The 51,055-nt window shown below is 71.0% G+C and carries 52 protein-coding genes, 1 tRNA gene, 1 other RNA gene and 1 pseudogene; 46 read left to right on the plus strand and 9 right to left on the minus strand.

Annotation, left to right across the window (positions count from 1 at the left end; translation table 11 throughout):
- The first annotated feature begins 64 nt into the window (after nucleotides 1-64).
- The 6 genes from IVW53_11260 (at nucleotide 65) to IVW53_11285 (ending at nucleotide 2,708) form a co-directional block, all read left to right on the plus strand.
- Nucleotides 65-238 carry a hypothetical protein gene (locus IVW53_11260; protein ID MBF6606149.1) on the plus strand — a complete coding sequence of 58 codons (174 nt, stop codon included), beginning with the start codon at nucleotides 65-67 and terminating at the stop codon, nucleotides 236-238.
- 110 nt (nucleotides 239-348) lie between these two features.
- Nucleotides 349-591 carry a hypothetical protein gene (locus IVW53_11265; protein ID MBF6606150.1) on the plus strand — a complete coding sequence of 81 codons (243 nt, stop codon included), beginning with the start codon at nucleotides 349-351 and terminating at the stop codon, nucleotides 589-591.
- Complete coding sequence (locus IVW53_11270) at nucleotides 588-779, plus strand: hypothetical protein (protein MBF6606151.1); 192 nt, start codon at nucleotides 588-590, stop codon at nucleotides 777-779. Before IVW53_11265 ends, IVW53_11270 begins: the two co-directional genes overlap by 4 nt.
- A gap of 58 nt (nucleotides 780-837) precedes the next feature.
- Nucleotides 838-1,596, plus strand: coding sequence for a phosphatase PAP2 family protein (locus IVW53_11275; GenBank protein MBF6606152.1), 759 nt, complete (start codon nucleotides 838-840; stop codon nucleotides 1,594-1,596).
- 145 nt (nucleotides 1,597-1,741) lie between these two features.
- On the plus strand, nucleotides 1,742-2,035 hold the full coding sequence (locus IVW53_11280) for a hypothetical protein (protein ID MBF6606153.1): 294 nt from the start codon (nucleotides 1,742-1,744) through the stop codon (nucleotides 2,033-2,035).
- 91 nt (nucleotides 2,036-2,126) lie between these two features.
- Entirely contained in the window at nucleotides 2,127-2,708 is a 582-nt protein-coding gene (locus tag IVW53_11285; protein ID MBF6606154.1) for a hypothetical protein, read from the plus strand.
- 3 nt (nucleotides 2,709-2,711) lie between these two features.
- Here the strand turns inward: IVW53_11285 and zwf are convergent, their stop codons facing one another.
- The 3 genes from zwf to IVW53_11300 all read right to left on the minus strand — a co-directional run bounded on the left by zwf (nucleotide 2,712) and on the right by IVW53_11300 (nucleotide 8,270).
- Nucleotides 2,712-4,115 (minus strand): glucose-6-phosphate dehydrogenase, encoded by a 1,404-nt coding sequence (gene zwf / locus IVW53_11290; GenBank protein ID MBF6606155.1) that lies wholly within the window; start codon nucleotides 4,113-4,115, stop codon nucleotides 2,712-2,714.
- Nucleotides 4,116-4,392: 277 nt separating this feature from the next.
- Entirely contained in the window at nucleotides 4,393-5,004 is a 612-nt protein-coding gene (locus IVW53_11295; protein MBF6606156.1) for a response regulator transcription factor, read from the minus strand.
- Complete coding sequence (locus IVW53_11300; protein ID MBF6606157.1) at nucleotides 5,001-8,270, minus strand: PAS domain-containing protein; 3,270 nt, start codon at nucleotides 8,268-8,270, stop codon at nucleotides 5,001-5,003. Before IVW53_11300 ends, IVW53_11295 begins: the two co-directional genes overlap by 4 nt.
- A gap of 308 nt (nucleotides 8,271-8,578) precedes the next feature.
- Between IVW53_11300 and IVW53_11305 the strand changes: the two genes are divergently transcribed.
- From IVW53_11305 to IVW53_11335, 7 genes are all read left to right on the plus strand, one after another.
- A complete protein-coding gene (locus IVW53_11305) occupies nucleotides 8,579-9,748 on the plus strand; it encodes an ABC transporter substrate-binding protein (GenBank protein MBF6606158.1) in 1,170 nt (389 codons plus the stop codon).
- Between the two features lie 82 nt (nucleotides 9,749-9,830).
- Nucleotides 9,831-10,679, plus strand: coding sequence for an ABC transporter permease subunit (locus tag IVW53_11310; protein ID MBF6606159.1), 849 nt, complete (start codon nucleotides 9,831-9,833; stop codon nucleotides 10,677-10,679).
- Nucleotides 10,667-11,464 (plus strand): ABC transporter permease subunit, encoded by a 798-nt coding sequence (locus tag IVW53_11315; protein MBF6606160.1) that lies wholly within the window; start codon nucleotides 10,667-10,669, stop codon nucleotides 11,462-11,464. The genes IVW53_11310 and IVW53_11315 overlap by 13 nt, the downstream gene beginning before the upstream one ends.
- A gap of 23 nt (nucleotides 11,465-11,487) precedes the next feature.
- Entirely contained in the window at nucleotides 11,488-12,594 is a 1,107-nt protein-coding gene (locus tag IVW53_11320; protein ID MBF6606161.1) for an ABC transporter ATP-binding protein, read from the plus strand.
- Nucleotides 12,591-13,361, plus strand: coding sequence for an HAD family hydrolase (locus IVW53_11325; GenBank protein MBF6606162.1), 771 nt, complete (start codon nucleotides 12,591-12,593; stop codon nucleotides 13,359-13,361). Before IVW53_11320 ends, IVW53_11325 begins: the two co-directional genes overlap by 4 nt.
- Before the next feature lie 72 nt (nucleotides 13,362-13,433).
- Nucleotides 13,434-13,799, plus strand: a complete 366-nt coding sequence (locus tag IVW53_11330; protein MBF6606163.1) for a hypothetical protein — start codon at nucleotides 13,434-13,436, stop codon at nucleotides 13,797-13,799.
- 187 nt (nucleotides 13,800-13,986) lie between these two features.
- Complete coding sequence (locus tag IVW53_11335) at nucleotides 13,987-14,739, plus strand: UbiA family prenyltransferase (GenBank protein MBF6606164.1); 753 nt, start codon at nucleotides 13,987-13,989, stop codon at nucleotides 14,737-14,739.
- A 16-nt stretch (nucleotides 14,740-14,755) separates the two neighbouring features.
- On the opposite strand, the gene IVW53_11340 is transcribed toward IVW53_11335, so the two are convergent.
- Together IVW53_11340 and IVW53_11345 are read right to left on the minus strand one after the other, a co-directional pair.
- A complete protein-coding gene (locus tag IVW53_11340) occupies nucleotides 14,756-15,787 on the minus strand; it encodes a ParB/RepB/Spo0J family partition protein (protein ID MBF6606165.1) in 1,032 nt (343 codons plus the stop codon).
- Nucleotides 15,780-16,547: a ParA family protein gene (locus IVW53_11345; protein MBF6606166.1), complete on the minus strand. Its 768-nt coding sequence runs from the start codon at nucleotides 16,545-16,547 to the stop codon at nucleotides 15,780-15,782. The genes IVW53_11340 and IVW53_11345 overlap by 8 nt, the downstream gene beginning before the upstream one ends.
- A gap of 191 nt (nucleotides 16,548-16,738) precedes the next feature.
- On the opposite strand from IVW53_11345, the gene IVW53_11350 reads away from it, so the two are divergent.
- The 5 genes and pseudogenes from IVW53_11350 (at nucleotide 16,739) to mce (ending at nucleotide 22,746) form a co-directional block, all read left to right on the plus strand.
- A complete protein-coding gene (locus tag IVW53_11350) occupies nucleotides 16,739-18,367 on the plus strand; it encodes an acyl-CoA carboxylase subunit beta (GenBank protein MBF6606167.1) in 1,629 nt (542 codons plus the stop codon).
- 75 nt (nucleotides 18,368-18,442) lie between these two features.
- Nucleotides 18,443-19,996, plus strand: a pseudogene (locus IVW53_11355) (hypothetical protein).
- A complete protein-coding gene (locus IVW53_11360) occupies nucleotides 19,993-20,565 on the plus strand; it encodes an acetyl-CoA carboxylase biotin carboxyl carrier protein subunit (GenBank protein ID MBF6606168.1) in 573 nt (190 codons plus the stop codon). Before IVW53_11355 ends, IVW53_11360 begins: the two are co-directional and overlap by 4 nt.
- Nucleotides 20,562-22,244 (plus strand): methylmalonyl-CoA mutase family protein, encoded by a 1,683-nt coding sequence (locus IVW53_11365; GenBank protein ID MBF6606169.1) that lies wholly within the window; start codon nucleotides 20,562-20,564, stop codon nucleotides 22,242-22,244. The genes IVW53_11360 and IVW53_11365 overlap by 4 nt, the downstream gene beginning before the upstream one ends.
- Nucleotides 22,245-22,254: 10 nt before the next feature.
- A complete protein-coding gene (gene mce / locus IVW53_11370) occupies nucleotides 22,255-22,746 on the plus strand; it encodes a methylmalonyl-CoA epimerase (protein ID MBF6606170.1) in 492 nt (163 codons plus the stop codon).
- Here the strand turns inward: mce and IVW53_11375 are convergent.
- From IVW53_11375 to sucC, 3 genes are read right to left on the minus strand one after another with little or no spacing between them, the layout of a single operon-like run.
- Nucleotides 22,723-23,580, minus strand: coding sequence for an ATP-binding cassette domain-containing protein (locus tag IVW53_11375; protein MBF6606171.1), 858 nt, complete (start codon nucleotides 23,578-23,580; stop codon nucleotides 22,723-22,725). The two genes, mce and IVW53_11375, sit on opposite strands and share 24 nt — an antisense overlap.
- A 9-nt stretch (nucleotides 23,581-23,589) precedes the next feature.
- Nucleotides 23,590-24,471: a succinate--CoA ligase subunit alpha gene (sucD, locus tag IVW53_11380; protein ID MBF6606172.1), complete on the minus strand. Its 882-nt coding sequence runs from the start codon at nucleotides 24,469-24,471 to the stop codon at nucleotides 23,590-23,592.
- Complete coding sequence (sucC, locus tag IVW53_11385; GenBank protein ID MBF6606173.1) at nucleotides 24,468-25,706, minus strand: ADP-forming succinate--CoA ligase subunit beta; 1,239 nt, start codon at nucleotides 25,704-25,706, stop codon at nucleotides 24,468-24,470. Before sucC ends, sucD begins: the two co-directional genes overlap by 4 nt.
- Nucleotides 25,707-25,860: 154 nt before the next feature.
- On the opposite strand from sucC, the gene IVW53_11390 reads away from it, so the two are divergent.
- The 7 genes from IVW53_11390 to rnpB all read left to right on the plus strand — a co-directional run bounded on the left by IVW53_11390 (nucleotide 25,861) and on the right by rnpB (nucleotide 31,349).
- Nucleotides 25,861-26,877, plus strand: coding sequence for an isocitrate/isopropylmalate dehydrogenase family protein (locus IVW53_11390; protein ID MBF6606174.1), 1,017 nt, complete (start codon nucleotides 25,861-25,863; stop codon nucleotides 26,875-26,877).
- Nucleotides 26,878-26,909: 32 nt separating this feature from the next.
- Nucleotides 26,910-27,281 (plus strand): succinate dehydrogenase, cytochrome b556 subunit, encoded by a 372-nt coding sequence (gene sdhC, locus IVW53_11395; protein MBF6606175.1) that lies wholly within the window; start codon nucleotides 26,910-26,912, stop codon nucleotides 27,279-27,281.
- A 5-nt stretch (nucleotides 27,282-27,286) separates the two neighbouring features.
- Nucleotides 27,287-27,682, plus strand: coding sequence for a succinate dehydrogenase (locus tag IVW53_11400; protein ID MBF6606176.1), 396 nt, complete (start codon nucleotides 27,287-27,289; stop codon nucleotides 27,680-27,682).
- Nucleotides 27,683-27,688: 6 nt separating this feature from the next.
- A complete protein-coding gene (locus IVW53_11405; GenBank protein MBF6606177.1) occupies nucleotides 27,689-29,434 on the plus strand; it encodes a succinate dehydrogenase flavoprotein subunit in 1,746 nt (581 codons plus the stop codon).
- On the plus strand, nucleotides 29,434-30,135 hold the full coding sequence (locus tag IVW53_11410) for a succinate dehydrogenase iron-sulfur subunit (protein MBF6606178.1): 702 nt from the start codon (nucleotides 29,434-29,436) through the stop codon (nucleotides 30,133-30,135). Before IVW53_11405 ends, IVW53_11410 begins: the two co-directional genes overlap by 1 nt.
- The gene (locus IVW53_11415; GenBank protein MBF6606179.1) at nucleotides 30,063-30,653 is read left to right on the plus strand and encodes a ribonuclease HI family protein; all 591 of its coding nucleotides are present in this window, start codon (nucleotides 30,063-30,065) and stop codon (nucleotides 30,651-30,653) included. The genes IVW53_11410 and IVW53_11415 overlap by 73 nt, the downstream gene beginning before the upstream one ends.
- Nucleotides 30,654-30,990: 337 nt before the next feature.
- Nucleotides 30,991-31,349: RNase P RNA component class A (gene rnpB, locus IVW53_11420), an RNA gene on the plus strand.
- 120 nt (nucleotides 31,350-31,469) lie between these two features.
- Here the strand turns inward: rnpB and IVW53_11425 are convergent.
- Complete coding sequence (locus tag IVW53_11425; protein MBF6606180.1) at nucleotides 31,470-31,712, minus strand: hypothetical protein; 243 nt, start codon at nucleotides 31,710-31,712, stop codon at nucleotides 31,470-31,472.
- A gap of 171 nt (nucleotides 31,713-31,883) precedes the next feature.
- On the opposite strand from IVW53_11425, the gene IVW53_11430 reads away from it, so the two are divergent.
- The 21 genes from IVW53_11430 (at nucleotide 31,884) to IVW53_11530 (ending at nucleotide 51,004) form a co-directional block, all read left to right on the plus strand.
- On the plus strand, nucleotides 31,884-32,933 hold the full coding sequence (locus tag IVW53_11430; protein MBF6606181.1) for a LysM peptidoglycan-binding domain-containing protein: 1,050 nt from the start codon (nucleotides 31,884-31,886) through the stop codon (nucleotides 32,931-32,933).
- Between the two features lie 263 nt (nucleotides 32,934-33,196).
- Nucleotides 33,197-33,598, plus strand: coding sequence for a division/cell wall cluster transcriptional repressor MraZ (gene mraZ, locus IVW53_11435; GenBank protein MBF6606182.1), 402 nt, complete (start codon nucleotides 33,197-33,199; stop codon nucleotides 33,596-33,598).
- A gap of 11 nt (nucleotides 33,599-33,609) precedes the next feature.
- Entirely contained in the window at nucleotides 33,610-34,602 is a 993-nt protein-coding gene (gene rsmH, locus IVW53_11440; GenBank protein ID MBF6606183.1) for a 16S rRNA (cytosine(1402)-N(4))-methyltransferase RsmH, read from the plus strand.
- Between the two features lie 64 nt (nucleotides 34,603-34,666).
- Nucleotides 34,667-34,864: a hypothetical protein gene (locus IVW53_11445; protein MBF6606184.1), complete on the plus strand. Its 198-nt coding sequence runs from the start codon at nucleotides 34,667-34,669 to the stop codon at nucleotides 34,862-34,864.
- Between the two features lie 3 nt (nucleotides 34,865-34,867).
- Nucleotides 34,868-35,281: a hypothetical protein gene (locus IVW53_11450; protein ID MBF6606185.1), complete on the plus strand. Its 414-nt coding sequence runs from the start codon at nucleotides 34,868-34,870 to the stop codon at nucleotides 35,279-35,281.
- Nucleotides 35,282-35,297: 16 nt separating this feature from the next.
- The gene (locus tag IVW53_11455) at nucleotides 35,298-37,112 is read left to right on the plus strand and encodes a penicillin-binding protein 2 (GenBank protein ID MBF6606186.1); all 1,815 of its coding nucleotides are present in this window, start codon (nucleotides 35,298-35,300) and stop codon (nucleotides 37,110-37,112) included.
- A gap of 26 nt (nucleotides 37,113-37,138) precedes the next feature.
- The gene (locus IVW53_11460) at nucleotides 37,139-38,569 is read left to right on the plus strand and encodes a UDP-N-acetylmuramoyl-tripeptide--D-alanyl-D-alanine ligase (protein ID MBF6606187.1); all 1,431 of its coding nucleotides are present in this window, start codon (nucleotides 37,139-37,141) and stop codon (nucleotides 38,567-38,569) included.
- Nucleotides 38,566-39,552, plus strand: coding sequence for a phospho-N-acetylmuramoyl-pentapeptide-transferase (locus IVW53_11465; GenBank protein ID MBF6606188.1), 987 nt, complete (start codon nucleotides 38,566-38,568; stop codon nucleotides 39,550-39,552). Before IVW53_11460 ends, IVW53_11465 begins: the two co-directional genes overlap by 4 nt.
- A gap of 16 nt (nucleotides 39,553-39,568) precedes the next feature.
- Nucleotides 39,569-41,161 carry a UDP-N-acetylmuramoyl-L-alanine--D-glutamate ligase gene (gene murD / locus IVW53_11470; protein MBF6606189.1) on the plus strand — a complete coding sequence of 531 codons (1,593 nt, stop codon included), beginning with the start codon at nucleotides 39,569-39,571 and terminating at the stop codon, nucleotides 41,159-41,161.
- Entirely contained in the window at nucleotides 41,158-42,423 is a 1,266-nt protein-coding gene (gene ftsW / locus IVW53_11475) for a putative lipid II flippase FtsW (GenBank protein MBF6606190.1), read from the plus strand. The genes murD and ftsW overlap by 4 nt, the downstream gene beginning before the upstream one ends.
- Nucleotides 42,329-43,480 (plus strand): UDP-N-acetylglucosamine--N-acetylmuramyl-(pentapeptide) pyrophosphoryl-undecaprenol N-acetylglucosamine transferase, encoded by a 1,152-nt coding sequence (locus tag IVW53_11480; GenBank protein MBF6606191.1) that lies wholly within the window; start codon nucleotides 42,329-42,331, stop codon nucleotides 43,478-43,480. The genes ftsW and IVW53_11480 overlap by 95 nt, the downstream gene beginning before the upstream one ends.
- A complete protein-coding gene (gene murB, locus IVW53_11485; protein MBF6606192.1) occupies nucleotides 43,477-44,484 on the plus strand; it encodes a UDP-N-acetylmuramate dehydrogenase in 1,008 nt (335 codons plus the stop codon). The genes IVW53_11480 and murB overlap by 4 nt, the downstream gene beginning before the upstream one ends.
- Nucleotides 44,481-45,599, plus strand: a complete 1,119-nt coding sequence (locus tag IVW53_11490) for a D-alanine--D-alanine ligase (GenBank protein MBF6606193.1) — start codon at nucleotides 44,481-44,483, stop codon at nucleotides 45,597-45,599. Before murB ends, IVW53_11490 begins: the two co-directional genes overlap by 4 nt.
- A complete protein-coding gene (locus tag IVW53_11495; GenBank protein ID MBF6606194.1) occupies nucleotides 45,596-46,423 on the plus strand; it encodes an FtsQ-type POTRA domain-containing protein in 828 nt (275 codons plus the stop codon). Before IVW53_11490 ends, IVW53_11495 begins: the two co-directional genes overlap by 4 nt.
- A gap of 111 nt (nucleotides 46,424-46,534) precedes the next feature.
- Complete coding sequence (locus IVW53_11500; protein MBF6606195.1) at nucleotides 46,535-46,858, plus strand: small basic family protein; 324 nt, start codon at nucleotides 46,535-46,537, stop codon at nucleotides 46,856-46,858.
- A 22-nt stretch (nucleotides 46,859-46,880) separates the two neighbouring features.
- The gene (ftsA, locus tag IVW53_11505; GenBank protein ID MBF6606196.1) at nucleotides 46,881-48,113 is read left to right on the plus strand and encodes a cell division protein FtsA; all 1,233 of its coding nucleotides are present in this window, start codon (nucleotides 46,881-46,883) and stop codon (nucleotides 48,111-48,113) included.
- A 158-nt stretch (nucleotides 48,114-48,271) separates the two neighbouring features.
- Nucleotides 48,272-49,507: a cell division protein FtsZ gene (gene ftsZ / locus IVW53_11510; GenBank protein MBF6606197.1), complete on the plus strand. Its 1,236-nt coding sequence runs from the start codon at nucleotides 48,272-48,274 to the stop codon at nucleotides 49,505-49,507.
- A gap of 77 nt (nucleotides 49,508-49,584) precedes the next feature.
- Nucleotides 49,585-50,280, plus strand: coding sequence for a YggS family pyridoxal phosphate-dependent enzyme (locus IVW53_11515; protein MBF6606198.1), 696 nt, complete (start codon nucleotides 49,585-49,587; stop codon nucleotides 50,278-50,280).
- A complete protein-coding gene (locus IVW53_11520; protein MBF6606199.1) occupies nucleotides 50,277-50,558 on the plus strand; it encodes a DUF167 domain-containing protein in 282 nt (93 codons plus the stop codon). The genes IVW53_11515 and IVW53_11520 overlap by 4 nt, the downstream gene beginning before the upstream one ends.
- A gap of 36 nt (nucleotides 50,559-50,594) precedes the next feature.
- Nucleotides 50,595-50,671 (plus strand) — tRNA-Val (locus tag IVW53_11525).
- Between the two features lie 162 nt (nucleotides 50,672-50,833).
- Nucleotides 50,834-51,004 (plus strand): Flp family type IVb pilin, encoded by a 171-nt coding sequence (locus tag IVW53_11530; protein ID MBF6606200.1) that lies wholly within the window; start codon nucleotides 50,834-50,836, stop codon nucleotides 51,002-51,004.
- Nucleotides 51,005-51,055: the final 51 nt, after the last annotated feature.

Genomic DNA, 51,055 nt, shown 5'->3' on the forward strand with positions numbered 1-51,055 from the left:
CGCTCCCGGCGCATGTGAGGACCGGCTGCGCCGGCTCGAGTCACTGGACCATGGGGGACCGACGTTGACGACCATCGGAGTGCGACCGCACCGGGAGAGTTGGCCGGCGATCGAGAGCATTCCGGCAGAGCGACGGGTGCGCCGGCGGGATGACCTCGAGGCCGTGGGCCTCCTCCTTGGGATCCTCGGCATCCTCCTTGTCCTCGCGGTCACGGTCGGGACGGCGCCGCCGATCTGACGCGGCGATCGCCCGGGCCTCGAGGGTCGTGCGATCGCCTTCGAACTCCCGTGGCGCCGCGCCCCGTCATCTCCGCCCCCCAGGGTCTGCTGCAGGAACAGGAGGATCTCGTGACACAGGATCGTTCGTCCGCTACGGACGGTCCGTCGGACGCGACGGACGTCGTCGAAGGCAAGGTCGGCAGCGCGTGGCTCAGGGATCCGGCGACGTCCGGATCGATCGGCGCCGACCTCGGGGGACTGATGCCGATCGATGTGCCGTCCGCCGACCGGGCGGACGAGGGCGGATCGATCGAAGGCCGTCCCGAGTCGCCTGATCCCCAGGTCGGAGACACCCGTCGGCGGGATCGGTGAGCAGAGAGCGCCCGCAGATCGTCGTCATCCGCCAGGGAGGCGACCACGGTTGCCTCATCACGATCCTGCTCCTCATCGTGGCGTGGCCGCTGGCGATCGTCTACTGGATCCTGCGACTGGTGGTCTGGCTCCTGGGCGTGACCGTGGACTGGCTGACGGGCGGCCCCTGGCGACGACGGCGCGGGTAAGGCGCATCATGGGCGCGCCCGCACGGCCGCCCGCCATCCCGATCGACAGGAACGAACCATGACTGACCGCTGTGGCGCCGCCACCGATGCGGACACGGCGATCGGCGACGCGGTGCCACCGATCGAACCGCCCGTGACCCCCGATGAGCGCGGGGTCAGGGAGCTCGCGATTGGGTTCGCCGCGGCGCTGGTGGCGATGTTCGGCTTCGCTTTCCTGGCGGATCAGATCCGCGGCCAGGAGGCCCTCGTCCTCGACACCGTCGCGAACCCGTTCCTGCACGGGATCTCGTCGCCCACCCTGGACGCGATCATGAACGCCATCACCGCCCTCGGCTCGGATCCGGTCCTCGGCATCCTCGTCGTCCTCGCCCTGGGCTTCCTCGTCGTGTGGCATCGTCGCGCTGAAGCGCTCTTCCTCGTGGTCGCGATCGCTGGCAGCGTGGCGTTGAACGGCGCCCTCAAGCTGCTCGTGGGCCGGCCGCGCCCGGTGCTGCCGTGGGCGCACGTCCTGCCCGACCCGAGCTTCCCGAGCGGCCACTCCATGAATTCGGTCGTCTTCTACCTCGCCCTCGCTGTCATCGCCTGGACCTGGTCGGGGCGACGAGCGGGGACCATCGCTGTCGTGGGCGCGGTGGCCATCGCCTTCGCCATCGGCTTCAGCCGGATCTATCTCGGGTACCACTACCTGAGCGATGTCATCGGCGGGTTCACCGCCGGTGTCGCCTGGTTGATCGTCGTCGCCCTCGCCTTCGAGACGATCCCCCGAACCTGGGCAAGGCGGCCCTGGGCGACGCGGCGGGGAAGGCGCTCGAGCTGACCGACGATCGTCCGGGACAGGTGGCCGGGCCGCAGCCGGCCGCGTTCATCCAACAGGGTTTCCATCCTTGTCCTGCCGGATACCGCTGGCCATCATGCGAGGAAGGGAGCGCTGACAGGCGCGAACCATCACAGGAGATCCAGTCATGACTGACCAGCGAATCTTCGAGCGCGAAAACGTCACCGACGGCGGCGTCGCGCGGACCGAGACCATCGAGACAGAGCACCTTTCGAGCGGCCCGCGTGGCGGGGATGCCGAGGCCGGGGGAGCGGTCGCCGGAGGCGCCGTCGGCGCCGTCGCCGGCGCGGTCGTCGGCGGGCCCATCGGCGCGGTCGTCGGAGGCGCGATCGGCGCGGCCTCGGGCGCCACGGTCGGCCTGATCAACAACGAGAGCAAGGGCGACGAGGTCGTCGTCAAGCGAGAAGAACGGCGCTGGTAGGCCCGGGCCGATCGAGCCCGGCGCTCGCCATCTGCGGCGCCGGGCTCCACGATCGGCGGCTCGGTTCGTGGGTCGGCGGAGGAATGGGTGAGTGTCGCGCGCATCGGATGACGGGCGGGTCCCCGCGCGCGACCGTCGGCGCCCGAGCCTGGATGGCCCGTCCGTGGTCGCGTTCACCACCGAGGACGATCATCACGCCGAGGTTCGCCACGCGGCGGGGGTCCACGCGAAGGCGCACGGCTGCTCCCTGATCCTGTATGCCGCCGACGTGGCATCCCTGTGGTCCGAACCGATGCCGAACCAGTGGGCTTCAGAGGGTGAGGCGGAACGGTTCGGCGACCGCCTGAGCCCGAAGGATCTCGAACTCCTTGGCCGGTCGGCCATCGCCCGCCAGGTGCGCGAAAGTCGTCGCGTGGGAGCGAAGGCGTCGGCCTCGCTGCCGAAGGACAAGGGGATCGAGGCGCTGGCGGCGTACGCCGCCGCCCAGGGGGCTCACATCGTCTTCGTGCCCGAGTCCATGGCCGCCATCGACGAACTCCGCCCGCTCCTTGCGGGTGCGGGGGGCGGCAAGGAAGCACCTCGGGTCGCGGTCGAGCTCCAGGTGGTGGTGCGTCTGCCCGACTCGACCAGGCACGTTTCGGAATCGGGCGATCCGGCCGCCGACCCCACGTAGGGCTCAACCCATGGGCACCCGCTGCGCCGCCGGATCGGCCATGGCCGGGTCGTGCCAGTGGTCGCCGTGGGCCAGGATCCGGGACGCCTCGGGCGGACCCCAGGTGCCCGGCTCGTAGTCGTGCAGCGGCGTCGCGGCACCGAGGGTGCCGTCGACCACGCGCCAGGCCGCCTCCACGGCGTCCTCGCGGGCGAAGAGCGTCTGGTCGCCCCTCGTGGCATCGCCGATCAGGCGCTGGTACGGCGGGCGCTCGGTACCGCTCTGGTGGGAGGCGTAGAGCTCCACCGCCTCGCCGACGAGGGCCTCCCCGGGCTTCTTGGCGCGCGCTCCGAGCGAGATCGACATGTCCGGCGCGAGGCGGAAGCGGAAGTAGTCGGCGTCCGGCGGCTCGCGCTCCGGGAACACGGACTGGGGTGGACGCTTCAATGCCACGAGGACCTCCGTGGCCGTCACCGGCAGGCACTTGCCGGCCCGGAGGTAGAACGGGACCCCGCCCCAACGCCAGGTGTCGACGTGCAGGCGCAGCGCGGCGAACGTCTCCACGGTCGAGCCCGGGGCGACTCCCTCGACGTCGCGATATCCGCGGTACTGGCCGCGCACGACGTCGTTCGGCGCGATCGCCCGGATCGAGTCGAGCACCTTGAACTGCCCATCACGCACCGACTCCCCGGTCTGCCCGGACGGTGGCTCCATGCCGAGCAGGCTGACCACCTGGAGGAGGTGGTTCTGCATCACGTCGCGGATCGCCCCCGCCTGGTCGTAGAAGGCGCCGCGGTCCGCGACGTCGAAGGACTCGGCCATCGTGACCTGGACACTCGCGACGTGCTCGCGGTTCCACAGCGGCTCCAGGAACGAGTTGGCGAAGCGGAAGTAGAGCAGGTTCTGGACCGCCTCCTTGCCGAGGTAGTGGTCGATCCGGAAGATCGCGGGCTCGGCGAAGACGCCATGGACCGTCGCGTTGAGGGCGACGGCGCTCGCCAGGTCGCGCCCGAACGGCTTCTCGAGGATGACCCTCGCGCCCTCGGCACACCGCGACCCTTCGAGGTTGGTGATGACCTCGCTGAACAGGGCCGGCGGGATCGCGAGGTAGTGGAGTGGATGCCGGGCGTCGCCGAGCTCGGCGCGCAATGCCCGGAATGTCTCGATGTCGTCGTCCGAGCCCTTCACGTAGCGCAATCGCCCGCTGAGCGCCTCGATCGCCGCACCGTCCACGATCCCGGCCGCGGCGAGGCTCTGCCGGGCCCGCTCGCGGAGGGAGACCACGTCACCCGAACGGGCGACGCCGATGATCGGCAGGTCGAAGCCCTCGTCCCGGATGAGGGCAAGGAGGGCCGGGAAGATCTGCTTGAAGGCCAGGTCGCCCGTTGCCCCGAAGAACACGAACGCATCCGATCGCTCGGCGGCCATCGACCTCTCCCCTCCTCACGGGAATGGCTTGGCCCGGCCCGGTCGATCATGGTCCCCACCAGGTCGAGCGGCATGTGGACGCACCGACTGTAGCACCGAGTCGCTCGCCCGGACGAGGAGACACCCCGGCTCGGTTCCCCCAGGAACCGAACAGCGGGGTGTCAGGAATGAACGATCGACGGGTCGAAGACCGCGGGCAAACGCCGCGATCCGCGATGCAGGCCGCACCGTAGCCGGCCGGACGTGAACCCGCGAGGATGAAAACCCTGCAGGGCTCTCAGGCCTCGTCCAGCAGCCAGCCTTCCTGCCGCGCGAGGTGGACGAGGCCGGTGCGGTTCGGGACGCCGTACCGATCGAACAGGCGGCGCAGCTGGCTCTCCACCGTCTTGACGCGGATCGAGAGGGAGGCGGCGATCTCCAGGTTCGTGCGACCCTGGGCGACCAGTCCGATCGTTTCGAGTTCGCGCGGGGTGGGCACTCGGAGCCCGCCGCGGGCGGCTCGCAGGGCGTCCGGGGAGAAGGTGCGGCGTCCTCGCGCGGCCTCGCGGATGACGCGGAGGATCTCATCGACGGGCTCGAGCTTCGAGACGTAGGCAGCGGCGCCGCGGGAGATCGCCTTGGACATGAAGCTCGACTTGCTGTACGCGCTGTACATGACGAATGCGGGTCCGCGGCCCGCGAAGTCGCCGAGCAGGTCGAGTCCGCTGTCGAGCCCCCCCTGCATGACGTCGCAGAGCACCACGTCCGGGTGGGCCCGCTCGATCAGCTCCCGGGCGCTCCCTCGATCATGGGCAGTCCCGACGAGGTTCACGTCCGCCTCGCTTCTGAGCAGGGCGGCGAGCCCCTCGGCGATCGCCGGATGATCCTCGACGATGACGAGGTCGATCATCCGTGGCTCCGCGGCGCCGGCATCGGCAGGCGGACGGTGATCGTCGTGCCGTGCCCCACCTCCGAGGCGGCCTCGATGGATCCGCCATGGGCGACCACGATCTCGCGGGCGAGGAAGAGGCCGAGGCCGAGGCCGACCCGCACCCCGCGGCGGGGCTCGCCCGCGCGGGCGAAGCGATCGAACAGGCCGGGCATCTCGTCGGCGGGGATCCCGCCTCCATCGTCGGCGACGACGATCTCGGCCCACGGCCCGACGCGCTGCAGTTTCATGTCCACGTTCCGGGCTGCCCCGTGCACAAGGGCGTTGGTGATCAGGTTGGTGACGACCTGCTCGAGGCGCCCGGGGTCGCCGTCGACCGTCAGCCGCGCTGGCGCCTCGTGGACCGAGATCTGCGTGCCGCCCGCCAGGACGGCGGTCACCTCCGCGACGCGCCGTGCCAGGGCCACGAGATCGACCCGCCTGCGCTCGAGCGTCATCCGCTTCATCGCGAAGAGGCTCAGGTCGAAGAGCCGGTCGGTCAACTCGCCGAGTCGCCGCGTCTGAGCGAGAGCGCTGGCTGCATACCCGGCGGCTGCCTCGTCGGCAGCCGGGTCGAGGCGCCGGGCGAGCAGCTGGACGTACCCATGGAGAGCCGCGATGGGCGTGCGGAGCTCGTGGCTTGCCGCGATCAGGAACTGCTCCTGGAGCGCCCGCAGGCTCCGCTCGGTCACCTCGCGGATCACGACGATGCCGGCCCAGCCGGGGATCGGCAGCCGCAGACTCGAGCCTTTGGCCTCGAACCACCGCCGGGCGCCATCCGGGCCACGCATCGTGAAGCTCACGCTGAAGGACTCCCCGCGCCGCGCGCGCTGCTGCGGCCACGCCTCCGCGGCGAGCGGCTGGCTCGCCTCGTCCTCGGGGACGAATGGCACCGCGGGGTCGCCGAAGATCGCCTCGTAGGTCTCGTTCCACATGACGGCCCGGCCATCGGCATCCACGGCGAGGACAGCGTCGGTCATCCCGTGCAGGATCGACTTCATCCGGTCGCGCTCCTGGGCCAGCTCCTGCGTCTGTACCGTCAGGACGGCGGCCTGGGCGGCGAGCTCATCGGTCCGGGCGGCGAGGTCCTCGTTGGCGACATTCAGCTCTTCGACGCTCGCCTGGAGCTCCTCGTTGAGGGTCTCGAGTTCCTCGTTGGAAGCCTGCAGCTCCTCGGTCAGGGTCTCGGCCTCCTCGGTGGACGCCTGGGCGTCCTCGGCGCCGATGAGGAGTTCCTCGTTCGCCACCCGCAGCTGGTCGTTGGCGGAGGTCACCTCCTCGTTCACCGTGAGGAGCCGCTGCGTTTCGTCGATCGCCTGCTGCAGGCGCTGGCGCAGGATGGGCACGGCCGCCCGGTCCTCCGCCACCGGACTCGCGTCGCTGATGAGGATGACGGCGCCCACGATCGGGTCTCCGGGCCGCTCGCGGAACGGTGCGCAGCTGACGTCCAGATAGCGCGGCCTGCCGGTGAGGAGGTCGGGCGTGGGGGTCTCGCACCACGTCGTGCTCGACTCTCCCTGGAGCGCGCCGCGCAGCGCGGTTCGCAGCGTCGAAGCGGGAAGCGTCTCCGCGAGGTGGGTGAAGTCGTCGCCCAGGGCCGAGCCGTGGATGCCGAGCAGCCGCCGTGCGGCCGGGTTGATCCGCAGCGTCTCCCAGCGCCGGCCGACGGTGACCACGCCGACGGGCATCTCGAGCAGGATACGCTCGGCGTGGGCCTCGCCGGAGCGCCCCACCTTCCGGGAGCCAGCGTGACCGCTGACCGCACCCGGGACGGCGCGCGCCGGCCGCGGAACCTGGGCCGGAGCTCGCGTGAGCGTCATGAGTGGAGGAGCCGGCGCCGGGCCGTCCCGCCGGTAGATCTTCAGGGGCCCCGGCACAGGGGTGAAGCTGTGGCCCAGAGACGCGGCGCTCTCCGAGCTGCCGAGCACGAGCCAGCCCCCCTCGCGCAGGGCGAATGCGAAGACGCGCAGGACGCGTTGCTGGAGCTCGGGCAGGAAATAGATGAGGACGTTCCGACACAGGACGAGATCGATCCGGGGGAACGGTGGCCGGGCGCCCAGGTCGTGCTCGCCGAACACGACCAGCTCGCGCACCTCCCTGGTGACCGAATACTCGTCACCAGCCGCCACGAAGTGCCGGGTGAGGAGACCGGGCGGCACATTCCGCACGGTCCTGGCGTCGTACACCCCGCGACGCGCGAACGCGAGTGCCGCCGCGTCGACGTCCGTCGCGAAGATGCGCACGTCGATGCGCTCGCGCTGATCCCCGAGCGCGTCCGCGACGAGCATGGCGATCGTGTAGGCCTCCTCGCCGGTCGCGCAGCCGGCGCACCAGACCCGCAGCTCCCGGGTCGCCTGGGCCTGTGCGACGAGATCGGGCAGCACGCGGCGGCGGAGGTGGTCCATCACCTTCGGATCGCGGAAGAACTCGGTCACCTTGATGAGCAGGCTGCCCGTCAGGCGCTCGTATTCGTCGGGCTCCTTCTCGAGGAAGCCGACGTAGTCGGCGAGCGTTGCCTGGTGCGTGGCAGCCATCCGACCCTGGAGGCGTCGCAGGATGGTCGGCCGCTTGTAGGCCGCGAAATCGATCCCGCTGCGCTCGCCCAGCCGCGCGAGCAGGAGGCGGAGTTGGCGATCGTTGGCCGGGTCCGCTTCGGTGAGTGGGCCCGAGATGAGTCGCTCGAGCAGCGGACCCATCGCCGCCGGCTGGGCCACGATGTCCACGCTGCCCGCGGCCACGGCAAGGGGCATGGACGGGAAGCCGGCGTTCACGGGATCCTGGATGAGCACGGTGCCTCCGGCCGCCGCCACCTCGTGCGCCCCGACGGCACCGTCGGACCCACTGCCGCTGAGGACGACGGCGATCGTCCCCGCGCCTACCGATGCGGCGGCGGACCGCATGAGCCGGTCGATCGACGGCGCGGCCCGCCTCGGCGTGGCCTCGTGCAGGACGATCGACGTTCCCTCGATCTCCGCGTCGTGGTTGGCCGGGATGACGAACACCACCCCGTCCTCGAGCGGCTCGCGTGCACCGACGGCACGGAGTGGCAGTGTCGACCGACGGCCCAGGATGTCATGCAGATGGCTCGGTCGCCCCGGATTGAGGTGCTGGGCGACGACGACCGGCGCGGCGAGGTCGGGCGGCAGCGACGCGAGGAGCGCGGAGATGGCCTCGACGCCGCCGGCCGACGCGCCGACCACGACGAGATGGCGGCTCTCGCGAGCTATGGACTCCTGCGGCATGGTCATCTTCCCGATGCGATCCGGGTGCACGCCCGGATACCGCCGTGAGTGTACCCATCGTCGGCCCGTGCGGCCTACCGGCCGACGCGACGCCGTATGGTATCGGTCACGACCCGTTAACATTCCTCGGTCACCGTCTTGACTCGGGAGTGGCGGCCGCTGTCAAATGCGCCTCAGCGCACCGCACTGGCTCTCTCCCGTCGCAGGACCGGGACAGGCGTCCATGCGTGGGCCTCGGAGGAGGTATCGCGTCGGTGGTCCGCTGGCATCGCAACAAGCCCGCAGCAATGGAGACTCACTTGTCGACGAAACGCATGCCCCGGTCGCTTGCCGCCGCAGCGGCCATCCCGCTCCTCTTCGCCGCCTGCAGCTCGGCGGCCACGCCATCCCCAGCTGCGAGCACGGCACCGAGCGCTGCCGCAGGCAGCGCTGCCGCGAGCAGCGCGCCGGCCGCGAGCAGCGCGCCGTCAGCTTCCATGGCCGCGCTCATCGCCGCCGCCCAGAAGGAAGGGACCCTCACGACGATCGCCCTGCCGCACAACTGGTGCGACTATGGCGATCTCCTCACCGGCTTCACGGCGAAGTACGGCATCAAGATCAACGAGCTCAACCCGGATGGCGGCTCGGGTGACGAGATCAACGCCATCAAGGCGAACAAGGGCAGCACCGGCCCGCAGGCCCCGGACGTCATCGACGTCGGCCTTTCGTTCGGCCCCCAGGCCGTCACCGACGGCCTCATCGCGCCGTACAAGGTCTCGACGTGGGACAGCATCCCGGCCAGTGCCAAGGACCCGAACGGCTACTGGTACGGCGACTACTACGGCGTGCTCGCCTTCGAGGTGAACACCGCGGTCGTCAAGAATGTCCCGCAGGACTGGTCTGACCTGCTCAAGCCAGAGTACAAGGGTCAGGTCGCCCTCGCCGGTGACCCGACTGTCTCGAACCAGGCCATCTCGGCGGTCTGGGCTGCGGCCATCGCCAACGGCGGCTCGCTCGACAACGCCCAGCCGGGCCTCGACTACTTCAAGCAGCTCAATGCCGGCGGGAACTTCGTCCCGGTCATCGGCAAGACGGCCACCGTCGCCTCCGGCGAGACGCCGATCCGCATCGCGTGGACGTACAACGCGCTCTCGGACAAGGACTCGCTCGCCGGCAATCCGCCGATCACGGTCGTCGTCCCGAAGTCCGGTCGCTTCGGCGGCATGTACATCCAGGCCATCAGCGCCTATGCGCCCCATCCGAACGCGGCCAAGCTCTGGGAGGAGTACCTGTACTCCGACGCGGGCCAGAACATCTGGCTCAAGGGCTACTGCACCCCGATCCGCTATGACGACATGGTCAAGCGGGGCGTGGTGGATCCGGCCGCCCAGGCCAAGCTTCCGGACACCTCCGGGACCGTCCTCCCGACGCTCGCCCAGATCACGGCGGCCTCCACCTTGATCACCAAGGGCTGGGCGACGACGGTGGGTGCTGTCGTCAAGTAGACCAGACAGGCATCGCAGCGGTGGAACGGTGACCAACGTCGCCGTTCCGCTTGACGCACCGGGAGCGCCGACGGCGCGCCCGGTGCGTCGTCGTTTCGACTGGGGCTGGGTGGGGGTCGCCCCGTTCCTCCTCTTCGCCCTCGCCTTCCTCATCGCCCCGACCCTCTACCTCGTGTTCGGGAGCTTCGAGACCGGCCAGGGCGGGTTCACCCTCGCGAACTACGCCAACCTCTTCGAGCCGTCCATCGTCAGGACCTACCTCAACAGCATCGAGATCAGCCTCGTCACCGCGGTCGTCGGCGGGATCTTCGGCTTCCTCCTCGCCTATTCGGTCGTCGCCGGAGGGCTGCCGGGACCGTTCCGATCGGCCCTCATGACGTTTTCCGGCGTCGCCTCGAACTTCGCCGGCGTCCCCCTCGCCCTCGCCTTCGTCTTCACGCTCGGGCGGGTCGGGCTCCTGACGGTCTTCATCAAGGGTCTCGGGATCGATCCGTATGCCGACGGATTCACGCTCTATTCGAAGGTCGGTCTCGAGATCGTCTACCTCTACTTCCAGTTCCCCCTCATGGTCCTCATCATCGCCCCGGCCATCGACGGCCTGAAGAAGGAGTGGCGCGAGGCGTCGGAGAACATGGGGGCGTCGTCATACCAGTACTGGCGGCACGTCGCCCTGCCGATCCTCATGCCGTCGCTCCTCGGCACGATGATCCTCCTGTTCGGGAACTCGTTCGGTGCCCAGGCCACGGCCTATCAGCTGACCGGCGGCTTCATCGACATCGTGACGATCGCGATCTCGCGCCAGATGCGCGGCGACGTCCTGTTCGACCCGAACCTCGGCTATGCGCTCGCGATGGGGATGGTCGTCATCATGGGTCTCTCGATCGCCGGGTACTCGCTGCTCCAGCGGCGCGCGGAACGGTGGCTCAGGTGAGGCGGCCCGCCCGGTTCGGCTGGTGGCTCGTCTTCGTCGCCGGATTCCTCTACTTCTTCCTGCCGCTCTACGGGACGCTCGACTTCTCGCTCAAGTCAAAGCCGTTCCTCTCCGCGTACACGGCGATCCTCGAGGACAAGCAGTTCACGGCGACGCTCCTCTACTCGTTCATCGCCGGCGTGCTGACGATCGTCGTGAGCCTCGTCATCATCGTGCCAACGGCCTTCTGGGTGCGATTGAAACTCCCGCGACTCCGCCCGATCATCGAGTTCATCACCCTCCTCCCGTTCGTCATCCCGCCGATCATCCTCGTCTTCGGCCTCATCAACACCTACAGCAAGCAGCCGTTCGCGCTGACGAACTCAGAGACGGGGAGCAATGCCCTCCTCGTCGCTGCCTATGTCGTCCTGTCCTTCCCGTACATGTACCGGGCGGTGGACACGGGGCTGCGGGCGATCGACATCCAGAGCCTGACGGAGGCATCCCAGAGTCTTGGCGCCGGCTGGTTCCGGATCCTCTGGCAGGTCATCTTCCCGAACCTCCGGACCTCCCTGCTGAGCGGCGCGTTCCTCACCCTCGCGATCGTCGTCGGCGAGTTCACCATCGCCACGTTCCTCGCCCGACCGGCGTTCGCGCCATACCTCGGCATCGTCGGCGACGAGCGCCCGTACGAACAGGCGGCACTCGCGCTCGTGAGCTTCGCCATCACCTGGATCGCGATGGTCGCGATCGCCTTCCTCGGTCGCGGCGGTCGAAGCCGCGGCCGGTTCACCGCGGTCCGCTGACGCGAGCAGGAGACGACGAGACGATGCCGTTCCTCGAACTCACGGGCATCCAGAAGCGGTTCGGTGAGATCGCGGCCGTGCGCGACTTCAACCTCCAGGCCCAGCGCGGCGAGTTCGTCTCGTTCCTCGGCCCGTCCGGGTGCGGCAAGACGACGACCCTGCGGATGATCGCCGGCTTCGAGCGGCCGACGGCCGGCGCGATCGTCGTCAACGGGGTCGACATCACCCACCAGGCGCCGAACCAGCGGAACGTCGGGATGGTCTTCCAGTCGTACGCCCTCTTCCCGAACATGACCGTCGCCGACAACGTGGGATTCGGCCTCCGCGTCCGAAGGCGCCCGAAGGTCGAGATCCGTCGTCGCGTCGGCGAGCTTCTCGACCTCATCCATCTGCCCGACAAGGCGGACCGCTATCCGTGGCAGCTGTCCGGCGGCCAGCAACAGCGGGTGGCGCTCGCCCGGGCGCTCGCGATCGAGCCACAGGTGCTACTCCTCGACGAGCCGCTGTCGGCACTGGACGCGAAGATCCGGGTCGTCCTCCGCAACGAGATCCGGTCGATCCAGCGCGAGCTCGGGATCACGACCGTCTACGTGACCCACGACCAGGAGGAGGCGCTCTCGCTGTCCGACCGCATCGTCGTCATGAGCGAGGGCCGAATCGAGCAGATCGGTACGCCGTTCCAGATCTACAACTTCCCGTCGACCGCCTTCGTCGCCTCGTTCGTCGGGACACTCAATGTTTTCGACGCGGCGGTGGTGGACGCTGCCGCGGGCCAGCTCACGGTCGTCGGCCAGCCTGTCGCGACCGGTCGTCCGCTCGTCGGCGCGGGTGCGCCCGGCGCAACCCTTCCGATCGCGCTCCGGCCCGAGATGCTCTCGATCGGTGGCGAGGGCGGGGCGAACGTCCTGACCGGGACCGTCGACGACGTCACGTTCCTCGGCTCCATCGTCCGCGTCCGCGTCCGGATCGGGGATGGCGGTCCGCTCGTCGCGGCGGACACGTTCAACGATCCGAGTCTCACGATCCCCGAGCGCGGGTCCGTGACGACGGTGACCTTCCCGCCGAATGCGATCCTCGTCCTCGACGCGCCGCCCGTGGTGAGCGTGGAAGAGCTCATCGCCGAACGGTGAGCGTCGAGCTCGGTCCGCTCGCCGGACACCGGCTCGTCGTCTTCGACAAGGACGGCACGCTCATCGACTTCACCGCGATGTGGGGCGGCTGGGCCATCGGGCTCGCCGACCGCCTCGAGGCGGCGACCGACCGACCGATACGTGGGCCCCTCTACGAGGCGTTCGGGATCGACGGCGTGTCCGGCCAGATCCTCCCGCACGGTCTCCTCGCCGCGACGTCGATGGCGGTCCTCCGCGGGGTCGCGCTCGACCTCCTCGAGGTCGGCGGAACGACCAGGTCGCGCGCGACGGCCGTGCTCGAGGAGGCATGGCGCCCGCCCGATCCGGTCGCGCTCGCCCGCCCGCTCGCGGATCTCGGCGCGCTGTTCGAAGCGCTCAGAAGCGCCGGAGCCAGGATCGGCATCGCCACCTCGGACGATCGCGGACCGACGCTCCGAACCCTCGACGCGCTCGGGATCGCCGGCCTCGTCGACGCCATTGTCTGCGCCGACGACGGCGTCGCCGTGAAGCCCGCCCCGGACATGATCGTCGAGCTCTGTCGCGTGGTCGGCGTCCCGGCGACCGAGACGGCGATCGTCGGCGACACGATCGCCGATTTGCGGATGGGGCGCGCCGCGGGCGTCCGGACGTGCGTCGGGGTCCTGTCCGGCTCCGGGACGGCCGACGAGCTCCGCGCGATGGCCGACATCCTCATCCCATCGATCGCGGTGCTCACGCGAGGGCCCGTCGCCCCGCTGCGTCGCGCGGCCGACGTGAGGCCTCAGTAGAACGGGCGTTCACTCACCCCCGCAACGATGAGTTCTGGCATACTCGCGGCCGACGAGACGGAGGAGACATCGGTGGGCGCGACCGGACTCGCCGCGGACCCGACGGAGTACCGGGCGCGGCTCAGCGAGCAGACGGACGATCAGATCGATGCCTGGGCGGCGGAGCTCATGCGGGACGTCGCGATACGCCGGGGTGTCCGGAAGGTCATCGTCGATTTTCTTGCTGCGGCGCGGATCGACGAGCCCTCGTTCGATCGGGTCTTCGCCGCTGGTGGAGGGCCACCGGCCGTCGTGGGGCGCGACCGGGAGGGTCGACTCCTCGTTCCGGCGATCGCCCTCTACGCGCTCGTCCCGGGGATCCGGGCGGAGACCACGGACGGACGCGAACGGCTCATCGAGTACCTCGTCGAGAACTTCGAGGACCTCGTCTACGTCTGATGCGGCGGACTCGGACGGTCCGTCGGGAGACCGCGGTCAGGGTCCCGGTCGCCGGGGACGCGAGTGGCGGGCGCGCGAGTGGCGGGCGCGCGACCGGGTAATCGCCCACCTCCGGCTCCTTCATCCCTTCCCGTCCACCCTCGATGCGCTGACGGCCGCCGCTCTCGGGGTCGTCGCCGGCGGATCGTTGGCGTCGTCGACCCGCCTCGGGATGGCGATGCTCGCGATCCAGGTCGCGATCGGCGCGACCAACGACCTTGCCGACCTGGATGCGGATCGCCGGTCCAAGCCGTGGAAGCCCCTCGTGACCGGGGGAGTGACGCGACCCATCGCGATCATCGTGGCCGGTGTGGGAATCACGGGCGGCATCCTCATCGCCGCATCCGCCTCGGCCGCGGCCGCCGCGGTCGCGGCGCTCGGTGCGGCCATCGGTGTCGCCTATGATCTGCGACTCAAGGGGACCGTCCTGTCATGGCTTCCCTTCGCGCTCGGGGTGCCACTCATCCCGGTCTTCGCCTGGATCGGGACCACCGGATGGATCCCGATCCCGGTCGCCATCGCGGCGGGGATCGCCGTGCCAGCGGGTGCTGCCATCGCCGTGGCGAACGCCCTGCCGGACATCGAGGGCGACGAGCGATCCGGCGTCCGAACCGTGGCGACGGTCCTCGGGCGAGAGCGAGCATGGCGACTCGACGCGGCGTTCCAGGTCGGCGTCGTGGTCGTCGCGATCGTGGCGTTGGCGGTCGTGGCCGGCGCGCGTCTCGCACCGCCCGTATGGCTCGCCGTCGCCGGGTCCGTCGCGCTCCTTGCCGCCGGCGTTGGGCTGAGCGGCGACCGGCGGCGCGGCCGTCGTCAGCGTGGCTGGGAGCTGCAGGCGGTCGCGACGGGACTCCTTGGCGCAGCCTGGCTTGGCGGGCTCGCGGCCGCCGGTCGGCTCTGAGGGCGCTGGCCGCCGATCAGTCGCGCGGTTCTCCGCTCCGGACGAGGGCGATCGCGTTCTCGAGTCGGAGCTTCGCGATCGTCAGGTACTTGGCCAGGTTCGCGCGGTCAACCGGACCGATCGACTCCATCACCGTCGGGGCGCGAAGTACCTCGACGAGCTCCTCGACCGCGTCCGCCAGCTGTCGCTTCGCCGAAACGAGCGACTCGTCGGTGAGTGGCGCGCTCGGCCGGTCGTGCGTCCAGTCGGGGTCCTCATCCGGCGGCCGGCCTCCGACGCGGCTCGTCGCGGCATCTGAGCTGTGGCGGGTGGAGACGCCTTCGTCGGGCTCGGGATCCGTCATCCGCGGAGGCCGGCCATCGACCTTCTCGCGGAGCTTCACGAGCGAGAGTTCACCACGGGCGACCTGTTCGGCCAATCGTCGACGCTTCCGTGGATCGGCGACCTTGAGGAGCTCGTACGCGTGCGACAGAGTGTCTTTGCGCACGGACACGAGCGCGCGGACCTCATCCGGCGCGTCCGCGAGCCGGAGCCGGTTCTCGAGATACCCCTTGTCCTTGCCGAGTTTCTCGGCGAGCTTGCGGATGCTGTAGCCGTGCTCGCGGATCATCCGGTCGTACATCGCCGCCTCGTCGAGCGGTGAGAGATCCTCACGCTGCAGATTCTCGATGATCGCGATCTCGAGGGCGGTCTCGTCGTCGATCTCCTCGACGAGGGCGGGGATCGTGTCGAGGCCGGCCTGGCGCGACGCGCGCCAGCGGCGTTCTCCGGCGACGATCTGGAAGCGGCTCGGGCCGATCGGCCGGACGAGGATCGGCTGGAGGACGCCGCGTTCCCGTATCGATGCGGCGAGCTCGTCGATCGTCTCCTGGACGAAGGTCACCCGCGGTTGCACCGGGTTCGGCTCGACGCGATCGAGAGGCAGGTGTCGCACCGACCCTGCCTTGCGCGGGCCGTCCGACGTGAGCAGGCTGACGATGGCGGGGGAGAGGTCGCGCTCCTCCGAGAGGCGACGTGCGGCCGTCGCTCGGAAATCTGGTCTAGCCAAGGTCGATCACCTCCCGGGCGAATTCGCGATATGTCCGTGCGGCTTCCGAGCTGGTCGCGTATACGGTAATCGGCCGCCCCGCGAGCGGCGCCTCGCCGAGCTTCACGGTGTTGCGGATGATGCTGTTGAAGACGTGGTGATCGCCGACGACGCGAAGCTCATCGAGCATGTCGCGAGCGAGGATCGTCCGCCCATCGTAGAAGGTCGGCAGAAGGCCCAGGATCCGGAGATCGCGATTGAGGCGCGCCCGGATTGTGTTGATGACCTTGACGAGATTCGTCAGGCCCTTCATCGCGTAGTACTGGGTCTGGACCGGGATGATGACGCTGTTCGCGGCAACGAGGCCGTTGACCGTGAGGAGGCCCAGGTTCGGTGGGCAATCGATGAGCGCGAAGTCGTATCGCGCCTCCAGCCGTCCCTCGAGCGCTTCGCGAAGCGTCTGCTCGCGGCCGAAGGCGGTGAACAGCTCACCCTCGGTCGCTGCCAGGTCGATGTTCGCCGGCGCGACGTCGATCCCCGGCGTCTCTGTCGGGATGATCACCTCGTCGATCGTGGCGCGTCCGTCGGCGAGGACGTCGGCCATGGATCGCTCCACGGTGTTGAGGTTGATGCCGAGGCCGGCCGTGAGATTCGCCTGGGGATCCATGTCGATGCAGAGGACGCGGAACCCTTCTTCGGCGAGCGCGCCCGCGAGGTTGATCGCGGTCGTCGTCTTGCCGACGCCGCCTTTCTGATTCGCGATCGCGATCACATTCGTCACTGGGTGGACCTCGTGCGGGCGAAGCGGTGGATGGGACGCCGGCGGGGCGGCGGCTCGGAGTCGAACCATGCTACCCCACCGCGACGCCGCACGGACACGAGGTTATCCACACGGAGGGCGAGTTGTTCACCGAATCTGTGGATAGTCGACGCTCACCCGGGTCGGTGAGGGACGACTCGGGTCCGTCTATCATGGCCAGCGTCCGCACCGGGACTGTCCGTACGCAAACACAGCCGGCCGGGACGATCGACGACGATGAGGTGGCCGTGCCGACCAACGGGGAGCGGATCGAGCGTCTCGAGCGGATGCGCGAGGAGTCGCGACTCGGCGGTGGCGCCGCCCGGATCGAACGCCAGCACGTGGCGGGCAAGCTGACGGCGCGTGAGCGGCTCGATCTCCTCCTCGACCCGGGATCGTTCGTGGAACTCGACGCCTTCGTCACCCACCGCTCATCCGGCTTCGGCATCGACGAACAGATCGTCCTCGGTGACGGGGTCGTGACGGGTCACGGGACGATCGACGGCAGGCTGGTGTTCGTGTTCAGCCAGGACTTCACCGTGTTTGGTGGGTCGCTCTCGGAGGCGTACGCCGAGAAGATCTGCAAGGTGATGGACCTGGCAATGCGCGTCGGTGCGCCGATCGTCGGTCTCAACGATTCCGGCGGAGCGCGGATCCAGGAAGGTGTCGCATCGCTCGGTGGATACGCCGACATCTTCCTCCGGAACACGCTCGCCTCGGGCGTCGTTCCGCAGCTCTCGGTCGTGCTCGGACCGTGCGCCGGGGGAGCGGTGTACTCGCCTGCAATCACGGATTTCACGATCATGGTGGAGGGCACGAGCTACATGTTCGTGACCGGTCCGAACGTCGTGAAGACCGTGACCCACGAGGATGTCGATGCTGAACGCCTCGGTGGTGCGGTGACGCACACGACGATCAGCGGCGTCGCCCACCTCGCTGGACGGGACGAGGCCGAGTCGCTCGATCTCGCCCGGCGCATCCTCGGCTACCTGCCGGCGAACAACCTCGCCGATCCGCCGATCGTGCCGACCGCCGACCCGGACGATCGTCGGGACGCCGAACTCGACGGCATCGTGCCGGAGGATCCGCAGCGACCGTATGACATGCATCGCGTCATCGAGTCGATCGTCGACGACCGTGTCTTCCTCGAGACGCAGCCGGGCTACGCCCCGAACATCCTCACCGGTTTCGCGCGGCTCGGCGGTCGGAGCGTCGGCATCGTCGCCCAGCAGCCGGCGGTCCTCGCGGGCGCGCTCGACATTGGCGCCTCGACGAAGGCGGCCCGCTTCGTTCGGACCTGCGACTGCTTCAATGTCCCGTTGCTCACCCTCGTCGACGTGCCGGGATTCCTGCCGGGCGTCGGCCAGGAACATGGCGGCATCATCCGTCACGGCGCCAAGCTCCTGTTCGCCTACTGCGAGGCGACGGTCCCCAAGCTCACGGTCATCACCCGCAAGGCATACGGCGGAGCCTACGATGTCATGAGCAGCCGGCACGTCCGGGGCGACATGAACTTCGCCTGGCCCACGGCCGAGATCGCCGTGATGGGGGCGGAGGGGGCGGTGAGCATCATCTTCAAGGATCGCATCGCCGCCGCGTCGGATCCGGCCGCCGAGCGGCAGCGCCTCGTCGCCGAATATGAGGCCGAGTTCGCCAATCCGTACATCGCCGCGTCGCGCGGGTACGTCGACGACGTCATCCGTCCGTCGGAGACCCGCCCCCGACTCATCCGGGCGCTCTCGATGCTCGAGAACAAGCGGGTGGAGAACCCGCGGAAGAAGCATGGCAACATCCCGCTCTGACGACGGAGCGGTTTCGCGCCGCCCGTCCGTCTTTACGCAAAGACGCGACGGGGATCGCAGGTGACGCCGCCACCATTCCGTCGGGTCCTGGTGGCGAATCGGGGCGAGATCGCGCTCCGTATCATCCGCGCCTGCCGGGACCTCGGGATGGAAGCGGTCGCGGTCTACAGCGACGCGGATGCGACCGCGGCCCACGTCCGGGCCGCCGATGTCGCCATCCGGCTCGGTCCGGCGCCGGCGGGGGAGAGCTACCTCCGGAGAGAGGCGATCCTCGATGCCGCACGGGCCACCGGGGCGGACGCGATCCACCCGGGGTACGGGTTCCTCGCCGAGCGCGCGGATTTCGCGACGGCGGTCGTGGAGGCGGGGCTGGCATGGATCGGTCCGGATCCTGCGGCGATCGCTCGACTCGGTGACAAGCTCGCCGCTCGGCGGGTCGCCGCGACCGTCGGCGTGCGCGTCGTCCCCGGCACCCTCTCGGCCGTATCCGTCGAGCGCGCGGACCAGGTCGTGGCGGTGCTCGCGGAGGCCGATCGGGTCGGGTTCCCGCTTCTCGTGAAAGCCGCGGCGGGTGGCGGTGGACGGGGGATGCGGCGGGTGGAGCGTCGAGAGGATCTTCCGGCGGCGCTCGCGGCCGGCTCCCACGAAGCCCGAGCCGCCTTCGGTGACGGGACCGTCTACCTCGAACGGGAGCTCCGCCCCGCTCGACACATCGAGGTCCAGCTGCTCGGCGACCGGGCCGGCACGGTCGTCGCCGTCGGCGAGCGCGACTGCTCGACCCAGCGCCGCCACCAGAAGCTCATCGAGGAGGCGCCGGCTCCCGGCCTCACGAGCGACGAACGCCGCGAACTCCACGATGCAGCCGTCCGGCTCGGTGCCGCGGCCGGCCTGACGAATGCGGCGACGGCCGAATTCCTGTTCGACTCCGAGCGGCGCTTCTCGTTCCTCGAGGTCAACACCCGGCTCCAGGTCGAGCACGGCGTGACCGAGCTCGTCGCCGGGATCGACATCGTGGTCGAGCAGTTCCGAATTGCGGCCGGGGAGCCGCTGAGTGACGAGGCGCGATCCGCCGCGCTCGCCGCGACCGAGCCGGACGGCCACGCCATCGAGGTCCGCCTGTCCGCGGAGGATCCGGCGCGGGATTTCGCGCCGGATCCGGGATGGGTCACGCGGTGGGTCCCGCCGGGAGGGCCGGGGGTCCGGGTCGATGCCGCGATCGAGGCGGGCGTCCGGATCCCAACGGAGTACGACCCGCTCATCGCGAAGATCCTCGTCCATGGGCCGGATCGAGGCACCGCGATCGCCCGGCTCCGACGCGCACTCGACGAGACGGAGATCGGTGGGATCCAGACGACCCTCCCGTTCCTCCGGGCGGCGGTTCGTCACCCGAGGTTCGTCGACGCCGATCTCTCGACCGACTGGGTCGCCGAGGCATGGGACGGCCCGGCCGATCGCGGCGGGACCGAACGCGCGGCGCTTCTCGCGGCAGCGCTCACGGCGTCGGACGTGCTCGAATCCCCGGCTGCATTCGCGGTCGGCATGCCCGGCGGATCGCCGCGCCCGGGAGCGTCGCCGTCCGGTTGGCGGGCGATCGGTCGATCAGACGCGATCGACCGGTGGCCGCGGTGAGTCGTGACGCGGCTTCCGTCTGGTTGCGCGATGGGGTCCGCGCACGGGTGGCCGGCGGGCCGGCGGACGGGGGGCTGACGCTCGTCGGACCGGATGCCGATGGCGTCCTGCGGGTCGACGGCGCCCCGATGCCCGTCGCATTCCGCCGGTTCGACGAGGCGCACGCCCTCCTCGTCGAGTCCGGGCGGACCGTGCAGGTGCTCTTCGAGCCTGCCCGCCGCCGTCCGCGGGACGGGGTCGTCGTCCGGGTGGTGGTCGTGGACGGATGGCGGTTCGAGGTGGAGATCGAAGCGGCGACCCGCGCAGCGCTCCGCGCCAGGGCGAGTCGCGATCCCGGCAGCATGGTGGCCGCTGGGCGGACGGAGGTTCGGACCATCATCCCGGGGCGGCTCGTGGAGGTGTCAGCGGCGCCGGGGGACAGGGTCGTGGCCGGAGACCAGCTCGCGGTCCTCGAGGCGATGAAGATGCAGAACGAGCTCCGCTCCCCACGCGATGGGACCGTCGAGCGCGTCCTTGCCGTCGTCGGCGAGAATGTCGAAGTGGGCGACCTCCTCTTCATCGTCTCGTGACCCGGCTTCGGACCACCGCGGCCGGCGATCCCGGTCGCGACGCCTGGCGGACCACGATCCGGGCGAAGGCGCTCCGCGGCGCGCCGGAGCGTCGCGAGCGGTTCGAGACGAGCTCCGGGATCGAGATCGCCGACCTGTACACGCCTGCCGACATCGCCGGACTCGACGAGGCGCGCGATCTCGGCCGACCCGGCGAGTTCCCCTTCACTCGCGGCATCCAGCCGACGATGTATCGGTCCCGCTTCTGGACGATGCGCCAGTACGCCGGGTTCGCCACGGCGGCCGAGACCAACGAACGCTTCCGCTATCTGCTGTCCGAGGGTCAGACCGGCCTCTCCGTCGCGTTCGACCTGCCGACGCAGATGGGGTACGACTCGGACGCGCCCGAGGCGCAGGGTGAGGTCGGCCGGGTCGGGGTGCCGATCGCGTCGCTCGCCGACATGGAGACGCTCTTCGCCGGCATCCCCCTCGGGACGGTGAGCACGTCGATGACGATCAACGCCACGGCCGCCATCCTCCTCGCCCTCTACGTCGTGGCCGCGGAGCGACAGGGCGTCGGCCGGGCTGAAGTGAGCGGCACGACCCAGAACGACATCCTCAAGGAATACATCGCCCGCGGCACGTACATCTTCCCGACCCGGGCCTCCATGCGGCTCGTCACGGACATCGTCGAGTTCTCATCCCGGGAGCTGCCCCGCTGGAACACGATCAGCATCTCCGGCTATCACATGCGGGAGGCCGGCGCGACGGCGGCGCAGGAGCTCGCCTTCACCCTCGCCGACGCGATCGCCTACTGCGAGGCGGCGGTCGAGCGCGGGCTCGACATCGACGACTTCGCCGGCCGACTGTCGTTCTTCTTCGCCGCCTGGAGCGAGCTGTTCGAGGAGGTGGCGAAGTTCCGGGCCGCCCGCCGGATGTGGGCGACGATCGTCCGGGATCGGTTCGGCTCGTCGAACATCCGTTCGATGCTGTGTCGGTTCCACACCCAGACCGCCGGCTCGAGCCTCACCGCGCGCTCGATCGACAACAACGTCGTGCGGACCACGATCCAGGCGCTCGCCGCCGTCCTCGGCGGGACCCAGAGCCTGCACACCAACTCGCGGGATGAGGCGCTCTCGCTGCCGACCGCCGAGGCCGCCCGGCTCGCCCTCCGGACGCAGCAGATCCTCGCCCACGAGAGCGGCGTGACCGAGACGCCGGATCCGCTCGCCGGCTCGTACTTCGTCGAGACCCTGACGAACGAGGTCGAGGCGGCGGCGTGGGCCTACCTCGAGGAGATCGATGCGATGGGCGGGACGCTCGCCGCGATCGAGCATGGGTTCCAGCAGCGCCAGATCCAGGAGTCCGCCTATCGAACGCAGCAGGCGATCGAACGCGGCGATCTCGTCGTCGTCGGCGTCAACCGGTTCGTCGACGATGAGCCGGCCGTCCAGCCGGCCATCCACCGCATCGATCCCGCGGCCGAGCAGCGCCAGATCGACGGTCTTCGACGGGTCCGGGCGGAGCGCGACCCGGCCGTGCACCGAGCGACCCTCCGTCGCCTCGAGGAAGCCGCCCGCGGGGATGAGAACCTCATGCCGCCGCTCATCGAGGCCGTCCGGGCGTACGCGACGGTCGGCGAGCTGAGCGACCGCCTCCGGAGCGTCTGGGGCGAGCATCGAGAGCTCATCACGATCTGAGGTCGACCCCATGACGAGTCCCGTCCCGCGACCCGATCCCGGCGCCGTCCCGCCGTTGCTGCGCCGCCTCGGGCGGATCCACCACGTGGCGGTCGTCGTCCGCGACCTCGAGGCCTCGCTCGGCTTCTACCGCGACGTGCTCGGGCTCGATCTCGAGCTCGTCACCGACATCCCGACGGACCGGGTCCGGATCGCCTTCCTCCCGATCGGCGAGAGCAGGCTCGAGCTCGTCTGCCCCACCGATGACTCGACCGGCGTGGCCCGCTTCCTCGCGGCGAAGGGGGAGGGGTTCCACCACCTGTGCCTGGAGGTCCCGGATCTCGCCGCGACGCTCACCCGGCTCGCCATCGACGGCGTCGAGCTCATCGACGCCGCGCCGCGCCGCGGGGCCGAGGGTCCGGTCGCATTCCTCCATCCCCGAGCGTGCCACGGCGTCCTCGTCGAGCTCATCGAGGCGTCCGGAGGCCCCTCCTGGACGTCACTCGGCTTCCCGCCCACCTGACGTCACCCCGGCCGGTCCATCCGCGCTGCCCGCGGCTCGGCGGGCGTGGAAGCGACCGTCGCTCCGTTCGACGCGAAGGGGCGTCCCATAGGCCGCGGACAGGAAGTCCGAGGTGATCGTCGTCTCGAGCGGTCCCGCCGCCACGACACGACCCGCCGCGAGGATGAGAGCGTGGGTCATGCCGCTCGGGATCTCCTCGAGATGATGGGTGACGAGGACGATCGCCGCGGGCGACGGAGCGTCCGCGAGTCCCTCGATGCGCTCGACGAGCTCCTCACGGGCGCCGAGGTCGAGGCCGGCCGCCGGCTCATCGAGGACGAGCAGGTCGGGGTCCGCCATGAGCGTCCGGGCGATCTGGACCCGCTGGCGCTCGCCGGATGAGAGGCTGCCCATCGTCCGCTCGGCGAGGTGCCGGCACCCCATCCGGGTGAGCGCTGCGAGGGCGAGCGCCCGGTCGTCGTCGTCGAACGAGCTCCACCATGGCGCGAGGGCCGCGTCCCGCGCGGCGACCACGGCGTCGAACGCGGTCAGCCGATCCTCGAGGCGGGCCGCCAGCGCCGCGCTCACGAGCCCGATCCTCCGGCGCAGCTCGCGGGCGTCGACCCGACCGATCTGGGCACCGAGGACCTCGATCGTGCCCCTCGTGGGCCAGAGGTACGTGGCGACAATCGAGGCGAGCGTCGTCTTGCCGGCTCCGTTCGGGCCGACCACGACCCACCGCTGCCCGCGGTGGACGGTCCAGTCGACGTCGTCGAGGATCCAGCGACCGTCGCGCCGGACCCCGACCCGCTCGAGGCGGAGCACGCGCTCCACCTCGCCGGACGCGAGGCGCATCGGCCGGGCCTAGCGGACGCCGGCAGCGCGGAGCAGGGCCGGGATCTCCGTGGGCGACGCGGCGACCCGGATGCCCGCGGCCTCGAGGGCGGCGACCTTGCCGGCGGCCGTTCCCGCGCCGCCGCTGACAATGGCCCCGGCATGACCCATCCGTCGACCTTCGGGCGCCGTGCGTCCGGCGATGAACGCCGCCATCGGTACACCGCGCAGGTGCTCTGCCGCGTAGGCCGCGGCCTCCTCCTCGGCCGCACCGCCGATCTCGCCGATGAGGACGATCGCGTCCGTCTCCGGGTCGTCGCGGAAGAGGCGGAGGATGTCGACGAACCGGGTGCCGACGATCGGGTCGCCGCCGATCCCGACGCACGTGCTCTGGCCGATGCCCGCGTCCGACATCGCCTGGACCGCCTCGTAGGTGAGCGTGCCGGATCGCGACACGACCCCGACGCGTCCCTCGCGATGGATCGAGCCCGGGATGATGCCGACCTTCGCCCGGCCGGGCGACGTCGCTCCCGGGCAGTTGGGTCCGACGAGGCGGGCGCCGGCCTGCCGGACGGCCTCCACCGTGGTGAGCATGTCGAGGGCGGGGATCCCCTCGGTGATGCAGAAGACGGTGCGGATCCCCGCCCCGACCGCCTCGAGGATCGCGTCGGGAGCTGCGGCCGCGGGGACGTAGATGCACGACGTGTCCGCGCCGGTGGACTCGACCGCCTCGGCCACCGTGTCGAAGACCGGGACCCTGCCGTCGAGCGCGCGCCGGCCGCCCTTGCCCGGAGTCACGCCGGCGACGACGGCGGTCCCGTACTCGAGCATCGCCCGCGAGTGGAATTCCCCCTCGCGGCCGGTGATTCCCTGGACGAGGAGGCGGGTCTCCCGCCCAACGAGGATGCTCATCGCGTCGCGCCGTCGACAGCCGGACCGCCGCGACCCGCCGCGGCCGCCGCGACCGCCTTGGCCGCCGCGACCGCCTTGGCCGCCGCGACCGCCTTGGCCGCCGCCTCATCGAGGCTCCGGGCCGTCTCGAAGCGGGCCTCGGTGAGGAGGCGGGCGGCCTCGTCCGCGTTCGTGCCCACGATGCGGACGACCATCGGCACCTCCCGCACCTGGAGGGCACGCGCCTCGATCAGTCCGCGGGCGACCTCGTCGCCCCGGGTGATGCCGCCGAAGATGTTGACGAGGATCGCCTCGACTTTCGGATCGGCGAGGATGAGCCGCATCGCCGCCGCGACCTTGTCCGCCCGGGCACCGCCGCCGATGTCGAGGAAATTCGCCGGCTCGCCGCCGGCCCGCTTGACGAGGTCCATCGTCGTCATCGCCAGGCCGGCGCCGTTGACCATGCAGCCGATCGAGCCGTCGAGCTTGATGAAGCTGATGCCCTCGGCCCTCGCGGCGACGTCGGCCGGGTCCTCCTCGTCGAGGTCGCGGAGGTCCTCCAGGCCGGGGTGGCGGGACAGGGCGGAGTCGTCGAGGGTGATCTTCGCGTCGAGGCAGCGGAGCTCGAGGCGTTCGGTCCCGTCCACCTCCCGTTCGCGGACCACCGCGAGCGGGTTCACCTCGACGAGGTCGGCATCGCAGGCGAGCATCGTCCGCACGAGGCCCCGCGCGATCGCGACTGCCGCAGCGAGCTGCCCGCCGAGGCCCAGGGCGAACGCCATCCGGCGGGCCTGCCACTCGAGGAGGCCGAGATGCGGGTGTGCGTGGATCCGGACGATCGCCTCGGAGCGCTCCGCGGCGACCTGTTCGATCTCGACGCCGCCCTCTGCCGAACCCATGAGGAGGATGCGGCGGGCCGCGCGATCGAGGACCGCGCCGAGGTAGAGCTCGCGGACGATGTCCGCGCCAGCGGTGACGAGGACCCTGCGGACGACGATCCCCTTGATCTCCATGCCGAGGATCCGACGGGCGACCTCCGCCGCCTCCGCCGGTGAGGCGGCGAGCTGCACGCCGCCGGCCTTGCCGCGCCCGCCGACGAGGACCTGGGCCTTGACCACGACGCGTTCAGCGCCCGCGGCGAACGCTCGTTCCGCGGCTGACCGAGCCTCGGCCGGGGTTCGGGCGACCTCCCAGGCCGGGACCGGCAGGCCCTGCGCGGCGAGGAGCGACTTCGCGTCTGCTTCCTGGATCTTCACCGCGGGCTGGACCCCTCAGGCGCCGATCGGCTCGGCGGGCCATGCGACCGACGCGCTCACTCATCGGCGACCCTGGCGCCGGGGAGTCCGAGCGACACGGATGGTACCGCGACATCGCGGCGCGCACCGGCCGGGCGCGACTAGAATGGCCTCCATGACCCACCGGATCACGCTCATCCCCGGCGACGGCATCGGACCTGAGCTCGCCGAGGCGACGCGACGGGTCCTTGCCGCGACGGACGTCAGGATCGAGTGGGAGGTCGTCGAGGCGGGCGAGTCGGTGATCGAACGGTATGGGACGCCGCTTCCCGAGCACGTCCTCGAGTCGATCAGGCGGAACCGGGTCGCGCTCAAGGGCCCGATCACGACGCCGGTCGGGCACGGTTTCCGGAGCGCCAACGTCACGCTCCGCCAGGCGCTCGGCCTGTACGCCAACGTCCGCCCGGCGCGGAGCATGAAGGGACTCGACACCCGCTACGAGAACGTCGACTTGGTCATCGTCCGCGAGAACACCGAGGACCTCTACGGCGGGATCGAGCACATGGTCGGCCCGGACGCGGCGGAGAGCATCAAGATCATCACCCGTGCGGCGTCCGAGCGGATCGCGCGCTACGCGTTCGAGTACGCCGTGGCGAACGGTCGGCGGAAGGTGACCGCGGTCCACAAGGCGAACATCATGAAGCTCTCGGATGGTCTCTTCCTCGAGAGCTGCCGGACGATCGCGGCGGCGTACGAGGGCCGGGTGGAGTTCGAGGACCGGATCGTCGACAACATGTGCATGCAACTTGTGCAGAAGCCCGAGCTGTACGACGTCCTCGTCCTGCCGAACCTCTACGGCGACATCGTCAGCGACCTCGCCGCCGGCCTCGTCGGCGGGCTCGGCGTGGCGCCCGGAGCGAACATCGGGACCGAGGCGGCGGTCTTCGAGCCGGTCCACGGGTCGGCGCCGCGCTACGCCGGCCTCGATCGCTCGAATCCGACGGCGCTCATCCTGTCCGCCGCGCTCATGCTCCGGCACCTCGGCGAGCCGGCGGCGGCGACGCGGGTGGAGGCGGCCGTCCGGGCGGTGATCGCGGAAGGCCGCACGGTCACCTACGACCTCGGCGGGACGAGCGGGACCCAGGCGTTCGGGGAAGCGGTCGCCGACCGGCTCTCCCTCGCGGCCGTCTGATCGGCCGCGGTCCAGGCGGCACAGGCGGCACGATGCTGCGCCGGTACGGGTCCTATCGCGGCAGCGAGGGGATGCTCGCCTGGGCGTTCCACCGCATCTCAGGCGTCGCCATCTGGGCGTTCGTCGTGCTGCACGTCATCGACATCTACCTCGTCGGCGGGGACCCGAAGGCCTACGACACGATCCTGCAGGTGTATGCGAGCCCGCCCGGCCGGATCATGGAGACGCTCCTTGGTGCCGCGCTCCTCTATCACGCCCTCAACGGGCTGCGGATCATCATCATGGACTTCTGGCCCGTGTTCACCCGCTATCACAAGCTTCTCTGGTATGCGAACTGGGTGATCTTCACGGTCGTCGGCCTGCCGGTCGCGATCATCATCCTCAAGCCGATCTTCGGGGCGTAGGCGGCATGGCGATCTACTCTCGTTCTGGACGCCGCCGCCCGTCCGGTGGCGGCTTCGAGCTGTTCGCCTGGTATCTCATGCGCATCACCGGGCTCGGGCTCTTCGTCCTCGCCCTCGCCCACTTCCTCATCCTCCACGTCCTCTACGATCCGTCCCAGGAGAACGCCACGTTCATCGCCCACGTCCGCTGGAGCAGCCTCTTCTGGCGGGTGATGGACTGGAGCCTCCTCATGCTCGTCCTGTTCCACGCCTTCCTCGGTGTCCGAACGGTGATCGGGGACTATGCGAAGGGCGGGACCCGGATGTTCCTGCTCACGGCCCTCTACCTCCTCGGCTTCGCCCTCTTCGTCGCGGGGACGAGCGTCGTGCTCACCCTGCCGGGCATCGTGCCGCCGGCCTGACGAGCGATGGAGCACCGATTCGAGGCGATCATCGTCGGCGCCGGCGGGGCGGGCCTGTGGGCCGCGCTCGAGCTCGCGAAGGCGGGTGTCCGCTCGGCCGTCCTGACGAAGCTCTACCCGACGCGCTCCCACACCGGCGCCGCCCAGGGCGGGGTTTGCGCCGCCCTGGGCAACCTGGAGGAGGACCACTGGGAGTGGCACATGTTCGACACCATCAAGGGCGGGGACTATCTGACGGACCAGGACGCCGCCGAGATTCTCGCCCGGGAGGCGATCGAGACGGTCATCGAGCTCGAGCACATGGGACTGCCGTTCAATCGGACCACGGAGGGGAAGATCGACCAGCGGCGCTTCGGCGGCCATACCCGCAACTTCGGCGAGGGCCCCGTCCGGCGATCCTGCTTCGCGGCCGACCGGACCGGCCACATGATCCTCCAGACGCTCTATCAGCAGTGCATCAAGGCCGGCGTGACGTTCTTCGACGAGTACCATGTCGTGGACCTGCTCACCGACGGGACGGAGCTCGGCGACGGCGGTCGCTGCACAGGCGTCGTCGCCTACCGGATCGCCGACGGCGAGATCCACACCTTTCGGGCGAAGGCGGTCATGCTCGCGACGGGCGGCTTCGGGCGGATGTTCCGCGTCACCTCGAACGCCTGGTCACTCACCGGCGACGGCGTCGCGCTCGCGTATCGTCACGGCATCCCGATGCAGGACATGGAGTTCTACCAGTTCCACCCGACGGGGATCGTCGGCATCGGGATCCTCCTGTCCGAGGCGGCCCGCGGGGAAGGTGGGTACCTGCGCAACGACTCGGGCGAGCGATTCATGGAGCGCTACGCGCCGCGGCTCATGGAGCTCGCTCCGCGGGACATGGTGAGTCGCGCGATCTACATGGAGATCCGGGAGGGTCGCGGGATCGGCGGCAGGGACTTCGTCCACCTCGACGTCACCCATCTCGGTCGGGCGGTGATCGAGGAGAAGCTCCCGGACATCGCGGACTTCGCCCGGGTGTACCAGGGCGTGGAGCCGATCAGCGAGCCCGTTCCGGTCCAGCCGACGGCGCACTACGCGATGGGGGGCATCCCCACGACGACCGAGACCCAGGTGACCAGGGATGAGCGGAACACGATCGTTCCCGGCCTCTACGCGGCGGGGGAGTGCGCCTGCGTGAGCGTCCACGGAGCGAATCGGCTCGGGACGAACTCGCTCGTGGATCTCCTCGTGTTCGGCAGGCGGGCCGGCCGGCGCATGGCCCGCGACGTCCGCGGCGGCGACCTGCCGGAGGTGGCGCCGGACGCGGCGGAGCCGGTCGTGGCCGAGCTCGACGCGATCCGGACCCGGGTCAGCGGCGAGAATGCCGCCCGCATCCGGCAGGATCTCGCGGCGATGATGATGGACAAGGTCGGCGTCTACCGGGACGCCGCCGTCCTCGGGGAGGCCGTCCCGGCGATCCGGGAGCTCAAGGAGCGCTACGCCCGGGTGCGGATCGACGACCGCGGTCGGACGTTCAACACGGATCTCCTCGAGGCGCGCGAGGTGGGTTACCTCCTCGACTGTGCCGAGACGACGGCGACCGCGGCGCTCGCGCGCACGGAGAGCCGCGGCGCGCACGCCCGTGAGGACTTCCCGGAGCGCGACGACGTGAACTTCCTCGCCCACAGCCTCGCCTTCCGGGCCCCCGCCGGGCCGCGCCTCCGCTACAAGCCGGTCTCGATCACTCGATTCGAGCCGAAGCCGAGGACGTACTGATGCAGGTGGACCTCCGGATTCTCCGCTACGACCCGGAGCGCGACGCCGCCCCGCACTGGGAGTCGTACGACGTCGTCGCCGAGCCCATGGACCGCGTCCTCGATCTCCTCCATCGGGTGAAGTACGACGAGGACGGGACGTTGACCTTCCGTCGCTCGTGCGCCCACGGCGTGTGCGGCTCGGACGCGATGCTCATCAACGGCCGCAACCGGCTCGCCTGCAAGATCCGGGTCGATCAGCTCGGGCGGCGTCGGATCACCGTCGCGCCCCTCCCGGGCCTGCCCGTGATCAAGGATCTCGTCGTCGATATGGACGGGTTCTTCGGCAAGTTCCGGAGCGTGCAGCCGTACCTCATGACGGAGGGCCCAGCCCCCGAGCGGGAACGGATCCAGAGTCCCGAGGACCGCCATCGCTACGACGACACGACGAAGTGCATCCTCTGTGCCGCGTGCACCTCATCGTGCCCCTCGTTCTGGGCCCAGCCCGGCTATGTCGGGCCGGCGGCGATCGTGAACGCCCATCGGTTCATCTTCGATTCGCGAGATGAGGGTGCCGAGGAGCGGCTCGAGATCCTCGCCGACAAGGATGGCGTGTGGCGCTGCCGGACGATCTTCAACTGCGTCGACGCGTGTCCGCGGGGGATCAACATCACCCGGGCGATCCTCGAGGTCTCCTCGGCGATCGTGGAGCGACAGGCCTGAACGCACCGCTCCTGTCCGGTCGCGCAGCGTCGCCTGAACCCGGGCCCGGGTTCGTCATCCGGACCGACGGCGCCTCGCGCGCGAATCCGGGTCACGCGTCCGCGGGTGCGGTCCTCATCGCCCTCGCCCGGCCGGACGCATTCGACCCGGCGGCCGCGCCCGATGCGACGATCTCCGACTACCTCGGCATCCAGACGAACAACGTCGCCGAGTACACCGCCGTCGTACGGGCGCTCGCGCTCGCCCGGGAGCTCGGTGCGCGGGAGGTCCGTCTCCTGCTCGATTCGATGCTCATCGTCGAACAGGTCAACGGTCGCTGGCGGGTCAGGGACGCGAAGCTCGCGCCGCTCCACGCGGCGGCGCGGCAGCACCTCGAAGCCTTCGATCGGTGGTCCGCCCGGCATGTCCGGCGGGCGGAGAACCACGCCGCCGACGCGCTCTGCAACGAGGCGATCGATCGAGCCCTCGCCGGCGGGCCCGTCTCGGTCGTCCGCCGTCCGCAGCTGCCCGGCGGGTGACGGCCACCGACGTTCCCGACTTCCCGGCTCGGAAACCGTCAAAACGACCTCCAGGCGGGCACGCGTCGGCGGCGATCGAGCCGATCGCGGCGGGTCGCGCTCACGTTGTGTGGCGCGCCGTCGCCGCACCGGGTCCGGGCCTGCCAGATGGTTCACCCGCTGACCATCCGCCACGATCCGGGCGACGAGCGCCCGCCTGAGGACCGTATGGCAGGATCGCGACCTGGGCGCCTCGCGTCGGGCCGGTGATCCTCGCGACCGATCCGGGGAGGGCTCCGCGAGTCCGGGCGACGGCTCCTCGAGGAGTCTCGGCGGCCGACTACAATCGTCCGGTCAGCGAGGCGGCCGGATGGCCGCGCACCGGCACCGCCCGTGCGGGACCGGTTCGAGGAAAGTCCGAGCTCCTCAGCGCAGGGTAGCGGGTAACGCCCGTCCGCCGTGAGGCGAGGACCAGTGCCACAGTGACGATGCCGGAGGCCGGCGCGAGCCGGCGACCGGAGTGAAACGCGGCAAACTCTACCTGGAGCAAGGCCAAATAGGAGGGTGCAACCCCGGTTCGCCGGGGGGAGGGGCGCGCTGCCCAACCCTCGGGTCGGCCGCTGGAGCCGGCGGGTGACCGCCGGACGAGATGGATGGCCATCCCCTCGGATCGCGAGGTCCGAGGGACAGAACTCGGCTTAGAGGTCGCCTCGCTGGCGCTCTTCTCCTGACGCTCTCCCGGCCCTCTCCCGGCGCGCAGCATGCCGGCGCCGTTCCCGCGCGCCCGTGCCGTCCGCGGTGAAGGGCCCCGGGGCGTCCGTCCGAAGGAAGGCGCTGTCAGTCTTCGTCCGGGCGGAAGATGTGCGAGGCCGTGCAGGCGTTGCAGATGGGTGTCGCGGTCTCGAGATCGCCGAGCGGGATCGGCAGCCGTCGTTCCGGGTACAGGCACTCGACATCGTAGACCCGGTCCGGGACGCTTGCGACGTGCATGAGGCGCCGATAGGTGCAGCGACGGATCCGCGCTTCCGCGAGGTGGTACTGCTCCGGCGCCTGCGGGATGACGGGAAGCTCGAGTGCCATCGGGTGGATCTGCGCACCTAGCGTGAGTTCGGCCTCCGGGACGCCACGTGCGCACCCGGCTCCCCGTGGCCAGCCTAGCATCGTCCGTCGATCGACGGCAACCGGAGAAAGGTACTAGACTCCCGCCGCAGTCGGCCGGGCGACGCGACGCGACGCGAACGCGGAGGACGGGTGGACGACGAGGGACGCACCAAGCTGGCCGAGCGGGCCCGTCGACGCGGGCGACCTGGCGAGGCGCGCTCGGCGCGAGCCGACGGTCGGCCCGTCGCGGACCCATCGGGCGGCTGCCGATACCTGCACGCGGCGACGGGGGACCCGGCCTGTCTCGCCATCGCCCCGGCGATCCACCTCGGACCGCGGCAGGTCGACCTCGTGTGCGCCGGATCGACCCACGCGACATGTCCGAGGTTCGCCCGCGGCCGCGCGGCCGTGAGTCCGCCTCCGCCGGTCGCGGACCGCGCGAACCTGCCGGCGGCGGCCGCCGCTGCCGCTGCCGCTACCGCTGCCGCTACCGCTGCCGCTACCGCTGCCGCTGCCGCTGCCGCTGCCGCTACCGCTGCCGCTACCGCTGCCGCTGCCGCTGCCGCGCCACCGGTCATCGAGCCGGTGATCCTCGCCGCCGCGGTCGGGTCGTCGACGGCTCTCGCGACGGGGGAGTCCGAACCCGTCGCCGCCCCGCGCGAAGCACCGGACCGGCGCATCCGCGGTGCGCTGCCGACGACCCGATCGATCGTCGCCCGCCCGGCAACGATCGCGGCGGCACTGACGTTCGTCGTCACCCTGGCCGCAGCGATCGCCTTCCTCGACGCTCGAGGCGGGCTCGCCCTCCTGCCGGCCAGGACGTCCCCGTCCGTCGTCGCGCCCGCGCCGTCGGCCGCCCCGCCCACCGCCTCGCCGTTCGCTTCCGTCGGTCCATCGCCGACCGCCGCACCGCCCTCTGCCGTCGTCTCGCCGCCGAGCGCCGCACCGCCGACCGCGGTCGCCGTCGCCACGCCCTCGTTCCCAGGCTCCTCGCTCCCGCCGGATCTCGTCGCGCTCCTCATCCCGTGCCCGGATGGCTCCGGATGCTCGCAGTACCGGATCCGGAGCGGTGACACGCTGAGCGGCGTCGCAACCCTCTTCGGTGTCGCGTACCAGGCGATGCTCGCGGCGAACCCGGGGATCGCGAACCCGTCCCTCATCCACGTCGGGCAGCTCGTCACGGTCCCGATCCCGCACTGAGCCCGCGCGCGGTTTCGCGCGACCGTTCGGCCCTCGCGCGACCGTTCGGCCTCGAACGCCCGCCTTCCGATGTTTCCACATTGACGGGAGCCCGTCGCCGTGTAGAATGCCGGGCAAGTGGCGCATAGTGGTGAGAAGTGGGGAGCAGTCCCACAAATCCCCGGGAGCGGGGCACCGCCGGCGCCGCCGAACGGCACGCATCGCCCGGACCACAGACGACAGGGGTAGCGAGGCACGTGTTCACCGGCGAGTACCGGCACTCGGTGGACGACAAGGGACGGCTCGCCGTGCCTGCGCGCTTCCGCGCCCAGCTCGAGGATGGCGCCTTCATCTCGAAGTGGCTCGACGACTGCCTCGCCATCCACACCCGCGGCGGGTGGGAGACCCTCGCCGCGAAGACCGCGACACTGCCGCTCGCGAACGCGGCGTCACGTGCGTTCCAGCGCCACATCTTCGGCGGCGCGGTCGAGGTGGAGCTCGATCGCCAGGGTCGAGTCGTCCTGCCGGCCTACCTTCGTGCGTTCGCAGCCCTCGAGGGTGACGTCGTCATCGTCGGGGCGCGGGACCACGCCGAGATCTGGGCACCCGCCCGCTGGGACGAGATCCGACGGAGCCTCGAGGACCCGCAGACGCTCGCGGCACACCTCGACGGGCTCGGGATCTGATGGCCCACCACATGCGCTTCCAGGATCTGCTCGGGATCCGTTCGACGACCGAGGATGACGACGTGGAGGAGGAGCACCTGCCGGTGCTGGTGGAGGAGGTCGTCGAGATGCTCGCGCCCGCTCCCGGCAGCCTCCAGGTCGACGCCACGGTCGGCGGCGGTGGGCACACCGAGCGGATCCTGGAGGCGACCGATCCCGATGGCCGTCTCCTCGGTCTCGATGCCGATGGGGCGGCCATCGCGAGGGTCGGCCGGCGTCTGGCCCGCTTCGGCGACCGACTCGTCCTCCGCCAGGTGAACTTCCGCGAGCTGGCCACGGCCGCACCGGCCGCGGGATTCGGCCGCATCGACGGTCTCCTGTTCGACCTCGGGCTCTCGAGCCAGCAGCTTGCCGGCACGGACCGCGGGTTCGGGTTCCGGGCCGGCGGCCCGCTCGACATGCGCTTCGATCCCTCCGCGGGCGTTCCGGCGGCGTACCTCATCGCGACCCTCGACGCGGAGGCCCTCGCCGCGCTGTTCCGTCGCTACGGAGAAGAGCCGAACGCCCGAAGAATCGCGCGGGCGATCGTCGAGCAACGGCGGAGCGCGCCGATCGAGACCGCGGAGGCGCTGGCGGCTCTCGCCGAGCGCGTCGTGCCGGTCGACCCGCGCCGTCCGCGCCGTCGCCACCCCGCGACCCGTGTCTTCCAGGCACTGCGGATCGCGGTCAACGCGGAGCTCGAGGCACTCGAGGCGGCCCTCGCCGCCGCCGTCGAGCTCCTCCGGCCGGGCGGCCGGCTCGTCGTCCTCAGCTATCACTCGCTCGAGGATCGGATCGTCAAGCGCTTCATCGCCGCGGAGCGGAAGGGATGCGTCTGCCCGCCCGAGCTGCCCATCTGCGTGTGCGGACGCGAACCGCGCCTGCGCCCGCTCGGACCGTCACGCACCCCCCGACCGGAAGAGGTCGCCGCCAATCCCCGCTCCCGGAGCGCTCGGCTCCGGGCCGCTGAACGGATCGCCGCCTGAGCCGGACGTGACGCGGCGGACAACCCGCCGAGCCGAACGGCTCATGAAGGGAGGAGGAGCCCCCGTGAGCAAGCGCCATCAGTCGAGTCGTCGCCGGGCCTACGGCCGTCGTCAGCACGAGCTGCGGGAGCGCCTCGAGCAGACCCATCCGCGCGATCTCGTCGAGTTCGACCTCGGACGTGACGCCGATGAGCGTGACGGCTTCCCCTTCTTCGACCTCGACCTCGGCGCGCGCCGGTTCGGCGTCGCGGTCGGCGACTGACCGGTGGCGGTCTATCACGGCGCGCGCCCCCGGACCGGCTTCGCCGGTACCCGCATCGGCATCCGGCGCGACGCGGTCGCTCCGGCGGCGTCCATCGCACCGCCGACCGCCCTCCCGCGGCGAAGGACCCGCTCGGCGGTGCGGGCCGGCACCCGCCCCGCCCGCATCGGGTTCGTCCTCGGGGGCATCGTCGTCGCCTTCCTCCTCGCGTTCTTCTCGCTCGCCCAGAGCGTCCGGGTGTCCGCGAGAAGCTACGATCTCGCCTCGCTCCAGACGGATCGACAGCGGATGGAGGCGACCCTCCAGGACCTGGCGACGAACATCAACCGGCTCGGGAGCGCGCCGGCGATCCGGAAGCAGGCGATCGACGCCGGGCTGAGTCAGCTCGCCGCGCCGCTCGTCGTCGCGGCCCGCTGACGCGCTCGATCGAACGATGCTCGGTCGGACCGACTCGCACCGCCGCCACCTCCTGATCCTCCTCGTCCTCGCGATCGTGGCGACCGCGCTCGGCGCCCGGCTCGCCTGGTGGCAGGTCGTCCGTGGCGCGAGCCTCGCGGCCGACGCCCGCGCGCAGACGACCGTGACGATCCAGGATCCATCGCGACGGGGGACGATCTACGATCGGAGCGGGACGGTCGTCCTCGCCACGTCAGTCGATCGCTACCGGCTCATCGGCACGCCCGGGATCCTCAGCCTCGACGCGCGTCAGCGCACCGCCCAGGCCATCATCGCGCTGCTCGGCCTGAATGCGGCGGATGCTCTCGACCTGACGACGAAGATGATCTCCGACCGGGGGTACGTCGTCCTCACCCACGGGATCGACGAGGCGACCGCCCGGAAGATCCGTGACGGGCTCGCGAGCGGGGCGCTCGCCGGACTGTCCCTCGAGTCCGAGCCCACGCGGCTCTACCCGCTCGCCGGCGGCTCGCCGGGTTCCACCCTCGGCGCCCAGATCCTCGGCTTCGTCAACCGCGACGGCGCCGGTCAGTACGGCCTCGAGGAGTACTACCAGGCGCAGCTGGCCGGCCAGCCGCTCATCGAGGTCGCCCAGCGCGACACGAACGGCGACCCGGTGCCGTCGACGATATCCGTCCAGTCGCCAGGCGTTCCGGGCTCCGACATCCGACTCTCCATCGACGCCGGCTTCCAGCTCCAGCTCGAGCAGGAGCTCCTCGCCGCGGGGGTCGCCGATCGGGCCGTCAGCGTCTCCGGCGTCGTCATGGACCCGACCACGGGCCAGATCTACGGCGAGGCGACCTATCCCTCCTACAACGCCAACGACTACGCGACGATCGCGGCGACCGATCCGGCGCGGTTCGTCGATCCGGTCGTCAGCTCCGTCTACGAGCCCGGCTCCGTCTTCAAGCTCTTCACCGCGCTCGCCGCCTTCACGAACGGGACGGTGAATCCCGCCACGAAGATCGATGACAGCGGGTCGCTCGCGCTCGACGGCGGGACGGCCAAGGTCTGGGATTCGGACCTCCGCCCGATGGGCTGGATCCCGTTCCAGGACGTCGTGGCGTACTCACGGAACGTCGGGGCGGCGCGGGTCGCCCTCGGCCTGGCGAAGACGACCGACCAGGCCGCGGCGATCCTCGAGTCGACCTGGCTCAGGATGGGCTTCGGCCAGCCGACCGGGATCGACCTCGCCGGCGAGGTGGCCGGGATCGTCCGCGACCCGACGATCTCGCCGTGGCGCCAGATCGACCTCGCGAACGGCGCGTTCGGCCAGGGCGTGGCCGTGACGCCCATCCAGCTCGCGACCGCCTACAGCGCGATGGTCAACGGCGGGACGCTCATCACGCCGCACGTCGTCGTGTCCATCGGAGGGAACCCCGTGACCGTGCCGTCGCGGGGTCGGGTCATGACGACCGAGATGTCGAACGAGCTCGTGGCACTCATGAGCCATGTCGTCCACGCCGTCCCCTGGTATCGCGATAACACGCTCATCCCGGGGTACGTCGTGGGGGGCAAGACCGGAACGGCCCAGATCTGGGATCCCAAGGCCGACCATGGACGCGGGGCGTGGAAGACGACGTACGACTACTCATTCATCGGCTACGTCGGCCGAGACCGGCCGCAGCTCGTCATCGCGATCACGATCCGCGAGGCTCAGCCGATGGTGGTCGCCCAGGGATACCTGCCGCTCCGGGTGGAAAGTTACGAGCTGTTCCGCCGCGTTGCGACGGACGCCATGGGGACCCTCGACCTGTCGGCGAACCCGACCGCGTCCGTCGCCCACCCGTGAGCTTCGCGTGTGCGACACTCCCACCCGTGACCGACGCCCTGCCGCGGTCGTGGAGAGGGGCGACCGAGCCGGCCTTCACCGCCGCCGAGCTCGTCAGCCTGACCGGTGGACGCCTCCTCCGCGCCGGCGCCCGACCGATCCGCCGCGCCGCGGTCGACTCCCGGTCGGTCACCCCGGGCTGCCTGTTCGTGGCCCTGCCCGGCGAGCGGACAGACGGTCACGCCCACGTCGCGGACGCCGCGGCGGCCGGCGCGGCGGCGATCCTCGTCACCCGCCGGCCGGACGACGACGTGCTCGAGCGGCTCGGCGACGTGACGGTCATCGAGGTCCCCGATGGTGTCCGCGCGCTCGGGGCACTCGCCGCCGACTGGCGCGCACGGTTCGCGCCGCTCGTCGTCGGGGTGACCGGGAGCATCGCCAAGACATCCACGAAGGAGGCGATCGCGACGGTCCTCGACCGACGGTTCTCGACCCTCCGCAGCGAGGGCAACCGGAACAACGAGATCGGTTTGCCGCTGACGCTCCTCGACCTGGGCCCCGAGCACGAGGCGGCGGTCCTCGAGATGGGCATGTACGTCGGCGGCGAGATCGCCGACCTGGCGGCCATGGCACGACCGTCGATCGGGGTCGTGACGGCGGTCGAGCCGGTTCACCTGAGCCGGATCGGGACGCTCGAGGCGGTCGAGCGCGCGAAGGGCGAGCTCGTGGAAGCGCTCCCGCCGGACGGCGCGGCGGTCCTCAACGCGGACGACCCGCGGGTCGTCCGGATGGCCGGGCGGACGGTCGCCCGGGCCGTCACCTACGGGTTCTCGGCCGCCGCCGACGTCAGGGCGGAGACCGTCGTGAGCCGGGCCGCGGACGGCATGCGGTTCGTCCTCCGGACCCCGGCGGGGAGCCGGCCGGTCCTCACCGCGGCGCTCGGCCGCCACGGTGTCCACAACGCCCTCGCCGCCGCCGCGGTCGGCCTCGCCGCCGGCGTGGACCTCGACGAGATCGCGGCGGGCCTGGCAGGCGGTTGGTCCGCTCCGCATCGGGATCGCCTCGTGCGGGTGGGGTCGGTGACGATCCTCGACGACAGCTACAACGCCTCGCCGGCGTCGATGACGGCGGCGCTCGACCTCCTCGCGACGCTGCCGGGGAGGCGACGGATCGCCGTCCTCGGCGAGATGCTCGAGCTCGGCGACACCCACGAGGCGGGGCACCGAGCCGTCGGCGCCGTGGCGGCCCGCATCGTCGATCTGCTCGTCGTCGTCGGCGCCGGCGCGACACCCCTCGCCGAGGCCGCCCGCGAGCACCCTCGACTCGCCGGGCGCGTCCTCCAGGCGAGCGACGCGCTCGCCGCACTCGCGCTCCTCCGGCCGCTCCTCGAGGCCGGCGACGTGGTGCTCGTCAAGGGATCCCGCGGGATTGCCCTCGAGGCAATCGTCGATACGCTCGCTGCCGAGGCGGGCGCGTGAGAGGCGGCGTCGTCGAGCTCATCCAGGGCCTGTTCCTCGCCTTCGCCATCGTCGTCATCCTCATGCCGGGCTACATCCGGCTCCTTCGCGCCATCGGGATCGGCAAGCAGATCCGCGAGGAAGGTCCGCACACCCATCTGGTCAAGCAGGGGACCCCCACGATGGGCGGGCTCCTCATCGTCGTCGTCGTCGCCCTCTGCGCGTACTTCCTCGGTGCCCTGGACGCCTCGACGTACTCGCCGGTCGCGACCCTGGTCGGGGTCGGGCTTCTCGGTGCCTTCGACGACTACCTCAACGCGAAGACCGGCAACGGGATCCGGGTTCGCCAGAAGCTGCTCTGGCAGATCGTCGTGGCGATCCTCGCCGCGATCTACATCCAGCGGCACTTCGCGATCACGGACATCCGGGTCCCGTTCGTCGGCGACGTGACGATCGGGCCGTTGCTCTATGTCGTGTTCGCCGCCTTCGCCATCGTCGCCGCGAGCAACGGCGTCAACATCACGGACGGACTCGACGGACTCGCCGGCGGGACGGCGATCTTCGCCTTCGTGGCGTACCTCATCATCGCCCTCCTCAACGTACCCCAGCAGCCGAACCTCGCCCTGCTCTGCGCGATCATCATCGGGGGAACGCTCGGCTTCCTCTGGTTCAACGTCCATCCAGCCCAGATCTTCATGGGGGATTCGGGCGCCCTGTCGCTCGGTGCGACGCTCGCGGTCACCGCCCTCATCACGGGCCAGATCCTCGTGCTGCCCCTGATCGGGATCATCTTCGTCGCGGAGACCGGGTCCGACCTCCTCCAGTTCGCCTATTACCGGGCGACCGGCGGCCGCCGCCTCTTCCGGATGGCGCCGCTGCACCATCACTTCGAGCTCGGCGGCTGGGACGAGGAGAAGATCACCCTCCGGTTCTGGATCGTCTCGATACTCGCCGGGATGCTCGGGGTGACGTTCTTCCTCGCCTCGATCCGGGCGCTGGCGTGAGCGGGCGATGACGACGATGACGAACCTCCGGCCGATCGACCTCGATGCCCTCACCCTCGCCGCGATCGCGGATGGCGCGCTCGACGGCCGTCCGGTCACGGTCCTCGGCGCGGCCCGCAGCGGCCGTGCGCTGGCCCGGTTCCTTGCCGGCATCGGGGCGGCCGTGACGCTCTACGACGGGCGACCAGCGGCGGAGCTCGACCCGGTCGCCGAGGTGCCCGGGCAGCGCGGCGGATCCGTCCGCATCGTCGCCGGGCCGGAGATCGACCCGGCGCGGGTGCTTGCCGGCGCCGCGCTCGTGACGACATCGCCCTCGATCAACCCGGACTTCCCGACGACCGAGCCGCGACTCCGGGCCGCGCTGCGGGCGATGGTCGAGGCTCGCCGAGCGGGCGACGCGATGGCCCCGGCGCTCGTCTCGGAGGCGGATCTGTTCCTGCGGCTCTGTCCGGCGCCGACGATCGGCGTCACCGGGACGAAGGGGAAGACGACGACGTCCTCGCTCGCCGCCGCGATCCTCGCCGCGGATCCCGGCCATCCGGTCGAGGTCGGCGGCAACATCGGGCGCCCGCTCGTCGAGGTCCTGCCGGAGCTCGGCCCCCGCCATCGGGTCGTGATCGAGCTGTCCGAGCTGCAGCTCCCGACCCTCTCCCGTGGCACGACGGTGGCCGTCTACACGAACGTGACCGCCGACCATCTCGACCGTCACGGGACGCTCGAGTCATATCGCCGGGTGAAGCGCCGGCTGGCCGAGCTGGTCGATCCGGACGGCGCACTCATCCTCAATGCCGAGGACCCGGTCGTCACGGCCTACGCCGGGCTCGGCGGCGCGCCGGCCGTCCTCTACCGCACGGCCGCGCCGATGCCGGGCGGGATCGGCCTCGTCGACGGCTGGATCGTCGCCGCCGGCGTCGATCGGCTCCCGATGGCCGGGGGCGGGCCCGCCGCGACCGGACCCGGCGGACGGATCATGCCGATCGACGAGCTCGTCCTTCCCGGTCGGCACAACGCGAGCAATGCGATGGCGGCGATCGCCGTCGGCCTCCTGTTCGGCGTCGCTCCGGATGCGATCCGCCGGGCGGCCGCGGCGTTCCCCGGCGTCGAGCACCGCCTCGAAGCGGTCGGCCGCATCGGCGCCGTCCGCTTCGTCAACGACTCGATGGGCACCCAGCCGGACGCCGTCGTCGCGGCGCTGCGCGCCTTTGCGCGGCCGATCGTCCTCATCGCCGGCGGGCGGGACAAGGAGATCGACCTCGCATCGCTCGCCCCTGTCGTCGCGGAGCGGGCCGTGGCGGCCGTGCTGATCGGCGAGAGCGGGACGCGGCTCGAGCGCCTGTTCCGAACGGCCGGCCTCGAGCGGACGGAGCGAGCCGCATCGCTCGACGAGGCAGTGGACCGAGCCCACGGCCTGGCGCTCGAGGCCCTCGGGACGGCGCCGCGCGGAGCGGTCGCGACGGTCCTCCTCAGCCCGGCCGCCGCATCGTTCGACATGTTCGAGGACTACGCGGCGCGCGGCCGCGCGTTCAAGGCCGTCGTCGCCGCCCGCATCGCTGCCGCCCGCGGCGAGCTCGACGTCGCCGACCGCCCCGACGAGAAGGAGGACCGATGACGATCGCCCGGGCCATCCCCACGCGTCGTCCGCGGACCGGAACGCTGCAACGTGAGCACCATCAACCCGACTACGTGATCCTCGTCGCCGTCTTTGCCCTCGTCGCGATCGGCGTGCTCATGGTCTATTCCTCGTCGGCGATGTCGTCGTACCTGGCGTCGGACGACACGTTCAAGGTCGTCGGCCCGCAGGTCGTGTGGGCCGCGGTCGGGCTGATCGGGCTGCTCGTCGCGAGCCGGATCGACTACCGCTACTGGCGCCTGGTCTCCGTCCCCCTCTATCTCGTGGCCCTCGGACTCCTCATCGTGGTCGTCTTCGTCCCTTCGCTCAACTACGTGGTCGGTGGCTCGGCGCGATTCCTGCGGATCGGTCCGCTGCCGCTCTTCCACCCGGCCGAGTTCGCGAAGCTCGCCCTCGTCATCTACCTCGCCCACTGGTTCGCCCGGCGCGGCGGCAGGGTCCGCGAGTTCTGGCGCGGGACGCTGACGTTCCTCGTCATCGTCGGCCCGATCGTCCTCCTCGTCATCCGCGAGCCGGATCTCGGGACGTCCGCGGTCCTCGCCCTCACGGCGTTCGCGATGTTCTTCGTCGCCGGGGCGAACCTCTTCCATCTCGTCGCGATGGTGTCGGCGGCGACCGTCGGCCTCGGCGCCGTCATCGCGACCCATCCGTACCAGCTCGACCGCATCCGGGCCTTCCTCGACCCGTGGAGCGATCCGGCCGGCGCCGGCTTCCACACGATCCAGGGTCTCATGGCGCTCGCCCTCGGGGGCGTGGTGGGGGCCGGCCTCGGCCAGAGCCGGCTTGCAGGCGGGCTGTTCCTGCCGAACGCCTACAACGACTTCATCTTCGCCATCATCGGCGAGGAGTTCGGGCTCATCGGTGGGGCGATCGTCATCGGCCTCTTCCTCGTCATCGGCTACCAGGGCATCCGGATTGCGCTGAGCGCACCCGACACGTTCGGGGCCCTCCTCGCCGGTGGCATCACCGCCTGGATCTGCATCCAGGCGTTCATCAACATCGGGGTGGTCGTCGTGCTCGTGCCCGTCACGGGCATCACCCTGCCGTTCGTCAGTGCCGGCGGGTCGTCGCTCGCCATCACCCTGGCGGCCGTCGGGATCCTCCTGTCGGTCTCGCGGGAGACGGTGGAGAAGGGGACATGGAACGATGCGTCTGCTGATCGCGGGCGGGGGAACGGGCGGGCACATCTACCCGGCCCTGGCCGTCGCTCGATCGCTCCGCGCTCGACCCGACCCGCCTGACCTCGTCTGGGTCGGCGGCCATCGCGGGCTTGAGGCGAACCTCGTCGCGGAGGCGGGGATCCCGCTCGAGCGTCTCGCGCTCCGTTCGCTCCGCACGGTCGAACGGGACATGCACCTCGTCCTCGATCCGGTCCGTCTCGGGCTGTCCGTCCCGCAGGCCGCGGCCATCCTGCTTCGGGAGCGGCCGGCGGCGATCTTCACGACGGGCGGATACGTCGCGATCCCCGTCCTCCTCGCGGCGGCGCCGCTCCGGATCCCCGTCGTGATGTGGGAGGGGAACGTGGTCCCCGGGCGGAGCGTCCGGGCGACCGCCCGCCTCGCCCGGGTGCTCGCGGTCAGCTTCGCGGCGACGGCTGCGGCGCTCCGGTCACCGGCGCCGTGCTATGTCACCGGGACGCCGATCCGCGACATCCGCGGCGTCGATCCGGGGGCGGCCCGGACCGGGTTCGGCGTGCCGCCGGGAGCGCGGGTCCTCCTCGTCTTCGGCGGCTCACAGGCCGTGCTGCGGTTCAATGCCGCCGTCGCCGCCGCGCTGCCGGCGCTCGTCGAACGGATGTACGTCATCCACGTCACCGGGGAGGACGGCTATGCCGGCGCCCTCGACGGGCGAGAGCGGCTCCCGCTGGAGCGTCGCGCACGGTACCTTCCGTATCCGTTCCTTCGCGAGCAGATGCTGCCCGCCCTCGCGGCCGCCGACCTCATCGTGGGCCGCGCCGGCTCATCGACCCTCGCCGAGGTCGTCGCACTCGGGACTCCGATGGTGGTCGTCCCGTACCCCCATGCCGCGGGGCACCAGCGCGCCAATGCCCGGGTCCTCGTCGAGGCCGGCGCGGCCCGGCTCGTCGAGGACGAGGCGTTCGATGCGGCAGCGCTCATCGACGCGGCGGGCATTCTCGCCGACCCGGCGACTCACGTCCGGATGGCGGCGGCGGCGAGGGCGCTGGGACGGCCCGGGGCCGCCGAAGCGGTGGGCACGCTCCTCCTCGCAGTCGCCCGCCGCGCACCGCTCCCGGATGCGGCGACGATCGAGCGGATCGCCCGGGCGGGTGTAGCGTGACGGGCACGACCTTCGATCCGCTCGCCGTGGGTTCGGAGATCCAGCGCCGGCTCGGCGTCAAGACGTCGCGAGACGAACCGCTGGCGCGCTTCACGACGATGCGCGTCGGCGGTCCGGCGGACCTCTTCGCGGTCGCCCACAACGCGTTCGAGCTCCGCGGACTCGTGAAATTCGCCCGGAACCGAGGCATCGAGCACACGGTCCTCGGTCGCGGGAGCGACGTCGTCATCGCCGACGCCGGGATCCGTGGTCTCGTGATCCAGGTCCGGGCGGAGGGCGTACAGGTCGCGGACGGGCGGCTCGTCGCGGAGGCCGGCGTGCCCATGGCGCGTGCCGCGACGGTCACCGCGGACGCCGGGCTGTCCGGTCTCGAATTCGGCCTCGCCATCCCGGGCACGGTCGGTGGCGCCGTCTGGGCCAACGCCGGCGCCCATGGCACGGACATGGGGGGCGTCGTCGAGTCGGCGACCGTCCTGCTCGCGGACGGGACCGAACGACGACTCGCGGCGGACGAGCTCGCCCTCGGCTACCGGACGAGCCGGTTCAAGGATCGCGACCGGCGGTCGGACGTGACGGGCGGGTCGATCGCACCCGCCCCGGTCGGAGCCGACGAACTCGTCGTCGCCGCGACGTTCGCCCTCGAGCCGGCCGACCAGGCGACCATCCGGACCCGGCTCGACGAGATCCGTCGCTGGCGGCAGGCGCACCAGCCGCTCGGGATCCCGAGCGCCGGCTCGGTGTTCCGGAACCCGTCGGGCGGTCCGAGCGCCGGCGCGCTCATCGACGGCGCCGGTCTCAAGGGCGCGACCGAGGGCGGCGCGACGGTGAGCCCGAAACATGCGAACTTCATCGTCAACGACCGGCGGGGCAGTGCGGCGGACGTCCGGCGTCTCGCCGACCGCGTCCGGGCCGAGGTGGAGGGGCAGACGGGCGTGCGACTCGAATTCGAGATCGCCTTCATCGGCGCGTGGGGGGACTGGTCGTCCGAGGGAGGGTCGGAGTGACCGCCGCCGACCGCCCGATCGTCGTCCTCCTCGGCGGTCCCTCGGCGGAGCACGACGTCTCGATCGTCTCCGGGCACGCTGTCGCCGATGCGCTCGAGGGCCGCCACCGGGTCGAGCGGGTCCTCATCGACCTCGATGGCGGGTGGTGGTGGCTGCCGCCCGATCATCGCCGCGCCGATCGACCGGCGGCGGCGTACGACGATCCGGCCGCGCTCGGGGCGGACGGCCCGCGCTCGGCCGGGGCCGCGATCGACCGGATCGCGGCGGCGGAGCCGGCGCCCGTCGTCTTCATCGCGCTCCACGGTCCGTTCGGCGAGGATGGTACGGTCCAGGCGCTCCTCGAGGCGGGGGGCGTGGCGTACACGGGCTCCGGCGTCGCCGCGTCGGCGATCGGGATGGACAAGGCGATCTTCAAGCGCCTCATCCGCGGCCTCGGCCTCCCGCTCGTCGACTGGCGGGAGATCCCGGCCGCGCGCTGGCACGACGATCCGACGGCCGTCCTCGCCGAGCTCGAGGCGTTCGCCCTCGGGATCGACGATCCGCGCCTCATGATCAAGCCGGCCCGCCTCGGCTCGAGTGTCGGGATGACCCTCGCTCACGGCCCGGACGAGCGCGGCCCGGCCCTCGAGACCGCGTTCCGCTACGACACGCTCGCGCTCGCCGAGGCGTACGTCGCCGGCGCCCGCGACCTCGAGGTGAGCGTCATCGGCGACGCCGCCGCCGGGCTCCGGCTGTATGGCCCGGGTGAGATCATCGCCGGCCACGAGTTCTACGACTACGCCTCGAAGTACACGGCCGGCCTGTCGGAGACGTCCCTCCGCGCGGAGCTCCCGGCCGCCACGCGGGCGACGGTCCTCAAGCTCGCCCGCGATGCGTACCGGGCGATCGGCGCCGAGGGATTCGCCCGGGTCGACTTCCTGCTCGCCGGCGACACGCTCGTCGTGAGTGAGATCAACACGATCCCGGGCTTCACGCCCATCAGCCTCTTCCCCACGCTTCCGGCCGAGGGCGGGCTCGATTTCGCGGCCGTCTGCGAACGGGTCGTCGAGCTCGCGGTCGAGCGGCACGATCGCCGACCCTCGCGCCGTCTCGCCGCGGACGATCTTCCGCGATGAGACGGCCGGCCGGCCGGCGGACCGCAGGCTCGCCGAGGCGCAGCCGGATCCGGCGCGCATCGGCCGGCTTCTCGCCGCTCCGCGCCGGTGCGCTCCTCGTCATGCTCCTCTGCATCGGGGCGATCTACGGCGTCGCCGCGACGTCCGTCTTCGGCTATGTCGGGATGACCCTCGACGGAGCCCGCTTCACCTCCGAGACCGCGATCTCGGATGCGCTCCGGGTGGACCACGGAACGAACGTCGTCACGCTCCGCACGGACGCCCTGGCGGCCGCGATCCGAACCCTGCCGACCGTCCGCGACGCGACCGTGTCCGTGGCGCTGCCGGGCACGCTCCTGGTCCACCTCGCCGAACGCGAGCCGATCTTCATCTGGACGACCGCGAGCGGTCGTTTCCTCGTCGATCGCGACGGCGTCCTCTTCGCGTCCGCGGACGCCGCGCCGGCCTCCGCGACGGCCGGCCTGCGGTCCGTCACCGATGCCCGATCGACCGCCGCGGTCCTCGCCGTCGGGGCGAGCCTGGATCCCGTCGTCCTCGACGCCGCGAGGCGCCTCGGGTCGCTCACCCCGGCGGACGTCGGGAGCGCGGCGCCATCCCTCGCTCTCACCATCGACGACACCGATGGGTTCGTCCTGAGCAGCGGTCCGACGGGCTGGTCGGCCACGTTCGGGTTCTATACCCCCACCCTCCGGACCCCCGACATCATCCCCGGGCAGGTGCGGTTCCTGCGGAGCCTGCTCCGCCGGATCGCGGAGTCGAGGATCGCGAGGATCGTGCTCGCCGATCCCACGAGCGGCACGTACACCCTGAAGAACGGCCAGTGAATCGCCATCGCGGCATCCGCGAGCCGGGTCGTCCGTGCGGATCTCGGGTTGCCGCGCCTCCGCTGCGTCGGGTAGCCTTGGCGAAACCCCATCGTTCGAGGACGATCACCCGTGTTGCTCCCCCTGGCAGGCCTCGTCGCCGGCGTCCTGCTGGGGCTCGTCCTCAAAGTCAATGTCAGCTTCGAGTTCGCCCGCTACAGCGCGGTGGCGATCGTGGTCGCACTCGATTCGGTCCTCGGCTCGGTGCGGGCGGAACTCGACGGCGTCTACGACAATCGGATCTTCATCAGCGGCTTCGTGACGAACGTGGTCATCGCCGTGATCCTCACCTTCATCGGCGACCGGCTGGGCGTGGATCTCTACCTCGTGGCCCTCATCACGTTCGGGCCGCGGATCTTCAATAACGTGGCGCTCATCAGGCGTCACTTCCTCTAGACAGGAACGAGGCGGCACGGGAGTGGAACGAGAAGCGATCCTCGTCGGGGTCGATGTCGGGACGAGCAAGGTGACCGCGCTCATCGGCGAGGTCCACCGCGACGGGAGCCTGACGATCATCGGCAAGGGGCTCATGCCGGTCACCGGCATCAAGCGCGGCCAGGTCGTCAACATCGACCAGACCGTCCACGCGATCAGCGGCGCCGTCGAGCAGGCGGAACGGCTGTCGGGGATGAAGATCGACCGGGCGTTCGTCTCGGTCGGCGGGCAGCACGTCGAGAGCCAGAACTCGCCGGGCACGGTGGCCGTCAGCGGCCACGACCGCGAGGTCACTCGCGAGGACGTGAACCGTGCGACCGAAGTCGCCCGGGCCGTGCAGATCCCGTCGAATCGCGAGGTCCTCCACGTCATCCCCCGCGACTTCAGTGTCGACGACCAGGAGGGAGTGAAGGACCCGGTCGGGATGAGCGCCATCCGTCTCGGCGTCGAGGTCCACATCGTCACCGCCTCGGCGACCGCCGTCCAGAACCTCACCAAATGCGTCGTCGCGAGCGGCGTCAAGATCGACGAGCTCGTCGCGGGCTCGTACGCCTCGGCCGAGACGGTCGCCCTGGAGACCGAGCGCGAGCTTGGCGTAGCGGTCGCCGACATCGGTGCCGGGACGATCGACCTCGCCCTCTTCACCGATGGAGCGCCGCTCTACTGCGCGGTTCTCCCGGTCGGCGGCAACAACGTGACGAACGACATCGCGATCGGCCTCAAGACGAGCCTCCAGGTCGCCGAGGAGCTGAAGGTCCATCACGGGACGTGCGACCTGCGCATGATCGATCCGGACGAGCGGATCAGTGTCTCGGTCCTCGGCGAGGACGCCGGCCGGGAGGTGAGCCGCCTCGAGGTGTGCCAGATCATCGAGGCCCGCATGCGCGAGACCTTCGAGCTCGTCCGCGATCAGCTCCGGCGGTCCGGCCACGGGATGCTCCCGGCGGGGATCGTCCTCACCGGCGGCGGCGCGCAGCTCGGCGGGGTCGCGGAGCTCGGTCGGGAGGTCCTCCAGATGACGGTCCGGATCGCGGCGCCGACGGGGATCGAGGGGCTCGTGGACGGGCTCCTCACGCCGGCCAGCTCCAACGCGGTCGGGCTCCTCCTCTGGGGCGCCCGCCAGCTCACGGCGGGTGAGCCGATGCGGTACGAGTCGGCCCCCGCACTCGGCGGACTCGGGCGCATCCGCGACGCGCTGCGGAGCATCTTCCCGTAAGGTCCGCGGCGCGGCGAACCGGGACGCCCCGAGTGGGGACGGCGGCGGTATACTCCCCGGACGCTCCGCCGACGCGAGGCCGTCGAGGGGTCACCACTGCGACCATCCGCGCCACCTGACGCGATCCATCACCGGCACGAGCACCGGAGGAGACGGCGATGCCGCTGCGGTCCGACTCAGAGAACTTCGCGCTCATCCGTGTCATCGGTGTCGGCGGGGGCGGGAGCAACGCCGTCAACCGGATGATCCGGGCCGAGATGATGGGCGTCGAGTTCATCGCCTGCAACACGGATGCCCAGGCCCTCCTGCAGAGCGACGCCCCGCACAAGATCCGGATCGGCGACAAGCTCACCCGTGGCCTCGGCGCCGGCGGGGACGCGGCGATCGGTCAGCGCGCGGCGGAAGAGGACGCAGACAAGATCGCCGAGGCGCTCGCCGGGTCGGACATGGTGTTCATCACCGCCGGCATGGGCGGCGGCACCGGCTCCGGCGCCGCTCCGGTCATCGCCGAGATCGCCAAGGAGGCCGGAGCCCTCACGATCGGCGTCGTGACCAAGCCGTTCGGCTTCGAGGGCCAGCGTCGGAAGATCATCGCCGAGAAGACCTCGGAAGATCTCAAGGCGAAGGTCGACACGCTCATCACGATCCCGAACGACCGGCTGCGCGACGTCGTCCAGAAGAACACGAGCATCCTCGATGCGTTCCGGGTCGTGGACGACGTGCTCCGCCAGGGTGTCCAGGGGATCAGCGACATCATCACCGTCCCTGGGCTCATCAACCTCGACTTCGCGGACGTCCGGACGGTGATGAGGGACGCCGGGTCGGCGCTCATGGGCATCGGCCGGGCGTCGGGCGACAACCGGGCGGTCGAGGCGGCCCGCCAGGCGATCGCGAGCCCCCTCCTCGAGGTGAACATCAACGGCGCCCAGGGGATCCTCTTCAACATCACCGGCTCCTCCAACCTCACCCTGTTCGAGGTGACGGAGGCGGCCGAGGAGATCCGAGCGGCGGCCGATCCCGAGGCGAACATCATCTTCGGCACGAGCTTCAATGAACGGCTCGGCGAGGAGGTCCAGATCACCGTCATCGCGACCGGCTTCGATGGCCGCCGCCGGGCGCCCAGCCGGCACGAGGGCGCTGCCGCCGGCCACGGGACAGAGGCGACGACGTCGGGCCGGCCGACCCGCGACCGCGACTTCCTCGAGGAGCTCGAGCGCCAGCGACTCGCCTCGTCGGACGACGCGACGTCGTCGCGTGAGCGGGACGAGCGACCCTCCGCCGCCGTCCCGAGCCGCGCGGACCGCTCCGTCGGCGACGCCGCGCCGGCGCCGCGTCGCGCGGCCTACGACGCGGACGAGCTCGACATCCCGAGCTTCCTCCGCCGCTCGAAGTGACCGGGGCCGGCGCGAGCCGGCCGCAGAGCGAGTTCGAGGCCGAGGTCGCGGGGTTCTCCGCGGCCAGGGCGGCCGTCATGGACCGCATCGTCGCCGCATGCGGGCGCGCGGGACGCGATCCCGCCACGGTCCGCCTCGTCGCGATCTCGAAGACCGTGGCAGCCGAGCGCATCCGGGCGGCGGTCGCGGCAGGTCAGGCGGACTTCGGGGAGAACCGGGTGCAAGAGGCGGAGGCGAAGCGTCCGCTCGTCGGAGCGGGGGAGTGGCACCTCGTCGGACCCCTCCAGGCGAACAAGGCGCGCCGCGCGGTCGAGACGTTCGAGGTCATCGAGTCGGTCGACTCGGTCGACTTGGCGCGGCGGCTCGACCGGCTCGTCCGGGACGTCCGCGGCCTCGCGCCGGATGGCCCGACGGCACCGGATCGTCGGCTGCCGGTGCTCCTCCAGGTGAACGTCGATGCCGACCGGGCCAAGGCCGGCTTCCTGCCGTCGGCCCTCGAGGCGGCGCTCGGCGAGCTCACCGCCTTTGGGGCGCTTCGAGTCGACGGGCTCATGACGATCGGCCGACTCGCCGCCGACCCGCAGGATGCCCGCTCCACGTTCGTCGGGCTCCACGAGATCGGCGCGCGGCTCCGGGCGCGGACGACCGCCATCGGCGCGGAGCTCTCGATGGGGATGAGCGACGACTACCCGATCGCGGTCGAGGAAGGGGCGACGATCGTCCGGGTCGGCCGCGCCCTCTTCGGTGAACGGGTCGGACAGCGGCCGCGATGAGCGGCGCGGTGCGATTCGCGGTCCGGCTGACGCCCCGCGGCGGGAGAGATGCGATCGACGGCGTCATCGACGGCGTGCTCAGGGCCAGGGTCGCAGCGGCACCGGCCGACGGTGCGGCGAACGAGGCGTTCCTCCGGCTCATCGCCCGCGAGCTCGGGGTGCCTCGTGCCACGGTGTCCCTCATCGCCGGTGCGACCGGGCGGCGCAAGCTCGTGGCCGTCGACGGGCTTGAGCCGGCGTCGCTGCTCGCCCGCTGGCCGGACCTCGGGGTATCATGACCGGACCCCGTCGGTCCAGCGCGACACGGCGGCCCCGGGCGATTGGCTCAGTCGGTTAGAGCGCGCGGTTCACATCCGCGAGGTCACTGGTTCGAATCCAGTATCGCCCACCACAGCGATCTCGACCCGCCCACATGGACCCCGCGGTCGCCCGGACGCACCGCGTTCGGGCCCGCGGACCTTGACAGCCGGCGGATCCATTCCTACGGTGACGCGGCCCTCGATGGTCGGGGGAACAGCGGGGGAATCTGTGAGGAAAGGAGGTAACGAACCGAATGGCATTCTTCAACGCACTCATCGCATCCTTCCATCGTGACGAGGAAGGCCAGGGTCTCGCCGAGTACGCACTCATCCTCGCGCTCATCGCGGTCATCGCGATCATCGCCCTCATCTTCCTCGGCGGCCAGGTCAAGACGATCCTCAGCAACGTCGGCAAGTCCATCTAGTGCGCCGTCTCAAGAATGGCTCGACAACGCCCGACCTTGGCCAGGATCGCC

It is taken from the genome of Chloroflexota bacterium (assembly GCA_015478725.1).
GTDB lineage: Bacteria > Chloroflexota > Limnocylindria > Limnocylindrales > CSP1-4 > C-114.

Bases quoted from the DNA above. Each gene is read 5' to 3' on its own strand.
- IVW53_11350 (MBF6606167.1), top strand. From the start codon at position 16,739: ATGGCCAGCGTCCGCACCGGGACTGTCCGTACGCAAACACAGCCGGCC.
- IVW53_11410 (MBF6606178.1), top strand. From the start codon at position 29,434: ATGCAGGTGGACCTCCGGATTCTCCGCTACGACCCGGAGCGCGACGCC.
- murD (MBF6606189.1), top strand. From the start codon at position 39,569: ATGACGAACCTCCGGCCGATCGACCTCGATGCCCTCACCCTCGCCGCG.
- IVW53_11320 (MBF6606161.1), top strand. From the start codon at position 11,488: ATGCCGTTCCTCGAACTCACGGGCATCCAGAAGCGGTTCGGTGAGATC.
- sdhC (MBF6606175.1), top strand. From the start codon at position 26,910: ATGCTGCGCCGGTACGGGTCCTATCGCGGCAGCGAGGGGATGCTCGCC.
- IVW53_11530 (MBF6606200.1), top strand. From the start codon at position 50,834: ATGGCATTCTTCAACGCACTCATCGCATCCTTCCATCGTGACGAGGAA.
- IVW53_11405 (MBF6606177.1), top strand. From the start codon at position 27,689: ATGGAGCACCGATTCGAGGCGATCATCGTCGGCGCCGGCGGGGCGGGC.
- IVW53_11455 (MBF6606186.1), top strand. From the start codon at position 35,298: ATGCTCGGTCGGACCGACTCGCACCGCCGCCACCTCCTGATCCTCCTC.
- IVW53_11400 (MBF6606176.1), top strand. From the start codon at position 27,287: ATGGCGATCTACTCTCGTTCTGGACGCCGCCGCCCGTCCGGTGGCGGC.
- IVW53_11305 (MBF6606158.1), top strand. From the start codon at position 8,579: ATGCCCCGGTCGCTTGCCGCCGCAGCGGCCATCCCGCTCCTCTTCGCC.
- IVW53_11425 (MBF6606180.1), bottom strand. From the start codon at position 31,712: ATGGCACTCGAGCTTCCCGTCATCCCGCAGGCGCCGGAGCAGTACCAC.
- IVW53_11390 (MBF6606174.1), top strand. From the start codon at position 25,861: ATGACCCACCGGATCACGCTCATCCCCGGCGACGGCATCGGACCTGAG.
- mce (MBF6606170.1), top strand. From the start codon at position 22,255: ATGACGAGTCCCGTCCCGCGACCCGATCCCGGCGCCGTCCCGCCGTTG.
- IVW53_11300 (MBF6606157.1), bottom strand. From the start codon at position 8,270: ATGACCATGCCGCAGGAGTCCATAGCTCGCGAGAGCCGCCATCTCGTC.
- sucD (MBF6606172.1), bottom strand. From the start codon at position 24,471: ATGAGCATCCTCGTTGGGCGGGAGACCCGCCTCCTCGTCCAGGGAATC.
- IVW53_11375 (MBF6606171.1), bottom strand. From the start codon at position 23,580: ATGCGCCTCGCGTCCGGCGAGGTGGAGCGCGTGCTCCGCCTCGAGCGG.
- IVW53_11275 (MBF6606152.1), top strand. From the start codon at position 838: ATGACTGACCGCTGTGGCGCCGCCACCGATGCGGACACGGCGATCGGC.
- IVW53_11280 (MBF6606153.1), top strand. From the start codon at position 1,742: ATGACTGACCAGCGAATCTTCGAGCGCGAAAACGTCACCGACGGCGGC.
- rsmH (MBF6606183.1), top strand. From the start codon at position 33,610: ATGCGCTTCCAGGATCTGCTCGGGATCCGTTCGACGACCGAGGATGAC.
- ftsW (MBF6606190.1), top strand. From the start codon at position 41,158: ATGACGATCGCCCGGGCCATCCCCACGCGTCGTCCGCGGACCGGAACG.
- IVW53_11480 (MBF6606191.1), top strand. From the start codon at position 42,329: ATGCGTCTGCTGATCGCGGGCGGGGGAACGGGCGGGCACATCTACCCG.
- IVW53_11495 (MBF6606194.1), top strand. From the start codon at position 45,596: ATGAGACGGCCGGCCGGCCGGCGGACCGCAGGCTCGCCGAGGCGCAGC.
- IVW53_11520 (MBF6606199.1), top strand. From the start codon at position 50,277: ATGAGCGGCGCGGTGCGATTCGCGGTCCGGCTGACGCCCCGCGGCGGG.
- IVW53_11515 (MBF6606198.1), top strand. From the start codon at position 49,585: ATGGACCGCATCGTCGCCGCATGCGGGCGCGCGGGACGCGATCCCGCC.
- IVW53_11295 (MBF6606156.1), bottom strand. From the start codon at position 5,004: ATGATCGACCTCGTCATCGTCGAGGATCATCCGGCGATCGCCGAGGGG.
- ftsZ (MBF6606197.1), top strand. From the start codon at position 48,272: ATGCCGCTGCGGTCCGACTCAGAGAACTTCGCGCTCATCCGTGTCATC.
- zwf (MBF6606155.1), bottom strand. From the start codon at position 4,115: ATGGCCGCCGAGCGATCGGATGCGTTCGTGTTCTTCGGGGCAACGGGC.